At 45.9% G+C, this 57,671-nt stretch carries 46 protein-coding genes (2 of these 46 running past the window's edge); 28 read left to right on the top strand and 18 right to left on the bottom strand.

Annotated features, from left to right (window positions below):
- The 9 genes from H8S64_RS15925 to H8S64_RS15885 form a co-directional block, all read left to right on the top strand.
- Window positions 1-10 carry the end of a zinc-dependent metalloprotease gene (locus H8S64_RS15925; protein ID WP_186977378.1) on the top strand. Its footprint begins 2,627 nt before the window's first position, so 10 of the gene's 2,637 nt are visible here — the last part of the coding sequence; its start codon lies beyond the left edge, outside the window; the stop codon is at window positions 8-10.
- Between the two features lie 320 nt (window positions 11-330).
- The gene (locus H8S64_RS15920) at window positions 331-1,533 is read left to right on the top strand and encodes a FecR family protein (RefSeq protein WP_222621199.1); all 1,203 of its coding nucleotides are present in this window, start codon (window positions 331-333) and stop codon (window positions 1,531-1,533) included.
- 136 nt (window positions 1,534-1,669) lie between these two features.
- The gene (locus H8S64_RS15915; protein WP_255469570.1) at window positions 1,670-4,342 is read left to right on the top strand and encodes a zinc-dependent metalloprotease; all 2,673 of its coding nucleotides are present in this window, start codon (window positions 1,670-1,672) and stop codon (window positions 4,340-4,342) included.
- Between the two features lie 31 nt (window positions 4,343-4,373).
- A complete protein-coding gene (locus H8S64_RS15910; protein ID WP_186977371.1) occupies window positions 4,374-6,938 on the top strand; it encodes a zinc-dependent metalloprotease in 2,565 nt (854 codons plus the stop codon).
- A 43-nt stretch (window positions 6,939-6,981) separates the two neighbouring features.
- On the top strand, window positions 6,982-9,588 hold the full coding sequence (locus tag H8S64_RS15905) for a zinc-dependent metalloprotease (RefSeq protein WP_186977369.1): 2,607 nt from the start codon (window positions 6,982-6,984) through the stop codon (window positions 9,586-9,588).
- 62 nt (window positions 9,589-9,650) lie between these two features.
- Entirely contained in the window at window positions 9,651-13,049 is a 3,399-nt protein-coding gene (locus H8S64_RS15900; protein ID WP_186977367.1) for a SusC/RagA family TonB-linked outer membrane protein, read from the top strand.
- Between the two features lie 12 nt (window positions 13,050-13,061).
- Window positions 13,062-14,513, top strand: coding sequence for a RagB/SusD family nutrient uptake outer membrane protein (locus tag H8S64_RS15895; protein WP_186977365.1), 1,452 nt, complete (start codon window positions 13,062-13,064; stop codon window positions 14,511-14,513).
- A gap of 19 nt (window positions 14,514-14,532) precedes the next feature.
- Window positions 14,533-15,201 carry a DUF4843 domain-containing protein gene (locus H8S64_RS15890; protein ID WP_186977363.1) on the top strand — a complete coding sequence of 223 codons (669 nt, stop codon included), beginning with the start codon at window positions 14,533-14,535 and terminating at the stop codon, window positions 15,199-15,201.
- 24 nt (window positions 15,202-15,225) lie between these two features.
- Window positions 15,226-16,788 (top strand): PKD-like family lipoprotein, encoded by a 1,563-nt coding sequence (locus H8S64_RS15885; protein WP_186977361.1) that lies wholly within the window; start codon window positions 15,226-15,228, stop codon window positions 16,786-16,788.
- A 159-nt stretch (window positions 16,789-16,947) separates the two neighbouring features.
- Here the strand turns inward: H8S64_RS15885 and H8S64_RS15880 are convergent, their stop codons facing one another.
- Window positions 16,948-17,526, bottom strand: a complete 579-nt coding sequence (locus tag H8S64_RS15880; RefSeq protein ID WP_186977359.1) for a sigma-70 family RNA polymerase sigma factor — start codon at window positions 17,524-17,526, stop codon at window positions 16,948-16,950.
- A 180-nt stretch (window positions 17,527-17,706) separates the two neighbouring features.
- Here H8S64_RS15880 and prfA point away from each other — a divergent pair, with 180 nt between their 5' ends.
- Both prfA and pyrF read left to right on the top strand, forming a co-directional pair.
- Window positions 17,707-18,792, top strand: a complete 1,086-nt coding sequence (gene prfA, locus H8S64_RS15875; protein WP_186977357.1) for a peptide chain release factor 1 — start codon at window positions 17,707-17,709, stop codon at window positions 18,790-18,792.
- 36 nt (window positions 18,793-18,828) lie between these two features.
- Window positions 18,829-19,656, top strand: a complete 828-nt coding sequence (gene pyrF, locus H8S64_RS15870) for an orotidine-5'-phosphate decarboxylase (protein WP_099289928.1) — start codon at window positions 18,829-18,831, stop codon at window positions 19,654-19,656.
- A gap of 203 nt (window positions 19,657-19,859) precedes the next feature.
- Here the strand turns inward: pyrF and H8S64_RS15865 are convergent, their stop codons facing one another.
- From H8S64_RS15865 to H8S64_RS15850, 4 genes are all read right to left on the bottom strand, one after another.
- Window positions 19,860-20,423, bottom strand: a complete 564-nt coding sequence (locus tag H8S64_RS15865) for an AAA family ATPase (protein ID WP_222621198.1) — start codon at window positions 20,421-20,423, stop codon at window positions 19,860-19,862.
- A gap of 5 nt (window positions 20,424-20,428) precedes the next feature.
- On the bottom strand, window positions 20,429-21,253 hold the full coding sequence (locus H8S64_RS15860) for an HAD family hydrolase (protein WP_186977353.1): 825 nt from the start codon (window positions 21,251-21,253) through the stop codon (window positions 20,429-20,431).
- Window positions 21,254-21,354: 101 nt separating this feature from the next.
- Complete coding sequence (locus H8S64_RS15855; protein WP_186977351.1) at window positions 21,355-22,221, bottom strand: pyridoxamine kinase; 867 nt, start codon at window positions 22,219-22,221, stop codon at window positions 21,355-21,357.
- A gap of 39 nt (window positions 22,222-22,260) precedes the next feature.
- The gene (locus tag H8S64_RS15850) at window positions 22,261-24,555 is read right to left on the bottom strand and encodes a PAS domain-containing sensor histidine kinase (RefSeq protein WP_186977349.1); all 2,295 of its coding nucleotides are present in this window, start codon (window positions 24,553-24,555) and stop codon (window positions 22,261-22,263) included.
- Window positions 24,556-25,170: 615 nt separating this feature from the next.
- Here H8S64_RS15850 and H8S64_RS15845 point away from each other — a divergent pair.
- Complete coding sequence (locus H8S64_RS15845) at window positions 25,171-27,351, top strand: glutamine synthetase III family protein (RefSeq protein ID WP_186977347.1); 2,181 nt, start codon at window positions 25,171-25,173, stop codon at window positions 27,349-27,351.
- 83 nt (window positions 27,352-27,434) lie between these two features.
- Here the strand turns inward: H8S64_RS15845 and H8S64_RS15840 are convergent, their stop codons facing one another.
- The 3 genes from H8S64_RS15840 to rnhB form a co-directional block, all read right to left on the bottom strand.
- Window positions 27,435-28,454, bottom strand: coding sequence for an META domain-containing protein (locus H8S64_RS15840; protein WP_255469568.1), 1,020 nt, complete (start codon window positions 28,452-28,454; stop codon window positions 27,435-27,437).
- Window positions 28,455-28,606: 152 nt separating this feature from the next.
- Window positions 28,607-30,106 carry a GH3 auxin-responsive promoter family protein gene (locus H8S64_RS15835; protein ID WP_186977345.1) on the bottom strand — a complete coding sequence of 500 codons (1,500 nt, stop codon included), beginning with the start codon at window positions 30,104-30,106 and terminating at the stop codon, window positions 28,607-28,609.
- A 98-nt stretch (window positions 30,107-30,204) separates the two neighbouring features.
- The gene (gene rnhB / locus H8S64_RS15830) at window positions 30,205-30,810 is read right to left on the bottom strand and encodes a ribonuclease HII (RefSeq protein ID WP_186977343.1); all 606 of its coding nucleotides are present in this window, start codon (window positions 30,808-30,810) and stop codon (window positions 30,205-30,207) included.
- A 325-nt stretch (window positions 30,811-31,135) separates the two neighbouring features.
- On the opposite strand from rnhB, the gene H8S64_RS15825 reads away from it, so the two are divergent.
- Both H8S64_RS15825 and H8S64_RS15820 read left to right on the top strand, forming a co-directional pair.
- Window positions 31,136-31,600, top strand: a complete 465-nt coding sequence (locus H8S64_RS15825; protein WP_186977341.1) for a DUF4268 domain-containing protein — start codon at window positions 31,136-31,138, stop codon at window positions 31,598-31,600.
- Window positions 31,601-31,635: 35 nt separating this feature from the next.
- A complete protein-coding gene (locus H8S64_RS15820; RefSeq protein WP_176554859.1) occupies window positions 31,636-32,742 on the top strand; it encodes a pyridoxal phosphate-dependent aminotransferase in 1,107 nt (368 codons plus the stop codon).
- Window positions 32,743-32,827: 85 nt separating this feature from the next.
- Here H8S64_RS15820 and H8S64_RS15815 read toward each other — a convergent pair whose 3' ends face one another.
- From H8S64_RS15815 to H8S64_RS15805, 3 genes are read right to left on the bottom strand one after another with little or no spacing between them, the layout of a single operon-like run.
- Window positions 32,828-33,340 carry an IbrB-like domain-containing protein gene (locus H8S64_RS15815; RefSeq protein WP_099289939.1) on the bottom strand — a complete coding sequence of 171 codons (513 nt, stop codon included), beginning with the start codon at window positions 33,338-33,340 and terminating at the stop codon, window positions 32,828-32,830.
- Complete coding sequence (locus H8S64_RS15810) at window positions 33,327-34,631, bottom strand: DUF3440 domain-containing protein (RefSeq protein ID WP_186977339.1); 1,305 nt, start codon at window positions 34,629-34,631, stop codon at window positions 33,327-33,329. The genes H8S64_RS15815 and H8S64_RS15810 overlap by 14 nt, the downstream gene beginning before the upstream one ends.
- Complete coding sequence (locus tag H8S64_RS15805) at window positions 34,628-35,023, bottom strand: hypothetical protein (RefSeq protein WP_186977337.1); 396 nt, start codon at window positions 35,021-35,023, stop codon at window positions 34,628-34,630. Before H8S64_RS15805 ends, H8S64_RS15810 begins: the two co-directional genes overlap by 4 nt.
- Before the next feature lie 1,124 nt (window positions 35,024-36,147).
- On the opposite strand from H8S64_RS15805, the gene H8S64_RS15800 reads away from it, so the two are divergent.
- Genes H8S64_RS15800 through H8S64_RS15790 form a run of 3 tightly spaced genes read left to right on the top strand, consistent with a single transcriptional unit; the run spans window position 36,148 to window position 39,202 of the window.
- Window positions 36,148-37,167 carry an HlyD family secretion protein gene (locus H8S64_RS15800; protein WP_186977335.1) on the top strand — a complete coding sequence of 340 codons (1,020 nt, stop codon included), beginning with the start codon at window positions 36,148-36,150 and terminating at the stop codon, window positions 37,165-37,167.
- Window positions 37,164-38,702: a DHA2 family efflux MFS transporter permease subunit gene (locus H8S64_RS15795; RefSeq protein WP_186977333.1), complete on the top strand. Its 1,539-nt coding sequence runs from the start codon at window positions 37,164-37,166 to the stop codon at window positions 38,700-38,702. The genes H8S64_RS15800 and H8S64_RS15795 overlap by 4 nt, the downstream gene beginning before the upstream one ends.
- Before the next feature lie 8 nt (window positions 38,703-38,710).
- Window positions 38,711-39,202, top strand: a complete 492-nt coding sequence (locus tag H8S64_RS15790) for a TolC family protein (RefSeq protein ID WP_186977331.1) — start codon at window positions 38,711-38,713, stop codon at window positions 39,200-39,202.
- On the opposite strand, the gene H8S64_RS15785 is transcribed toward H8S64_RS15790, so the two are convergent.
- Both H8S64_RS15785 and H8S64_RS15780 read right to left on the bottom strand, forming a co-directional pair.
- Window positions 39,174-39,620 (bottom strand): hypothetical protein, encoded by a 447-nt coding sequence (locus tag H8S64_RS15785; protein ID WP_186977329.1) that lies wholly within the window; start codon window positions 39,618-39,620, stop codon window positions 39,174-39,176. The genes H8S64_RS15790 and H8S64_RS15785 overlap by 29 nt on opposite strands.
- Before the next feature lie 15 nt (window positions 39,621-39,635).
- Window positions 39,636-40,622 carry an aldose epimerase family protein gene (locus tag H8S64_RS15780; protein ID WP_186977327.1) on the bottom strand — a complete coding sequence of 329 codons (987 nt, stop codon included), beginning with the start codon at window positions 40,620-40,622 and terminating at the stop codon, window positions 39,636-39,638.
- Window positions 40,623-40,792: 170 nt separating this feature from the next.
- Between H8S64_RS15780 and H8S64_RS15775 the strand changes: the two genes are divergently transcribed.
- Together H8S64_RS15775 and H8S64_RS15770 are read left to right on the top strand one after the other, a co-directional pair.
- On the top strand, window positions 40,793-41,947 hold the full coding sequence (locus tag H8S64_RS15775; RefSeq protein WP_186977324.1) for a galactokinase: 1,155 nt from the start codon (window positions 40,793-40,795) through the stop codon (window positions 41,945-41,947).
- Between the two features lie 25 nt (window positions 41,948-41,972).
- Window positions 41,973-43,598, top strand: coding sequence for a sodium/sugar symporter (locus H8S64_RS15770; RefSeq protein WP_186977322.1), 1,626 nt, complete (start codon window positions 41,973-41,975; stop codon window positions 43,596-43,598).
- Window positions 43,599-43,637: 39 nt separating this feature from the next.
- Here the strand turns inward: H8S64_RS15770 and H8S64_RS15765 are convergent, their stop codons facing one another.
- The 5 genes from H8S64_RS15765 to H8S64_RS15745 form a co-directional block, all read right to left on the bottom strand.
- The gene (locus H8S64_RS15765) at window positions 43,638-44,189 is read right to left on the bottom strand and encodes a 2-oxoacid:ferredoxin oxidoreductase subunit gamma family protein (protein WP_099289946.1); all 552 of its coding nucleotides are present in this window, start codon (window positions 44,187-44,189) and stop codon (window positions 43,638-43,640) included.
- Window positions 44,190-44,342: 153 nt separating this feature from the next.
- Window positions 44,343-45,110 (bottom strand): thiamine pyrophosphate-dependent enzyme, encoded by a 768-nt coding sequence (locus H8S64_RS15760; protein ID WP_186977320.1) that lies wholly within the window; start codon window positions 45,108-45,110, stop codon window positions 44,343-44,345.
- Between the two features lie 3 nt (window positions 45,111-45,113).
- Window positions 45,114-46,202 (bottom strand): 3-methyl-2-oxobutanoate dehydrogenase subunit VorB, encoded by a 1,089-nt coding sequence (locus tag H8S64_RS15755; RefSeq protein WP_186977318.1) that lies wholly within the window; start codon window positions 46,200-46,202, stop codon window positions 45,114-45,116.
- An 18-nt stretch (window positions 46,203-46,220) separates the two neighbouring features.
- Window positions 46,221-46,448: a 4Fe-4S binding protein gene (locus tag H8S64_RS15750; protein WP_099289949.1), complete on the bottom strand. Its 228-nt coding sequence runs from the start codon at window positions 46,446-46,448 to the stop codon at window positions 46,221-46,223.
- Window positions 46,449-46,659: 211 nt separating this feature from the next.
- Window positions 46,660-47,973 (bottom strand): pyridoxal phosphate-dependent aminotransferase, encoded by a 1,314-nt coding sequence (locus H8S64_RS15745; protein WP_099289950.1) that lies wholly within the window; start codon window positions 47,971-47,973, stop codon window positions 46,660-46,662.
- A gap of 273 nt (window positions 47,974-48,246) precedes the next feature.
- Here H8S64_RS15745 and H8S64_RS15740 point away from each other — a divergent pair, with 273 nt between their 5' ends.
- The 9 genes from H8S64_RS15740 to H8S64_RS15700 all read left to right on the top strand — a co-directional run.
- Window positions 48,247-48,480: a hypothetical protein gene (locus H8S64_RS15740; protein ID WP_186977316.1), complete on the top strand. Its 234-nt coding sequence runs from the start codon at window positions 48,247-48,249 to the stop codon at window positions 48,478-48,480.
- Window positions 48,481-48,588: 108 nt separating this feature from the next.
- A complete protein-coding gene (locus H8S64_RS15735; protein WP_186977314.1) occupies window positions 48,589-49,818 on the top strand; it encodes an ABC transporter permease in 1,230 nt (409 codons plus the stop codon).
- Window positions 49,819-49,835: 17 nt separating this feature from the next.
- Window positions 49,836-50,609 carry an energy transducer TonB gene (locus H8S64_RS15730; RefSeq protein ID WP_186977313.1) on the top strand — a complete coding sequence of 258 codons (774 nt, stop codon included), beginning with the start codon at window positions 49,836-49,838 and terminating at the stop codon, window positions 50,607-50,609.
- A 52-nt stretch (window positions 50,610-50,661) separates the two neighbouring features.
- Window positions 50,662-51,363, top strand: a complete 702-nt coding sequence (locus tag H8S64_RS22815; RefSeq protein ID WP_186977311.1) for a ComF family protein — start codon at window positions 50,662-50,664, stop codon at window positions 51,361-51,363.
- Between the two features lie 81 nt (window positions 51,364-51,444).
- Window positions 51,445-53,361 (top strand): Ig-like domain-containing domain, encoded by a 1,917-nt coding sequence (locus H8S64_RS15720; RefSeq protein ID WP_186977309.1) that lies wholly within the window; start codon window positions 51,445-51,447, stop codon window positions 53,359-53,361.
- Window positions 53,358-54,119 carry a DUF3108 domain-containing protein gene (locus tag H8S64_RS15715; RefSeq protein WP_186977307.1) on the top strand — a complete coding sequence of 254 codons (762 nt, stop codon included), beginning with the start codon at window positions 53,358-53,360 and terminating at the stop codon, window positions 54,117-54,119. The genes H8S64_RS15720 and H8S64_RS15715 overlap by 4 nt, the downstream gene beginning before the upstream one ends.
- A 139-nt stretch (window positions 54,120-54,258) precedes the next feature.
- On the top strand, window positions 54,259-55,272 hold the full coding sequence (locus H8S64_RS15710; RefSeq protein WP_186977305.1) for a DUF4837 family protein: 1,014 nt from the start codon (window positions 54,259-54,261) through the stop codon (window positions 55,270-55,272).
- 3 nt (window positions 55,273-55,275) lie between these two features.
- Complete coding sequence (locus tag H8S64_RS15705) at window positions 55,276-56,430, top strand: exo-beta-N-acetylmuramidase NamZ family protein (RefSeq protein WP_186977303.1); 1,155 nt, start codon at window positions 55,276-55,278, stop codon at window positions 56,428-56,430.
- Window positions 56,431-56,499: 69 nt separating this feature from the next.
- Window positions 56,500-57,671: the beginning of an AsmA family protein gene (locus H8S64_RS15700; RefSeq protein WP_186977300.1), read on the top strand. Its footprint extends 1,903 nt past the window's final position; 1,172 of the gene's 3,075 nt are visible here — the first part of the coding sequence; the start codon lies at window positions 56,500-56,502; the stop codon falls past the right edge of the window.

The raw sequence follows: 57,671 nt of genomic DNA, 5'->3' as shown, positions 1-57,671 counted from the left end.
TAAGTTATAGGAATTGTTTTTCTCATTTTAGTTGAAGAAGATGTCCAAAAAGTACTCATCTGCTGTTTTCCTGCTTCCCAAAGATTCGGTCACGTACTTTAGTACGTTCCCTCGTCTTTGTAAATCAGAGTTTTGCATCTGAGTATTTTTTGAACACTTCTAAAGAATACAAATAGAGGCTGCCTTTTCGGATAGCCTCTTTTTTTATGTGTATATTCATTGAAAATGAACCTTTTGCTGCTAAGAACGTATTTTTTATAGAAAAAATATGACTTACATTACCCCCTTTTGGTAGATTTAAGTGTATTAGGAGCATAAAATCACACTATGATGAGTAAAGTAACTGACAAGTCGTTTAAAATATCATTTTCTATCGCCCGTGTAATCAGTGGGGAAGCCACTGTCGCGGAGCGAAGAACGGTAGATGAATGGCTTGTGGTTTCGGAGGAGAACAAGCGGTTGTTTGAACGATTGCAGGATGAGAAAGAATTAGTACGTAAGATTGAATTGTATCGGACGATTGATAAACGTATGGCTTTTAAGGAGTTTTTGCGAGAAAAGGAGAGAATGGAAAAAGTTCGCCGACAACGCCGGATAAACAGAATTTTCCGGTATGCAGCCATATTGCTTATTCCTTTGTTGGTTGGGGGTATATATATGCTGCAACAGAGCTTTTCCGGTGATGAGGTTATGCAGGTGGCATCGGCTATTGCCCACGGGGACAAGAGAGCCGTGTTGCGTTTGTCGGATGGTAGCGCGATAGAGTTGGGAAAAGACAACGTGGTATTAAGTGAGCGGAATGGTACGATGATATCCAACCGGAATAGCGGGGAATTGGTGTATCAAGGTACGACCGGGGGAGAGGATGCAAAAGTCATTTATAATACATTGGAAATTCCGGCTAACGGGGAGTTTTTCATGCAGTTGGCGGATGGTTCCAAGGTATGGTTAGGAGCTTGCTCCAAGCTTAAATATCCGGTGGCGTTTAACGGAAAAACGAGAGAGATTTATCTGGAAGGAGAAGCATTCTTCGAGGTGGCGAAGAATCCGGATAAACCGTTTATCGTGAAAACTAAAGGTTTTGGGGTGAGGGCATTAGGAACCTCGTTTAACGTGATGAGTTACATGGATGAAACTTTCGCCCATACCACGTTGAAGACCGGAAAAGTGGAGGTGACAACACGGGAGCAGGAAAAGGTGGTTCTAACCCCGGGACAACAGGCGTATTACTCGGAACATGGAGTAAACGTGAGAGAGGTGGACGTGGAGGTTTATATAGCATGGATGGGGAATACGTTCAAGTTTGACAAAGAGAATATTGATGTGATCCTGCGAAAGATAGCTCGTTGGTATAATGTACATATATTTTATATGAACGAGAATTTGAAGAACTATCATTTTAAAGGAACACTTCCCAAGTACACGGATATACGTGATGTGCTTGAATTATTGGAACAGACAACAAATATAAAATTTGAGATAAAGGGAAATACTGTAATAGTGATGCAAGATTTGACAAGATCGAATCACTAGTGTGCCAAAGGTATTTTTCCAGCTTGTCAGGTGTGAGTTTATAAGATTTGCAAAAGTATTGTTATGTGCATCGGGTAAATAATTTGCTCGTTGTGAGGATATTGTATGTATTATTTTAAAATTAATGATGATTATTATGAGACGAACTTTTTTGTTTTTTGTTACTTGTCTTGTTGTGCTTTCCGCGGCAGAACCGCTTAGCGCCGGAACGAGGAAGAAGAAAAAGGTAGAGGAGAAAAAGGTAACCCCTTACGAGAAACTGTTCCAAGGCAAGAAGGTGGAAACAGTGAAAGGGATGGTTACATTGCACAAGATGGACGGGAAGGTCTATTTTGAATTTCCGTTAAGCTTGATGGGACGGGATATGTTGTTGGGGTCCACCGTTTCGGAGATTAGTGATAACGGGAATGTATTGGTGGGACAGAAGGTGAAACAACCCTTGCATATAAAGTTTACACTTCGCGATAGTACGGTGGAATTGAGGGAAGTGACCAATAGAGCTCGTCGTCAAATATTCACGGATTACGAGGAAGAAGGTGTTCTTGCTGCCTTGGCACAGGGAGTGGGATGTCCGGTGATGCAGGGATTTAAAGTGAAAGCGTATAACGCGGATAGTACTGCCGTCGTGTTTGAGATGACTGATTTTCTGGTGAGTGACAACAAGCGGCTTGATCCTTTTGATCCGAACGGGAAGAAGACTATGTACGGAGCATGCGCCCGTCGGGCTTCTTTTAAAAAGAACCTGTCGTATGTCGACCAGTTGAAATCGTTCGAGGACAATATGTCGATTACTTCTTGTCTGAGTTACACGCAGGATTTGTTGTACATGGGAATCGTGATGATTGCTTATCAAGAACCCGTGCGGATAAAAGTGAACCGTTCTTTTGTTCTTTTGCCGGAAGAACCTGTTATGCATGCCCGTATGGCGGATCCCCGGATTGGTTATTTCACTTCATCCAAAGAGAAATTGACTCGGTACGCGGATGAGGTGCAGATTCTGACTTACGCCAATAAATGGGATATTCGTCCGAAAGACGTGGAGGCGTATAAAAGAGGGGAGTTGGTGGAACCGGTGAAACAGATCGTGTTCTACGTGGATGACAAATTCCCGGAAGCATGGAAGAAACCGGTAAAAGAGGGCGTGTTGGAATGGAACAAAGCGTTCGAGAAGATCGGTTTTAAAAACGTGATGGTAGCGAAAGATTTCCCGAAAGATGATCCAGAGTTTGATCCTGCCAACTTAAAATATAACTGTGTTTATTATGCGCCTATCGGTATCGCCAATGCTATGGGCCCCTCTTGGGTAGATCCCCGGAATAGTGAGATTATTCAAGCTTCGGTGTTCATTTATCATGATGTGATCCAGTTGGTGAATGATATGCGTTTCGTGCAGACTTCGCAAGTGGATCCCCGTGTACGCACGACAAAATTACCGGAAGATGTGTTGGAAGAGAGTATGCGTTATATTGTGGCACACGAGGTTGGGCACTGCCTCGGTTTGATGCACAATATGGCTTCGTCGGCTTCAATTCCGGTAGAGAAATATCGTGATAAAGAGTTTATGGAGAAATACGGGACGACGCCTTCCATCATGGACTATGCCCGGTTTAATTATATCGCTCAGCCTGAAGACAAAGGGGTGAAATTAACTCCTCCCCGTTTGGGTGTATATGATTTCTACGCGATAGACTGGGGATATCGTTTCTTCCCGGATGCCAAGAGTACGGAAGAGGAAGTTCCTCACTTGAACAAAATTATCGAGGATAAGATTGGTGACCCGATGTATCGTTACGGGAAACAACAAATTTATTACGGGGTATTTGACCCGACTTCCTTGACGGAAGATTTGGGTGACGATGCCGTGAAAGCCGGGGAATACGGTATCAAGAACTTGAAATATATCATGAGTCATTTGAACGAGTGGCTGGATGGACAGGATGCGGATTATAGTTATCGATTCCATATTTATCAGGCAATAGCTTCTCAATATATGCGTTATTTGTATAATGTGAGAATGAATATCGGGGGATTCTATATCAATGAGCATATGGTCGGTGATCCTTACGCCACGTCTGCCATTGTCCCGAAAGAGATGCAGAAACGTTCGGCACGGTTCCTATTTGAACAATTGAAAGACATGGATTGGATTGATAACATCGACGTGGTGAAGAATTTGCCTCTGGACGGATCGACAGCCCGGTTGATGCTGAAAAATCTTGCCGGTTCGCTATTGAACACGAAACGTTTGTCGCTGGCAGTTTATCGGGATAAAGATGCTTATTCACCGGAAGAATATCTGACGGATTTGTACGAGAGTATCTGGGCTTCCGCGATAAAGGGAACGAATCCCACGGAATGTGAGCGTATCCTGCAAACCGAAGTGTTGAAGAATTTAATTAAAGGGGCAGATCCTCTCACTCCCAGAGGTGAAGTGGATGAATTGCTTGCGGCCGAGATGAATCGGGATGTACATGCTTTGTCACCTCGTGCGGATTTACCCGTGTATCAACAAATGGAATTGTTTGATCATTTGAGAGATATGCCGGTTGTTTCAGGTAATTTCCAAGGCGATATGTTGGATTACTATCATTCATTGAATCAGATGAATGAATTGAACGAGCGTGCCGGGTTTGACTATATTTATTATGTATTCAACACGTCGACGAATAACAATAACTATTTATATTATCAATTATTGACAAAAGTGAAAGCCGTGATGGAAAAAAGGAAAAACAGTGGCTCGTATGAAACTCGTGCGCACTATACTTATTTGCTTTCTATCGTGGAGGATTTTATGAAGTCAAAATAAATAGGGTGATTAATACTTTAAGTGTTTGAAGATGAGAATAAGAATATACAGGTTATTCATCTGCATCATGGGACTCTTGTTTCTTGTGACCGGAGAGGTTGCCGCGAAAGGGAAAAAGAAACAAGAGGTGAAGGCGGATGCACCTGCTCCCCAGAAGCGTTCCGTGAAGTACGATCGCCTTTTCCGGGGGAAGAAGGTGGAAACTAAAAAGGGATTGCTGACGATTCATAAGATCGGGGCGAAGTTATACTTCGAGTTGCCCATGAATCTTTTGAACCGGGAGTTCCTGCTCGGAACGACGGTGAGCGAGATCAGTAATAACGGGAACGTGTTGGTCGGGCAGAAAGCATCGGAGCCGTTGCATGTGAAATTCAATATTATTGACAGCACGCTGTATATGCAGGAGGTGACGAATGGCACTCGTCCCAACGTGTATGCTGACGAGGTCGGAATGCAACAGGCTGTGGCTAAAAGTACGATTATCCCGTTGATGCAAGCCTTTAAAATTGCCGCTTATAATCGGGACACTACCACGGTGGTTTTCGATGTGACTGAAATGTTTTTGGGTGATAACAAGCGAATGGATCCTTTCGACCCGTATGGAAAGACTGCGGCATTCGGTTTGTTGACGAGAAAAGCGACATTGAATAAGTCGTTGTCATACTTGGACTCTTTTAAAGCATTCGAAGATAATATCTCGATTTGTTCGGTGTTGACTTATCACGAGGTACTTACCCGTAAGAACACGGGGTATCGGCATGCTGAACAGGTAACTATGAAGGTGAATCGTTCCATGATTTTGTTACCGGAAAAGGAGGATATGATGCGTTGGCGGTTGGCGGATCCCAGAGTTGGGTATTTCGTTTCATCTCGTGTACATATGGGGATAGATGTAGACCGGAGTACTCGAACTTATTTTATGCATCGTTGGAATCTGGAACCTTCGGACATGGAGAAATTCAAGCGGGGAGAACTTGTAGAACCGGTGAAACCGATCGTGTTTTACGTGGATAATACTTTCCCCGCTTCATGGAAGAACGCTATCCATGAAGGCATACGGACATGGAACAAGGCATTCGAGCGTATCGGTTTTAAGAATGCCGTTCAATCGAAGGATTTCCCGAGAGATGATGCGGAATTTGACCCGGATAACCTGAAATACTCTTGCGTGCGTTATGCACCGATTGGGGTTGAAAATGCCATGGGTCCCTCTTGGGTAGACCCTCGCACGGGTGAGATTATGAACGCTTCGGTATTTGTATATCATGATATCGTGAAATTGGTGAACGAGATGCGTTTCGTGCAGACGGCACAACTGGACGAGCGTGTACGTACCCCTAAATTGTCAGATGAAGTGATGCACGAGAGCTTGCGTTATATTATTGCTCACGAGGTCGGGCATTGTCTTGGATTGATGCATAATATGGCAGCTTCGGCAGCCTTTCCCGCTGATTCGTTGAGGAGTGCGGCATTTACCCGGAAATACGGGACTACGCCTTCTATCATGGATTATGCCCGTTATAATTATATCGCGCAACCGGGAGATAAAGGAGTCGGTTTGACTCCGCCGGATTTGGGTGTGTATGATTATTACGCTATTGAAGTGGGATATCGTCCGGTACCGGAGGCGAAGAACGCGGAGGAAGAACTTCGTGTGGTACAATCTTGGATTGCGGCTAAATCCGGAGATCCGATGTATCGTTACGGCAAGCAGCAGGTGTACGACGAATATGACCCGAGCGCGTTGACCGAAGATTTAAGCGACGATGCCGTGAAAGCCGGGACTTACGGTATCAAGAATTTGCAGTATATCTTGAAAAACATGAATGGTTGGTTGGATGCGGAAGACCGGGATTATACCTACCGGATAGATATGTACCGGGGAATTGCCAATCAGTTTGCCGGATACTTGAAAAATGCTTTGTTGAATGTCGGGGGATATTACTTGAACGAGAGTTTTGTCGGGGACGGGCGTACCGCTTTCAGCGTGTTGCCCAAGGAGAAGCAGAAACGTGCCGCGATATTCGTGATGGAGCAATTGCGCACGTTGGATTGGATTGATGCCCCGGAAGTGACTAAAAACCTGACAGTAGGAACGCCGAAGTCAGAAATTCTGGTGAAAAAGTTTGCCAAGGAACTGGTGAACACGAAACGGGTATCCTTGGGTTACTACCGGGACCCGAAGAGTTATTCTCCCAAAGAATACCTTGATGATATATACGCGCATGTGTGGGCATCGACAATAAAGGGCAGGAATCTCACGAAGGCCGAACGTACTTTACAGTATGAGGTCGTGTGTGCTATATTGAAACGGATACAGATTCCGAATCATCGGTTAGGAGATGGCAAGAAGAGAAGGCAGACTCAAGTGGAAACACTGGCGAAAGAGATAAACCCCGTGTTGCCGGTACAAGGATTCGGTTTCCAATATTACGTGACGAACCTGTCTAATGATAATCAGGCGCATTTATGGCATGGGCTGTTGATTCGGGTACAGAAATTAATGGAGTCCCGACTGAACGGCGGTTCACGGGAAACCCGGAGTCATTACGGCTTCCTTTTGGAAAAGATTGAGGATGTGCGTAACTGGAAATGAGCGAGATATTAATTGATAAATAAGAAAATAAAAATATAAACAGATGAAAAGAAGTTTTGTTTTATTCACGGTTCTCCTTGTACTGGTGGCTTTCACGGATATTCACGCTGCCGGTAGAAAGGATAAAAAGAAAAAGGACACGGAGAAGGTGGAGAAATTGAGCAAGTATGACAAACTTTTTAAAGGTAAAAAAGTCGATACCAAGAAAGGTTTTATGACGTTACATTTGGTGAACGGTAAAATCTATTTCGAGTTGCCGGTTTCTTTGTTGGGCAGAGAGTTCCTGTTGGGCTCGAAGATCGTGGAGACTTCCGATGTGGGGAGCGGTACCGTGGGATTGATGGGAACCCGCCCGAAACATTTTGCTTTCTCGTTGCAGGACAGTACCCTGATGATGTGTGAAATCAGTCGTAATGGTCAACTTCCTTTATATTCGGATTCGAGTGAAGAGGGGGTGCAGGAGGCTATCCGTATGAATAGTATTCATCCGCTTATCAATTCATTCCCCGTGTTGGCGTATAATGCCGATAGTACGGCTATCGTGTTTGATATGACGGATTTCCTTGTGGGGCATGATGAGGATATGACTCCTTTCAGTAGCGGGAAACGTACGCAGGAGTACGGTCGTGCCGGGATAGCCCCTGAATTTAAAAAGGATTTGTCATACGTGGTGAGCACAAAGGCTTTCGAGGATAACGTGTCTGTTGTTTCCTGTCTGGGATATTGGTTTGATTTGGTTATGGGCGGACAATACGTGATTTCGAAGAGCGAACCCTTAACGGCTAAAGTGAATCGTACCTTCATGCTATTGCCGGAGCATCCGACAATGCGTCCCCGTTTGGCAGACCCGAGGGTAGGTATCTCAACTTCTGCTTGTGAGAATATGACAACCAAGGTCGATCGTTCCGTTGAAAGACATTACATGGAGCGTTGGGATATTCAACCCGCGGATGTGGAAGCCTATCGACAAGGGAAATTGACAGAACCGGTGAAACCGATTGTGTTCTATCTGGATCCTAATTTCCCTAAAGCGTGGCGTGCGCATGTGGCGCAAGGTGTTTTGGATTGGAATAAGGCTTTCGAGGCTATCGGTTTCAAAAATGCCATTCAAGTAAAAGATTACCCGACAAATGAGCCCGAGTTCGATCCGGATAATATGAAATATAACACGATTCGCTACGTGCCGACGGGTGTGGTGACGATGATGAAAGACGCCGCTTGGGTAGATCCTCGCAATGGCGAGATTCGTAACGCTTCTCTATTCTTGTTTCATGACTTGTTGAAATGGAATAACATTCAACGTTTCGTGCAGACCTCGCAAGTTGACGAGGGTGCCCGCCACTTGAAATTGTCGGATGAGTTGCAGGGTGAATCTATTCGGGCAGCCGTGCGTCACGAGATTGGACACACGTTGGGATTAATTAATAATATGGCAGGTTCGGCTGCTATCCCGACGGATTCTTTGCGTTCGGCTTCCTATACCCAAAAGTACGGGATTACGGCTTCCGTGATGGATAATATCGGCTTTAATTACGTGGCTCAACCGGAGGATAAAGGGGTAGCTTTAGTACCTCAACTGGGAACGTATGACTATTATGTTATAAAAGTGGCATACCAACCTGTATTTGGCGTGAATACGCCGGAAGAGGAGAATAAGGTGGTTGCCGGGTGGATTGCCGAGAAAGCCGGTGATCCGATGTATCGTTTCGCTCCCGAACAATATCTGTTGACGACCTTCGACCCCAGCGGATTATCGTACGATTTGGGTGACGATGCCATTAAAGCCAGTGCTTACGGGCTCAAGAACTTGAAATATATCATGGAGCACATGAACGAATGGATGGATGAGGAAGACCGGGATTATAATTACCGGAATGACATGTATCGCTTTATAGTGGCACAGGTAAAGGGATATTTGTTCAACGTGTATCGGAATATCGGTTCTTTCTACTTGAATGAAGCGTTCGTGGGAGATCCGAATCCGACGCTTACAGTCGTGCCGAAAGAGGTGCAACGGGCTTCTTTGAAATTCGTGATCGAGCAGTTGAAAGATTTAAGGTGGTTGGATCAGGAAGAGGTAATCAAAAATCTAAGTTTTAACGGTTCTCAAGCGATGAAAATTTTGAAATCTTATGTCGTGAAGGAAAAAAACGTGATTACCGATTTATATCAGACCAAACGCATATCTTTGACTTATCATCGTGATCCTAACTCATATAGTCCGAAAGAGTATATCGAGGATTTATATGAACTTGTATTCGAACCCACGAAACGGGGAAGGGCGTTGACGGATGAGGAGCGGGTGATGCAAGCGGAGTTCATTTCAAACGTGCGTAATGATGTCGATATTAACGGTCGGGTAAGATGGTTCGGGCAATATTATGCAACAGAGGCAGATGTAAACGCCGGTTTGGATGAAGAATTAGAAGAAGAATCCGCGCAAGAACCGGAACATCAAGTTTTCGGACATCGTTGGGTGGTGGAAAACATTGCGGCGGATAACCAGAAGCATTTGTGGTACTCCGTGTACGATAAGATAAAAGAGTTGCTTAAAAAGCAACGCTATACGGGTGATGCCCAGACACGAGCTCATTATGATTATTTGTTATTCCTGATGACTCGCTCGTGGAAGGACATGCCTAAGATCTAAATATGTAGTCCGGGTGACCGGACTACTTGAGTCAGAATTATTACTAACAAAATCCGTAGGATATGAATTTCAGATTTGGGAAAAAAATGAGAGAAAATTTTTTACACGCGGGTATTCTGAAGGGAGTCTTGTTACTCTGCTTCATGTGCGTACTCAAGGTAACTCCTGCCGCAGCGCAGAAGTTATCGTTGACCTTCCAGAATGCAACCATGGAACAGGTGCTGGAGGAGTTGAAAAGTAAAACATCTTATGATGTGCTGTACAATTTTGAAGAAATCGCCAAGATTCCTTCCGTGACGAAAGTATTTAAAGACGCTTTCGTGGAGGAGATTCTGCAGTATTGTTTGAAAAACACGAACTATACTTACAACATCGTGAACAACATCATCGTGATTAAGTTGAAAGAAGCGAATGACAAAAAGGACGTGAAAGTAAAAGAACGCACCGTCCGGGGAGTCGTGATGGATGAGCGGGGCGAACCGCTACCCGGTGCGACAGTTATGCTCAAGGGAACGAAGATGGGGGTAGCGACTGATGCGAACGGAACATTTAAAATCACTTTTGTCCCGATGGACAGTACTGTTTTTGTCGTTTCCTTTGTCGGTATGGTCACGAAAGAAGTGGTGGTCAGCAATGATACCAAGAATGATGATAAACCTTTATCTATCCGTTTGGCGGAAGAAAAAATGGAGATGGAAGAGGTGGTGATCACGGGATATGCTAACATTAACAAGAAAAGTTTCACGGGAAATGCGATAAAAGTGGAACGGGATGAGTTGCTGAAAGTATCTAAAAATAATGTTTTAGCAGCCTTACAGGCATTCGATCCGTCGTTTCGTATACAGGAAAACACGGAGTGGGGTTCCGACCCGAATGCCGTGCCGGAGTTGTATATTCGCGGTCGTTCCGGTATTGGGGTGAAGGAATTGGATGCAGACGCTTTGTCAAAGTCTAATTTGAAGAATAACCCGAACTTGCCGCTTTTCATCATGGACGGATTCGAAGTTTCGGTAACCAAATTGTATGACTTGGATATGAACCGAATCGAGAATATCACTTTGTTAAAGGATGCAGCTGCAACAGCGATGTATGGTTCCCGTGCTGCCAATGGTGTGGTTGTGATTACCACCGTTGCCCCGACACCCGGAAAGCTTTCCGTTTCATACAGTATGACCGGAACGGTAACTATGCCGGATCTTACTGATTATAACTTGATGAATGCTAAAGAGAAATTGGAAACGGAAGTTGCTGCCGGAATTTATCATGACGATAAACCGTTAAATCAATATACTTTAGACCGGGAGTACAATTGGAAATTGGATAATGTGGTACGTGGAGTGAATACTTATTGGTTGTCTAAACCGTTGCGTACGGCTTTTAATCATAAGCATAGTTTGTATGTAGATGGAGGTACTGATGATATTCGTTTCGGCGTGGATTTAGGGTACAATAATGAGGATGGTGTCATGAAAGATTCTTATCGTGACCGTATTAGCATGGGATTGTATTTGGATTATCGTCTTAAGTCTTTCCAAGTAAAGAATTATGTGTCTTATGGAGTAACTCGTTCGGCAGATTCTCCTTATGGAAAATTTTCAGATTACACGAAACAGTTGCCTTATAGTGAATACAAAAATGGAGATGGGACTTACAAGCGGGAATTGGAGGCATGGCATCTCTCTTTCGATAATGTAAATCCTTTATACGAGGCGAGTTTGAATAGTTTTAATCGTACGGAAAGCCATGAATTGATTAATAATTTGAGTGCTAATTGGTATATTAATGATTATTTGCAATTAAAAGGTCAGTTTACCGTAACCAAGTCAACAAGTAAAGGACGGAATTTTATCGATCCGAATTCTAAAAGAAATGCGGATGAATTGGATCTCGATAATTCGGTATCGGGACAATTGACGGTATCCACTTCCGAGAGTTTGGGATGGGATATGAACGTTATACTGGCTTACAATCGTTCGATAGAGAAACACAACGTGAACTTCTCGTTGGGTATTAATGCGACATCTACTACCGGGGAGAATGTATCTACTGTATATCGCGGTTTCCCTTCCGGCGATTTTAGTTCTGCCGGTTATGCTCAAGATGTTTACGAAAAACCTTCAAACGGGGACGAGAAGAGCCGTTTGTTCGGGTTCTTGGGAATGGTGAATTACAGTTATAATAATATCTATTTGTTCGACGCTTCTGTGCGTGTGGACGGTTCTTCTAAATTCGGAACAGATAATAAAACCGGAGTGTTCTGGTCGTTGGGTGGAGGTATTGCCTTGCATAATTACGATTTTATAAAGAATGCCGGTTTTATCGACGAGTTGAAATTGCGCGGAACTTACGGGGCGACCGGTAAGGTGAATTTCGAGCCGTTTGCTGCTAAAACCGTGTATAATGTGGATGGCGAGGAATGGTACGAAACGGGAATGGGAGCCTCTATGATTGCAATGGGAAATAAGAAACTCGGTTGGGAAACAACGTATTCCACGGATTTAGGGGTGGATTTCGGTTTTTTGAATAGGTTGTTTTACGTGACAGCTTCTTGGTATAACAAGAAAACGGTGGATTTGGTAAATGATGTAACCATCCCGAGTTCAACCGGTTTTACCACGTATAAAGATAACGTGGGAGAGATGCAGAATCGCGGTTTTGAAGTGAGTGTGCGCAGTAATATAATTAATGACCGAGATATGAGCTTTTCTATTTTCGCGAATTTGGCGCACAATGAAAACAAATTATTGAAGATATCCAGTTCATTGAGAGATTACAATGACCGTGTGGATGAAATGTACAAGGAATTGAAGATATATGATAGTGAGTCTGCTAAACCGTATAAAAAATATGAGGAAGGGGCTTCAACCACGGCAATTTCTGTTGTGAAATCACATGGAATTGATCCGGCTACCGGAAACGAGATATTGGAAAAGCGGGATGGAACGTTGACCACGGTATGGGATTCAGCCGACCAGATCAGTTACGGGGATACAGAACCAGATATTCAAGGTTCTTTCGGTTTCAATTTCAGGTATAAACAATTGTCATTGTATGCAACCTTCATGTACGAGTACGGGGGACAACGTTATAATCAGACTTTGGTAGACAAGGTAGAGAATGCCGATGTGTATAATGATAATGTTGATAAACGGGTACTTACCCAAAGATGGAAACAACCGGGTGATAAAGCTAAATTCAAAAAACTGGAAAATGGAAAAGAGTCGATAGTGCGTACCCGTCCAAGCACTCGTTTTGTTGAAGATTACAATTTATTGTCGTTAAATTCTTTGACTATTAGCTACGATCTTCCGCAACAATGGTTGAAGAAAGCGGGATTGGGTATGGTGCGTTTCGAGTTGGGAGCTAATGATTTGGCTCGTTTCTGTACTGTAAAACAAGAGCGGGGATTGAGTTATCCGTACGCGAGAACTGTGAATTTTTCATTGAAAGCGACTTTTTAAAAAATTAGAGATATGAGAAAGATTAAAATACTATATATCATTTTACCTTTGTTGCTTGGAGCTTGTAGCAATTGGCTGGAAGTACAGCCGAGCAATGAAGTGGACGAGGAAACTCTTTTCAATTCCGGGAGTGGATATAGAACAGCTTTGAACGGTATATATAAAGATATGTCTTCCACATCTTTGTGGGGACAGGAATTGACTTGGGGATTTGCTGATGTTCTTGCCCAGTATTACCCTAGTTATAATTTAGGGAGTAGTTCTCATGTTTATAATCGGGCTGTACGATATTTGTACGATGATAAGAATTTGGAATCTTTGATTCAGAATATTTGGTCTGTCGGGTATAACGTGATTGCTAATTGCAATAATTTGGTTCAGAATATCAGTAAGGAGGATACGGTGAAGTTCGAGGAAAAACGTCTCGAACGGGATATGATTCATGGAGAAGCCCTTGCTTGTCGTGGGTTTATGCACTTCGAGTTATTGCGCTATTTTGCTCCCTCGCTGAGTGAGGCCGGAGATAAAGTGTATATGCCTTATTTCGATGAATTTCCTTCTTTGATGGCGTCTTATTTATCCGTGCCGGGCATGATTGAGAAAATCGAGCGGGATTTGCTGGATGCTCGCGATATATTAGCTACGACCGATACGTTGAAAGAGATGCTTTATTTGTTACCAACTACGTGTCGTTATGAAGGACAGCAAGGTCCGTCAGATATGTTCTTTAATTACCGGGGTTTTCGGATGAACTACACGGCTGTGACGGCTGCTTTGGCTCGTTTATATTTTTATGCAAATCGATTAGAGGAAGCTGCGAAAATGGCAACCGAAGTGATCGATTTCGTGGATGATAGAGGGGATAAGATTTTTTCGTTTACTTCCAAAGAGACATTCAGTAATAAGACGAAAATGTATGATGAACTGATTTTTGCGCTTTCGCAACGTAAGTTGACGGAAAACTTTGAAAACTATGATGAATCGGATGATAATGCATGCAACTTGGCTGTGGATTATTGGGATTGGGAAGAATGGAAATCGGAAGATGCCGGGGATAAAAGATTAGCCGAGGACGGTGGATTGGTTCGTGTGGTGGAAGCGTGGGAGTATGTATTTACTCGTAAGTATTATGATGCAACAGGTATGAACGAGATAAATAAACGGATGCTGCCCGTGATACGTTTAAGCGAAATGTATTATATACGGGGAGAATATTACGCGAGTCTGGGAGATTTTGGTAAGGCTGTCGCTGAATTGGAGGTCGTGAGAAATGCGAGAGGGTGTACCCCGGGGCGAATCAGTGCTTCTAGTTTGGATGAATTTCATGACTTGATATTGAATGACGCGAAGAAAGAGTTTTGGGGAGAAGGGCAACTTTTTCATTTTTATAAGAAATATAACGTGAAACCCAATAAGAACACCAATTTCGTGTTACCGTTGCCGCGGAATGAATCAGGTATTTAATGATTAAATATGTAAAAATATGAATAGGTGGTTTATAATCAGTATATTTTTGACGATATTATTGGCGTCATGTGAAAAGGACCAGATTGGTCGTTATGATTTGGAGCATTACGTGTATTTTACCATGTCCGAGGAGCAAGACACTCTTTTGTCATTTGCCAATTATCCCGGGGCGGATACACATGATTTGTATTTTGAAGTGAATTTGATGGGGAATCTGCTCGCTTCTCCACGTGCGTTTAAGTTAGCTGTGATTGATTCGTTAACCACTGCAACCTCAGACTTGTACGAGTTTGATTCGGAACCTTATTTTGGAGCCGGTCAAGATAAGGATACGATAAAGGTTACGGTGAAAAAGAATGCGATGTTGAAAGAAAAAGATGCTACGCTTGTCGTGGCGGTCGTTGCCAATGAGAATTTTGAGCCGGGATTTGTTGGGCAACGATATATCACGATTCATTTTAATGATAAAGATGCAGCACCTCTCTGGTGGGATAGTACTTTTGAAATTTATTTCGGTCCCTGGTCTAGAGTGAAGTTGGATGCTTTGGTCGCGTGTACCGGGAAAAATGACTTTTCGGATGTAGAGGAGCCGGCATTGCGAAAATATGCTATTCAGTTGAAAAAGTATATTAAGGATGAGGGTATTACGGATAATGGAGAAGAGATTATCATTCCGGTGAATTAATTTGACGGTCTAAAGAGTATGAATATGAGAAATATAATATGGTTATTTGCATTGTTGTTCGCGTGCGCTGCATGTTATGATGACAAGGGGAATTATGATTATTCCGAAACAAATGGAATTACGATAGATTTGGGAAATACCCAGTATTTGGCGGTTGCCGGTGAAACGATAAATATTAAACCGGTACTGACTTTTGCGCAAGATAGTAATGAAACCGGACTGGAGTTTGAATGGCGCTTGGGCAATAAAGTGCTTTCCAATGAGCGTAATCTGTCTTATTACGTGGATACGATTTTGAAAGAGGATTGTTATTTACGGGTGTTGGATACGAAAACCGATATTACTTATTTGGCTCGAACTAATTTTGTATTAACAGAAAAGCATAATACCACGGGATGGATGATTTTGTCGGAAAAAGATGGCGAGTCGTATTTGACTTATATAAGAGAGAATATCGATGCTACAGCTCCGAGTGGATATTCTTACGTGGAGTACCCGGATGTTTATCAACAAGAGAATCATCTGAAATTGGGTGGCAAACCGGTAGGATTATTGGAACATTTTTATTATCGTTCATCTTCTTCTAATATTTGGGTACTATTGGATGGGGCTGAATCTGTTGATTTGAGCGGACTTTCATTTAAACGGGATATAACGTTGAAAGAGAGTTTTTTGGATGAACAATTACCTGCCAATTTCACGCCGCTTGAAATGGCTGAAATGAGGTGGATTTCTGCGGTGATTAATAAAAATGACCATAAAGTGTACACTCGCTTGAAGCTTTCTGATAAATCTTTTTTTACGGGGGCTTTTCTAGACAGTCCATTACAATACAATGGTGAAGATCTCTATGTAACGGATTTTGTGATTGCCCCCTTTATGGGACCCGGCTATACGTTGATGGTGGAAGGGAAGAAAGGTCAACAACGTTATCTGGCTTTGATTGATAAGGATAAAAGTAATGCGGGTAAAGTGTTGCCGTTGTCGATTAGCGGTGGATACCCGAATGAATTTTCACATTTGGATAATTTGGGCGATATGGAAGTGGTCTACACGGGATACAGTCGTGTCGAAACAAATAGTAGTGGTAAAAATATGTATCATTCCATATTGAGAAATGCAGAAGGAGCTTATTATTATCAAGAATTTACTATAGAGAAGATGACAGGAACTAGTTCTGTTATTGCAACACCGATAAAGCAAGTACCTTTTAATATTGGCGATATTTTGGATGAAAATACATTGTTTTGTATACCTCCCTATATAGAAAATACTTACATGTTAATTGCTCATGGAGCCGATTTATATATTATCGAACGAGCTAATATTGGTGCTGGAAATATGCAATCTTTTGTGATACTCTACAAACATTTCGATGCCGATATTACGGCTTTGGATGCAGAATCAGCTCGAAGTTATCGTGTCGGTGTAGGGCTTGCTAACGGAAAATTTTATGTATTGGACACAAAAATGGACAAAGGAATGCCGGAAGAAAGTAAACGTGTGATTTATGAATCCGATACAAATGTTGGTAGAATAGTGGATATTCGTTATAAAATGAAGACTGGTAATGCTTGGCAGAGTTAGATTTTAGTGAATGAACAATGTTTGATAACAATAGCGACTTTAATAATTAACAGAAATAGGAGTTTATAGTTATTTTAGAATGGGTTATTTCAGTGATGATTTGATATTTACTGGGATAACCCTTTCCTATTTTTTAAATATATTTTATTTGGATTATATTTAAATACTATGATACAATTCGAGCAACATCATGAAAAGCATGAATGCCGGGTAATCCTTACGGGAAAGAAGATGTTCGGTAAGTTTCTTTTTGCTGCTTTTCTTGTAGGACTTCACGGTTTCGACCGAGAGTTGCAGGCGTTCGGCAATATCGGCATTACTCAGCCCTTCGAGTGATAACAACATGACTTCTTTGCTTTGTGGCGAGAGATTGTCCAGCGCGGAGAGGAGTAACGAATAGACATCTTCCTCGATTGTTTTCTGCTCGAAAAATTCATCACTAAGATATAGTTCTTCCTGCAAAAATTCTTGTTTGATCTTCTCGTGACGCAGGTGATTGAGGCATTTGTTGCGAAGGGAGTTGTACAGGTATGATTTAAGATGCAACAGATTCTCGAATTTTGTTTTTACGTCCAGTAAGGCGATAAAGACTTCTTGAACCAGATCGCGGGCAACATCTTGATTGGAAACATAATGATCGGCAAACAACACGAGAGGCGTATAATATTCATTATACAAGTGTTCGTATGCTTCATTTCGGTTTGACGAAAGCATTTTTAATAGTTCCTTTTCATCCATGTACAATATCTTCAAATCCAGAGTATAATATAATGCAAATATAAAATATTCAACTCAATTTTACACGTGTTCTATCTTAAAAGTATTAAAGAGTTGATGTTACACTTGTTCTATTCCCGGGAGGGGGCTTTTTTTCTCCTGATAATTTATTAAATTCGCGACAAATCTAATTAGACATATATGAGTGATAATTCCCTATTAGAAAAATTAGAGGTATTTTATATCCGATTCCGCGAGATCGGGCAGTTGATTACAGACCCCGAGGTAATTCAGGATATGAATCGTTTCGTGAAACTGAATAAGGAGTATCGGGAGCTGGAGCAGATCGTGGAGGCGGGTGACGAGTTGAAGAGTGCGGTGAAATCTTATGACGAGGCACAAGAGATATTGAACACGGAGAACGACAAGGAGTTGCGGGAGATGGCGGAGATGGAGATCGAAGAACTGGAAGCGAAGATTCCGGAACTGGAAACCAAGATTAAAATGTTGTTGGTGCCTGCCGACCCGGAGGATTCGAAAAATGTTATTCTGGAAATCCGTGCCGGAACGGGTGGTGACGAGGCGAGCCTCTTTGCCGGTGATTTGTTTCGTATGTACACGAAGTATTGCGAGTCAAAGCGTTGGAAGATCGAGATCACGAATTACAGTGAGGGTACTTCCGGCGGTTACAAGGAGATCGTGGCGAATATATCGGGCGACGGGGTGTACGGGATCATGAAATACGAATCGGGTGTTCACCGCGTGCAACGGGTTCCGGCAACGGAAACACAGGGACGCGTGCATACCTCGGCGGCTACCGTGGCAGTATTGCCGGAAGCGGAAGAGGTGGACGTGGTGCTGAACCCGGCTGATATACGGAAAGATACCTATTGTTCTTCCGGTCCCGGCGGACAGTCCGTGAACACGACCTATTCGGCTATCCGTTTGACACATATCCCCACGGGTATCGTGGTGACTTGTCAGGACGAGAAGTCGCAGTTGAAAAACTTGGCGAAGGCTATGACCGAGTTACGTTCGCGTATTTACGCTATCGAGCACCAGAAGTATATGGACGAGATTGCCACGAAACGGAAGACGATGGTATCCACGGGTGACCGTTCGGCAAAGATCCGCACGTATAATTACCCGCAAGGACGGGTGACCGATCACCGGATCAATTTGACCTTGTACAATCTGGCGGCAGTGATGGACGGTGAGATCGGCGAGATTATCGAGAAATTGCAGATAGAGGAGAACACGGAGAAACTGAAAGAGAGCGGATTCTAGGAAGTGAAAAGATAAAAATTAAAAGCTGAAAGTTTTATGACCTATAACGAACTGTTTGAGCAGGTAAAGAAGAAGAAATCTTTTTTGTGTGTCGGTTTGGATTCCGATATCAAGAAGATACCGCAACATTTGATGGATGCCGAAGATCCGGTGTTCGAGTTCAACAAGGCAATCGTGGATGCCACGGCGGATGTGGCAATTGCTTACAAGCCGAATATCGCTTTTTACGAGAGTCGGGGTGTTGAGGGATGGATCACATTAGAAAAGACCGTGAAATACATTAAATCCACCTACCCGGAGATATTTACGATCGCTGATGCCAAGCGGGGAGATATCGGGAACACTTCCGAGATGTACGCTCGTGCTTTTCTCGAAACACTGGAGTTCGATTCTATCACGGTGGCTCCTTACATGGGGGAGGATTCCGTTACGCCTTTCTTGAAATACGAGGGGAAATGGGTGATATTGTTAGCGTTGACCTCAAACAAAGGTGCTTTTGATTTCCAATTCTTCGAGGAAAACGGTGAGAAGTTGTATGAAAGAGTATTGCATAAATCCCAAGAATGGGGTAACGATCGGAATATGATGTACGTGGTTGGTGCCACGAAAGCGGAGATGCTGTCGGGCATCCGCGACATCGTGCCGAATCACTTCTTGCTGGTGCCGGGTGTCGGTGCTCAAGGCGGTAGTCTTGAAGAAGTGGCAAAATACGGGATGAACGCCCACTGTGGTCTGATCGTAAATTCTTCCCGCGGAATTATCTTCGCGGATAAAACCGAGAACTTTGCTACCCGTGCCCGCGAGGAAGCCGTGAAGTTGCAACAACAAATGGCTGAATTGTTGGCAGCGAGAGGGATTATTTGATCTGATGTTATCATATAAAGAACAATAGGAGAGGGTGTTTTGACATCCCTCCTTTTTTTGTACCCTATTCGAGATGAAATTTTCAAGAGTTCGGCTTGCGATTATTAAATAAAGTCGAGTTAAAGCCGATAGGAGTCGTCTTTGAACCTGTCCGGAAGCCAAGGTATTCCCCGTGTTTTTCTCGAAAAGGGGAGAAATTCTTCCTAAACGTGTTTGTAATCGAGTGATTGGCTGATTTGTCGTAGTACAAAATCAGCCCGTTCCGCAGGTGTCGCTTTGGGGACAAGGGTGAGGTCGTAGCCGATGGATTGGTAGGTGGCAGCCATCGTGTGGTAGGTGTCGATGGCTTCTTGATAGGTTTGTTTGCGCTCGGGGTCGGTATGGTATATTTCGGCCCAAGGCGGGAGAATAAATACGCGGGTATTGTAGCGATAGTCGGCGCAGGCTCGCGGGAGTTCGGGAAAGAGTGGTTGATTGGTGAGATGAGCGTAGGCGAGGGTATCGGGGATACCCCGGTCGAAGAAGAGGATTTCGTTGCGGGATGCGTTCTCTCGATAGGAGTCAACGGAACGGGAGAGCATCAGCCGGGTATACGCGGGTATATTGCCCCAAGGAAGAGCATTCCCGTTTTGTGCCGATTGTTCCCGGATGATCTCCCGGGCGACTTCGGGAATACAAGGAAAACCCCGTTGTTGCAGTTGTTCTAGTAGGGTAGTCTTGCCTACACCGGGACCACCGGTGATGATGATGAAATTCGGTTTATACATCACGTTTATAAAGTTAGTGCGGTATGGATAAATTCTGCCAGCCCGTTGTTCGTGTCGCTGGTGACATTGTTGAACTTGCCCCGTAGCGGTTCGGGGGCGTTGGCGACGATGAACGGGTGCCCGCAACGTTCGAGAAAGTCGATATCGTTGTAGTCGTTCCCCAGCCCGGCACACTCGTCATAGCGAATATCAAGTTGGTCGAGCAGAATTTGGCAGGAGGAACCTTTGTTCACGTCCCGGGCGAATATTTCCGTCCATATCGCTTGATTGTCGATCGGGGAGGTGGAGCGGATTACCGAGTATCCGGATAGTTTCTCTTGAATCTCCCCGTGGAGTTGCAATTGTTTGGAGTCGAGTATCACGAGAAATTGCGTGGCTCCGCCGCGTATGTCCCGTGTGCTTTGAATGGAAGTACCTAGTCCGGGGTAGTTTTCTACGCGTCGGCGGAAGTCCTCGTGCAAGGGAGAGGTGTTGCGGTACAGGAAGTGGTGATTGTCGGGAATCGGTTGTTGTATGGTGAAATTGATGTCGTATTCCCACAACATGGTGGCGATATCCAGTGTTTCTTCCGGGGATAGTTCCCGGGTACAGAGAAGGCGTTGGTCGTTCCAATGCATGATGCCTGCGCCCGAGGAGAATACCATGTAATCAATGGGAAGTCCTTCCGGCAAAGCGTTACGAAACGAAAATACGGAACGTCCCGTTGCCAGAACGCGGGTGATTCCCGCGCGTCCGGCTTCTTCCAATGCTTTTTTGTTTTCTTCGCTGAGCGAATTCCAACCGCGCGGGAGCGTGGTTCCGTCCAGATCGATAATGATAGCCCTTATCATATTTTAGATTTAATGATTTATGATTTTAGATTTCTCCCCGCTTGCCGGCGCTCTTTCCCTTCAAGAGAAGTTTCGCTTCTGTCATTTTCAATTTTCAACTTTCAATTTTCAATTGTTACAAGTTCATACTTGTAGTAAGGCAGAGGTTCGTTGAGGTAGTGTAGCACTTTCTCTTGGTTCATGCCGTCCAGCGGGTTGTGGTTGTACCCGAAGGTGGATTTGATACCCATGTTGATGAAATGGACGGCTCGGTCGAGGGCTTCCGGGAGGCTGTCACCGTTGAGCATGCAGCCCGTGATGACACTGGCGAAAGCGTCGCCCGTTCCGGGATAGGAAGCCGGGACGTAGTCGCACAGCACGCGCCACGTGCGTCCGTCCAGTTTGTTGTACGCGAGAGTGGCGACGTTGCACGTGTTGCTTCCGGGGGCGGAAGTGATGATCACGTGTTCGGGGCCGAGTTCGCTGAGTTGGTTACACCATTTGACAGCCTCTTCCACGGATATTTCTTCGCGGGGATCGCGTCCCAGCAGGAACGCGGCTTCCGTGAGGTTGGGGGTGATTACTTTGGCCTTCGAGCAGAGTTGTCGCATGCCCTCGATCATATCGGGTGTCATGCTGGAATATAATGTCCCGTGATCTCCCAACACGGGATCGACCAGTATAAAATTATTATTGTCTTTGAAATAGTCGAAGAAGTCGCTGACGATTCCCATTTGTTTCACGGAAGCGAGGTAGCCCGTGTAAATCGCGTCGAAATGAAGGTTCAGTTCTTTCCAGTGTTCGATGAATGTTTCCATGTAATCGGTCAGATCGAGGGAACGAAAGTCCTTGTACTCGCTATGGGCGGACAGTATGGCCGTCGGCAACGGGCATACCTGATAACCCATGTGCGTGAGAATGGGGATGGCCACGGTCAAGGATGCCCTTCCATAGCCGGACAGGTCGTGTATTGCGGCAATTTTCTTCATGTCATTTCATTATCTTGAGTCTTCAAAGATAATAAAAAATCAATGAACGGGCATATAGGGGAGGGTAAACCAGAACGTGGAACCTTGTCCGACGGTGGAGTCCACCCCGATTTTGCCGCCTAATTTAGTGATAATGGTTTCACTGATTGCCAGTCCGAGTCCCGTGCCTTGCGAGAACGTGTTTAATTTGGTGAAACGGTCAAACACTTTCTTCAGTTTTTCGGGTGCGATACCGCAACCGGTGTCCTTCACGTAAAAGCAGAGAGTTTGCGGATCGATTAGTTTGTACCCGGCACGAATGCTGCCGTTTGTCGTGAACTTGAGCGCGTTCGTGATGAAATTGTGGAGCACTTGTGCTACCCGGTTTCTTTCCGTCCGGATGATACATTCCGGAAGACGTTCTTCAACGAGGAATTTGACGGGAGTATCCGTGTCCATTTTCAACCGGGTACTTTGTTCTATTTCATCGAGCAATATATTTATGTCCACCTCAGTGTACACGAATTCAAGAGTTCCGGCCTCGATTTTCGAAAGGTCGAGGATGTCGTTGATCAGTTGTAACAACAGGTTGTTATTGTTGTTTATGATGTTGAGATATTCTTGTTTTTCCTTTTCATCCGTGGTGTACGCCAGAATCTCGGAGAACCCGACAATGGAGTTGAGCGGGGTACGTATTTCGTGACTCATGTTGGCGAGGAATGCCGACTTTAGACGATTGCTCTCTTCGGCTTGTTCCTTGGCGTCCCGGAGGTTTTGTTCCATGCGTTTTTGTTCAGTAATCACGACGCTTGAACCGATGATGGTTTTCGGTCGGCCGTTCACGTCATACTCGTACACGGCCCCTTGTTTGTTTATCCATTCGTATTCCCGGTCGTTGTACCAATGCACGAGGTATTCCTCGTGAAATTCTTCCCGTTCCCCGGAGAGCAGTTCTTCGAAGACGGAACGCATATGATCCCGGAAGTCCGGGTGTATGGAATTGATATATTTTTCGACTTTACAATAGTATTTGCCGTCAATAGCTTCTTTGGTGTCCTCGTGGTGGTATATAGAATAGTCGCACGAGAAAGTTTGAGAGGGTACGTCGCAGTCCCACGGTAGCACGTGTGCCAGACTGAGGACAGAGGAAAGGGTGGAGTTCGTGATTTCCAGTTTTTCTTTGGCGTCACGTAGTGATTCCTCCAGTTTTTTGTGGTCGTTGATCGAACAGGAAGTCCCGATGAGACGGGGAGATTGTTTGTTCGATGCAGGTTTTTCCAGTTGAGCTTGAATTTCGATCCATTGGTATATTCCTTTTTTCCGGTAATCGGCCCGGAAGATGATGATGATTTGTTGTACTTCCTGCCGGATGATGCTTTGAAATCCTGTTTTTACTCGCTCGATGTCTTCCGGGTGAACCGCCTCGAAAAAGGCTTCGAGGGGAATTTCCGTGTCCCATTTTAATGTTTCGCTGTATATGCCCTTTAGTTGCAGGGAATCCATGATAAATTTCTTCGCTTCAATGTCATACATCCAGAGAAGATGCTTGGAGATATGCAGGGCGAGGGACAATTTTTGAGTGATGGACTCTATCTCTTCCCGTTGTGCCTGCAATTCGGTAATGTCAAAGGAACTGCAAACCAGCCAATTGTTGTCTTCATGAGTGAAGATATTCTTGGTGATCATGAGCGTGTGTTCCTTGCCGTCAGCCATGATGAATTTCTCGATTCCTTGGTATGAGCCTTTTTCCGCGAATAGTTTCCTGTCAAATTCCTGTAATGTTTTTGCTTGTTCTTTATTCATGAAAATGTCTTCGGTCTGCCCGAGGATTTGTCGCGCCGTGGCTCCGAACATTTCTGATTTTTTACTCCAGAATATATAGCGCCCCGTGTTCATGTCTTTGATTGAAGTGGGGATAGCTGTATTTTCCAACACTTGACCGAGGAAAAATTGAAGTTTCTCGGATTCTATGCGATGGAGCGTGTATTCCGTGATGTCACGCAAGAATGCGATTACTTTATTGCCGGGAAGAACTGCCGTGCAGGTTTCGAAATAATAGGGTTGACCTTGCGTGGGCAGGCAAACATCAAAACGCAGGGAGGTGTTTGACACGAGCGTCTTCGTTATTTGTTGGCAGAAATAATCCCGTTCCGAGGGTGAAGTTATCAGTTCATGTAACTGTTTGCCGATCATTTCTTCCGCGGGAAGGGGTAATTGCTCCCGGATGGGGTTGATAATATCCATGATATGATGCGTTTCATCGAAGATGAGCATCATGTCCGGGAAAGCTGCTATAATGGCTTTCAGTATATCTTCGGAACCTTGATTTTCAAGGGAAGTAGTACCGTGTAACATATTGTTGATTTTAGTAGGACCTCACTATATAGCTGTTATAACGGAACAAAGTTAATGTTTTTATTCATGTATCGGGTAAATTATCGGTATTTGATGTTGAATTTTAAATTTTGGACATTGGAAACCTCTCCGGCGTTGTCTTTTATTTGTGTTATTTTTGTTTTTGGTTACTAAATTTAATTCTATTTTTATGTGGTGCCGAGTGCGGGTGTAAATTGCTGGTAAAAAGTTTATTACATGTTTTTTACGCGTTTCCCCTCTCGTAACCCGCGCCAGTAAAGGGCTGAGCGGGCTCATAACCTGCTCATAACCTGCTTAAAACCTGCTCATAACCTGCTATAGCAGGTTATAAACAGGTTATAAACAGGGTATATTTAGTTAATCAATGTTGTGCTCCCCTTGACGTGTTCCTGCTTTTTTGTTTTGTCATCTTGGGTGAAGCGAAGAATGTTATATGAAATTCACGAGAGAGAGGAGCATTTAGGGGGTGTTCTTTCTTGAAAATGTATTTTATTCGAGTTTTGGTATAAAAAATAGGGGGTGTGTGTGCTAAATGATGGATATTTTGTATATTTGCCCCGATAAAAATAGGGTTCATTCTAAAAATACAAATTTATGGCAAAATTCAGATTCTTAGCTTTACAGGAAATCACCCGTCGTAAACCCGTGGAACGCGGGGAATTACCCCGGTGTTCTGCTGTTTTTGGCGAAAGCGTGTTTTCGATGGACAAGATGAGGCATTATCTTTCGATCGAGGCTTACAAGAAGTTGGAGAGGGCGATGGTGGAGGGAAGTGTCATTGATCGGGGATTGGCGGATCAAGTGGCTTCGGCGATGAAGGCATGGGCGGTAGAAAGAGGGGTTACTCATTACACGCATTGGTTTCATCCCTTGAATGGCGCGACGGCGGAGAAACACGATTCTTTTATTGATTTGTTGCCGGACGGTGATGTGATCGAGTGCTTTGACGGGCGATTACTGGTGCAGCAGGAACCCGATGCATCCAGTTTCCCGAACGGGGGGATTCGCAACACGTTCGAGGCGCGCGGTTACACGGCGTGGGACCCGGCTTCTCCGGCTTTTATTAACAATCGCACGTTGTGTATCCCGACCGTGTTCGTGGCGTACACGGGGGAGGCGCTTGATTTCAAGACTCCCTTGTTGAAGGCGTTGGCGTTGATTGACCGGGCGGCGGTGGATATTTGCCAGTATTTCGACAAGGACGTGAAGCGGGTATTGGCCACGTTGGGCTGGGAACAGGAATACTTTTTGGTAGACGAGGCTTTGTACAATGCCCGTCCCGATTTGAAGTTGTGCGGGCGGACGTTGATGGGACATTCCTCGGCGAAGGATCAGCAGTTGGAAGACCAGTATTTCGGCTCTATCCCGGCACGGGTGACCGCTTTTATGGACGAGCTGGAACACGAGTGTCATTGTCTTGGCATCCCGATTAAAACACGTCATAACGAGGTGGCACCGAATCAGTTCGAGTGTGCCCCGATCTTCGAGGAGGCGAATCTGGCGGTGGATCACAACCAGTTGCTGATGTCCACGATGAAGCGGGTGGCACGGCGTCATAATTTCCGCGTGCTTTTGCACGAGAAGCCGTACAAGGGGGTGAACGGTTCCGGGAAGCATAATAATTGGTCGTTGATGACCGACACGGGGGTGAATTTGTTATCCCCGGGCAAGAACCCGAAATCGAATATGCAGTTTTTGGTTTTCTTGGTGTCGACGATCAGGGCGGTATACGAGCATGGCGATTTGTTGAAAGCCTCTATCGTTTCGTTGGGTAATGAAGCCCGCTTGGGTGGGGACGAGGCTCCTCCCGTGATTATGTCTGTTTTCCTCGGTAATTATCTTTCCGGGGTGTTGGACGAGTTGGTGGAGAAAGTGAGCGACCGGAAAATGAGCCCGGACGAGAAGACGGAATTGAAGTTGAACGTGGGCAAGATCCCGGAAATCATGCTGGATAACACGGATCGTAATCGTACTTCTCCTTTTGCCTTTACCGGGAATCGGTTTGAATTTCGGGCGGTGGGGTCTTCTGCCAATTGCGGGGGACCGATGATCGCGCTGAACGCGGCGGTGGCTGAACAGTTGATTCATTTCAAACAAGAGACGGATGCCTTGATAGACAAGGGGGTGAAGAAGGATGAAGCGATATTTCAAGTGCTGCGTAAATATATTATCGAGTCGAAACTCGTGCGTTTCGAGGGGAACGGGTACAGCAAGGAATGGAAAGAGGAAGCGGAGCGTCGCGGCCTGTCGACGGAGGTCGATTGCGTGCCCGCGTTGAAGGCTTATTGCTCGGGGAAGGCAAAACGATTGCTGGTGGACAGCGGTATCCTGAGTGAACGGGAGTTGAAGGCGCGGTTCGAGATCAAGAACGAGATATACTTGAAGAAGTTGCAGATCGAATCGCGGGTATTGGGTGATTTGGTTTTAAATCACGTGATCCCGACGGCTATTTCGTACCAGAATACGTTGTTGACGAACGTGACCTCTTTGAAGGCCATTTTGCCGGATTACGAGCAGGTGGCTGATGTGCAGATTGACGAGATTCGCACGATTTCCCATCATATCCGGGAGATCCAGAAGATGGTGTCGGACATGACCGAGGCGCGTAAACAAGCTAACACGATCTCCGACGAGGTGAAGCGTGCCGAGGAGTACACGATAAACGTGCGTCCCTACTTGGAAAAAATCCGTTATCACGTGGATAAGTTGGAGTTGCTTGTAGATGATGAGATTTGGCCGTTGCCGAAATACCGGGAATTGCTGTTCTCTCGTTGAGAATGAGTTTATAAGGTTTGTAAAGTTTATAAGGTTCATAAAGTAACTTTACAAACTTTATGAACCTTACAAACTTTATAAACTTATTTCTTCTTTTCCTGTAAATTCAGTACTTTCCCGTCGGGAAGAGTGAGTTTTGCCTCGGTTCCTTTGCCGATGAGGCTTACGTTATCTTTCTCGTAACGGTAACCGGAAGCCATTACTTGTTGCGGTAACTCGTAAGTTTGATCGTCGAGGGTAACCACGGCAAGTTCTTCGTTCGGGTAAAAGGTTACATTTACTTGGTAGAGCATTTTGGTTTTGCCGTCACCTCCTTGAAATACGGCGTTGATGACGCTATTCGGGGTTTCCGTGTAAAGGGTTTGCGCCCGTTGCTCGATAATCCATTGTCCGTTTACTTGGCGTACGTTGTAAGTGTCGTCATCTTCCACGTTCCACGCGTATCCGCCATTCGGGAGGCCGCGTCTGTCAAGGACGGGGTGATTCTCCACGTTCGGGAGGAATACTTCCACTTGTGCGGAGTCAGCCGAGAACACGATAAAAGCGGAAGTCGCAGCTTCCGGATCATTCACCGGATTCATGCGAACGCCCGATTCAAACAAACGGATGCAGTCTTTTTTCACTTCAGACCAAGTGAAGCCGGCAGCAGCGTTGCACCCGTGATTGTCGTTGGCCACGCCTACTTTGGGATCGGCTTTCGTGAATACCAGAGTCATTTTTTTATCCTTGTCGGTGAACTTCAGTTCTCCGTTTTCCACGGAATAAGAGGTCATGGCGGCGAGAGCCTTCACGAATTGATCCTCGAACTTCAAGTCGGGGCAGGCCATCATGGTCATACCTCCCGGTTCCAGTTTGATGGTGTTGCCCTCGGTAGAATACCTCCCGAAGAAACGGTTACACCCGGCGAAACCGTACATGGTATTGGTGTCCGTGAGGATGATGGTTGGAACTCTTTGAGAAAGGGCTACTTTCTCGTTGTTGCTTGTCATTTCTTTCAGTTGCCACTCGTTGGCGGTCAACGCCGCCTTGTTGCCCGTGTTGCTTTTGCATCCCGCGAAGGCGAGAACCGTGGCGATCATCATTAAAATTGTTGTTCTTCTCATGTGTGTGTTATTTTTACGCGAATATACGTAGAGAAAATATAAAAGTTTAGGGATAACGGGAAAAGATTTACCGGATACCAATGCTATTGAAACATTGGTATCCGGTTAAGCGATTCTTTGTTTTGCTCTTTCACACCCCGGGTAGATGGTTATCACATTTTAAGCAATTCTTCGATATGCGTGCGGTCGTTCCATAATTGGGGTATTTTATTTTGTCCGCCGAGTTTGCCTTTTTCTTTTAGCCAGTCGATGAAAAGGTTCGGACGGGCGACGTGAAGAATAAGGCGTTGGAGTGACAGGAGGCGCTTGGCCTCGTAGTCGGAGTTCGCGTGTTGAAGTTCTTTGTCAAGCATGTCGGCGAAAGTTTCCGGGTCGGAGGGAGGGGTTCCGAATTCGATGATCCACTCGTGGGCACCTTTTTTGTTCTCGTTCATGAAGACCGGGGCCGCGGTGAAATGGAGTACGGTGGCTCCGGTTTGTTCGCAAGCTCGGTTTAAAGCCGCGATAGCGTTGTCGATGATTAATTCTTCCCCGAAAGCGTTGATAAACAGCTTTGTGCGTCCGGTGATCTTGAACTTGTAGGGACGAGTGGAGGTGAACTGAACGGTGTCGCCGATCATGTAGCGCCACAGTCCGCCGTTGGTGGAAATGACGATGGCGTAGTTGACTCCGGTTTCTACTTCTTCCAGCAGGAGCGCTTTCGGGCGGGATTTGCCCAGTTCGCTCATGGGTACGAACTCGTAATACACGCCGTAGTCGAGCATGAGTAGCATCGACGGGTCGGAGGGATCGTCTTGTAGTCCGAAAAAGCCCTCTGAGGCGTTGTATGTTTCGAGATATTTCATCTTCGGGTCGGGCAACAGGCGTTTGTACTGTTCCCGGTAGGGGGTGAAATTGATACCGCCGTGTATGAATAGTTCAAGGTTAGGCCATACCTCGTGGAGGTTGTCTTTGCCCGTGCGTTCGAGAATACGGTTGATGAGCGTGAGAAACCACGAGGGTACGCCCGCCAGACTGCGCACGTCTTCCTTGATGGTGGTTTCGCATATCTTTTCTATTTTCTCTTCCCAGTCGCCCATGAGCATGATGGATTGGTCGGGTGTCTTCATCATGTTTGCCCAGAAAGGCGTGTTCGAGATCAGGATGGCGGAGAGATCTCCGTAGCGGCAGTTGTTGTTTGTTTTGGAAATCTCACTGCTGCCGCCGAGAGCGAGAGTCTTCCCGTTGAATGCTTGAGCGTCGGGATAGAGGTTGTTGAAGATGGCTATCACGTCTTTGCCGCCCCGGAAGTGACATTCTTCCAGTGAAGTTTTACTCACGGGTATGAATTTGCTTTTGGCGGCGGTCGTCCCGGACGATTTGGCAAACCACGTGATGGGTTCCGGCCACAAGAGGTTTTGTTCCCCGTTCATCAGACGCTCGGAATAGGGAGCCAGTTCCTCGTAATGGATGATGGGTAACCGTTCCCGGTATTGTTCGGCAGTGAGGATGGAGGCAAAATCGTACTTCTGCCCGTATTCGGTGGTCGCGGCAGTGCGGAGTAATTCATCCAGCGTGTCACGTTGCACCTGCACGGGATTCGTTTTGAAGTACTCTATTTGCGTCAGTCGCTTGGACGAGAACATGGATATGATGGAGTTGATGATTGGCATATTGTAGATTTTAGATTTCTTGATTTATGATTTTGGATTAGATAATACCTTCCAGTTGATGAATGCTGTTTTTAATCGTAAATCGTAATTCATAAATCTTAAATATTAAAGTCTAGGGTTAGCTGGGGATCAAGCAGGGTGAAGCTGCGACGATGAAACGGGGTGATACCGTGTGTCGCGATGCCTTCCCGGTGTTTCTTGGTGGGGTAGCCCTTGTTACTTGCCCAGTCGTACACGGGGTAGCGTTCGTGCAATTGTTGCATGTACTCGTCCCGGTGAGTCTTCGCAAGTATCGAGGCGGCAGCGATTGCCATGTATTTGCCGTCACCTTTGATTATGCAATGATGTTCGATGCCCCCGTAAGGTTTGAAACGGTTGCCGTCCACGAGAATGTGCTGGGGGGTGACGCTCAATTGAGCCAATGCCCGGTGCATTCCCTCGATAGACGCGTTGAGGATGTTTATTTTGTCTATTTCCTCGTTGTCCACGGCGGCGACTGCCCACGCGAGAGCTTCCCGCTCGATGATTATTCTTAATTCGTTCCGTTTTTTTTCGGAGAGTTGTTTCGAGTCATTGAGCATTTCGTTGGAAAAGTTTTCCGGCAGAATGACTGCCGCGGCGAAGACGGGACCCGCCAGACAACCTCTTCCAGCCTCGTCACAACCGGCTTCTATTTTGTCCGAATAGTATTTTAATGTCAGCATACAGTAATCTAAAAGTTTAAGGCTACAAGTAGCGTTCGGGCAAATATACAAATAAAGTTCATAAGTCGGTTTATAAAGTTGAGCTTTCGGCTCCTAAAGTTTATAAAGTTCATAAAGTAACGGGCATCCTTCGGATAAGGTTTGCTGGCAGCTATGCTGCCGTGGACAAAGCGCCCGCTAGGGTCCATAAACCTTATGAACTTTATAGACTTTACAAACTTTTAACAAACAGGGCGAAAAGCGTTTTGACGCATTCGCCCTATTGCAAATGACAATTTGCAAACTTTTCCTATATTCGCGGGTAAATAAGGTTAAATCAGGAAAGATGTTCACGAAAGAGGAAGCGAAAGAGATTCGGGTGAAATTCTGGGAAGGCTTCAAGCGTTATTGCAAGCGGAAGCATATTTACCGGAAGTGGGTACTGACGGGGGTGAAAATCCCGTCGGTGCAACTGAAGTTTTATGTCGATCGGGAAAAGGCTTTGGTGTTGTTTCAGATTGACCACAGGAACGAGTTGCGTCGGTTCGAGGTGTACGAGTGTATATTGTCATATCAAACTCTGTTTCGGGCGGAATGCGGCGAAGAGTTGAAATGGGAAGAGGAGTACACCGGAATCGAGGGACAGAAGGTGAGTGCTATTTATTTCGAGTTGCCGGGGGTGAATCTTTACCGGACGGAAGATCACGAACGGATATACGCTTTCTTCGCGGAGAAGATGCCCTTGTTGGAAGATCTTTATTACGAGTACCGGGATTTGATTAACGAGAGGTTGAAGGATTCGAGATTTTAGATTTACGATTGAAGGATTTAAGAAATAATATGACAATGAAAATCAACAAGAGTGGGGCGGTGCTTTCCCGTATAGTACAGTTGGGCGAGACGCTGAAAGAGCTTTCCCGGAAGAACGGGAAGGAGTATTTACCGTTGAACAGGGGTGTGAATCAAGTGGTAAATATCGACTTGACGGAAGTCGTGAAAGGTATTGATTTCAATTCGCCGGAAATACAGGTGTACCCGCATGGTGCCGGACGACCGGAGTTGCGGGCAGCGATAAACGATGAGTTTTTCATGGGGAAGTCTTCCCCGGATAATATATTGATTACGGCGGGCGGAATGCATGCGCTCGATCTGGTGGCGCAGACGGTAAATATCGGACGGTTGTATCTGCCGACTTATTACTGGGGGTGTTATTTCAAGATGTTGAAGATTCGCGGTATCGAGAGTGTGGGGTATGATAATCAGTCCGATTTGACGGGAATGATTGACGAGTTACGGGGAAATGCCGTGTTGATCAGTGATCCGAGTAATCCGCTTGGCGATAAGCACGACGACGGGGAGCAATTGGCTATTATCAGCGCGTTGAACGATGCAGGGGTGGTTGTGTTTCACGATTGCCCGTACCGCCGTCTGTACATGGATGCTACCGATGATTATTATACGAGGTTGATAAACATGGAGAACGTGATTATCACGGAGAGTTTCAGCAAGTCCGTGGGGTTAAGCGGGCAGCGGTTGGGTTTCGTACATACTTGCAACAAGGAGTTACACGACGAATTGGAAGTGCGCGTGATGTATAACACGAACGGGATTAACGGTTTCGCTCAGGAACTGGTGTTGCGTTTGTTGACAACACCGGAGGGACGTGCCGCCGTGACGGCTTTCAAGGAGCGCACGACGCGTGATATTGCCTTGAATATCGATTATTTGCGGGAGCGGGGTTTTCTTGCCGAAGAATTTTATCATGGAACAAGCCCACGAGGTATTTTCGTTATCGTGAATCGTGGTGAACAGGAGTTAATGGATCATTACATCGGGGCGGTGGGACTTGATTTCTTCACGAAGACAAAACAGGAGTACGCGAAAGGCTTTGCCCGGATTTGCGTGTCCGTGCCGCACGAGAAGCTCGTGAAGTACTTTAATGAAATTCAGTGATGCCAGCCGCACGGGGTGGTAATTTGCGTGTACGCCCCGTGCGGCTGGAATCACTGAATCGTCAATCATAAATCACTAAATCAATTCAGTCTTCTTTCGTCAGCGTGAACTCCTTGTCGGCAAAGAGTTCCGCAAGTCCCGATATCTGTTTCAAACGTAGAAGTTCATCTTTATCCATACCGATGTTGCGGAGAATCCAGCTGTCGGACATGCCGGCTTTCGTGAGTTCTGTCACGATTTCGGTCATCAGTTCTATGCTGTGGGTGCCGCGGGCGCGATTGTGGCGGATGGTCGATGCCATACGGTTGGAAATATCCTTGTCGATAACCACGACGGGGAGCATACCGTGTTCGCGCTCGTAGATGCGTTGCGAGGTTTTCATGACCTTGTAGCGATGGTAGCCGTCCACCAGCTCGTAGATGTCTTTTTCCGGGATGTAATAGCATACAACGGGCATAGTATAGCCATCTTCCCAGATGGAGAGTTCCAACAGGCTCATTTCCGGCGGGGCAACTACGTTCGGGTTGTACGAGTTGGCGACGACTTTGTCGATGGGTACGGGTATTACCTTGTAAACGGGGCTGTTAAAGTTTTCCATAGCTGTCCATTAATGCTTTATATTTATTCATGACGCGTTTGCGACGGTCGTTCTCGGTTTTATTCATGGCGAATCCCATGTACTTGCAGGCGTGGTCGTTCTTCAAGATACAGATGCACATCCTTTTGAACGTGGGAAGTTCTTTGAACTCGGGGATATTCACGTCATCTTGATATTCCATGCGCACGGGTTTCTTGTCGGTCTTGTAGTTCGTGCTTTCGGCGACCGTGATGGGGATATCCATCCGACGTAATTTGGCGATGGTTTCTTCTGCAAGGCATCCTCCCTTCTTGCGCCAGAATTCCATGCTCGTGGAGAGTTTGTTCAAGTAATTCTGGCGGGTCTCTTCCGGCAGGGTACAGAGCAGGAATTTCATGTATTCAGCCCATGTCATGCCTTCGGGGAGGGTGATGGATTGCCATCCCATGGCGGTGGTGCCGCCGTATATGCCGGTGAAATTCACCCCGTTCACGCGGCTGACCATTTTGCCCCACGTGTCGGGATCGATTGCCCGGTAGAGTTTCAAGCTGGGTAATGCCTGCGAGATGAACGGGCTTGCCACGCGCTGGCGTTCGAGCGGAACCCCGGCTTGGTAGTATAAGTCGTAAAGGTGGTTGTAGTCCCAGCCGTGCTTGCCGTTCGCCGTCCATATATCCGTGGTTTGCCAGTCGAATATGGGGTAAGCATTGTAAATGCCTTTACTGATCCGGTGAGTCCATTTCAAGTGCTTGTAACTGTGGTAATTTCTAGCTCCATGTATTGCCTGCCAACGGTGGTAGCTTTCCTGCGTGCGGATACCGATCAGACAACAAACGCGCTCGACTCCTTTTTGTCGATATATCCATTCCGCGAATTTGTTCTGGTAGTCATAATCCCACATGTCTTCCGTGTAGAAATCAAAGTCTTCTTTCCGGTAACAGTTTTGTGGCATTTCCCTCACCCAAAGGTGTCGTAAATCATCTTCCCACGGGCGCCAGAAACGCTGGTGCATGGAGGTACAGGTGGATACCTTGAAGGGAATGCATACCCGGTAAACTTCCAGTAAATCGGGATTGTCAGCCAAAGCCCGGTCCACGTAACGAATGGTTTCTTGGTATTGTACCTCGTAGTCCATGTGAAACACCCCGAGTTTTCGCTTCAACCTGTGTTGACGGATATAATCGATACACAGGTTTAATAGAACTCCGCTATCCTTCCCACCGGAGAAGGAAACGTAGACATAATCGAAGTCGGAGAATATCCGCTCCAATCGTGCCTGTACCGCGTCATATACACTTCTGGCTTTTCTCATTTCGGTTCGTGTATCATCTTTACATACAGTTTCCATTCTTTCTTGACTGTAAATCCACACGCGCGGAACGTATCCGCGTGGGGAGTGTGGGAAATCACGTACAAGGGTTTTTCCCCGGAAAATTCGTCGATCGCTTTCCGGGCAAACATGGATAACAACGTGGTATTTTCACCGGACACGTAATAGTTGTCGATGCATACGCACGAGTCTTTCACTTCGACGGGCATAAAGCCGCGTACTTTTTCCTCTTCCAATGCCACGAACCACACGTGGTGGTCGGAGGTTTTGAAAGGATAATTGTTGTTCTGGCGGAGCACGGGAGGGCTCATCACCAGTGGAGCCACGAGTTGATACAACCGGGTTGACGTTCCATGTAATTTTTCTATATTCATTGCCGAACTCTTTCTGGCAAATTTAATAAAGATTGGCAATGATTCAAAATGATGGTAAAAAAACCTTTCAATGAAATATTTACCGGGTATTTGACGAGTGCCGGAGAGGTCTGGGTGTGTGCGGTATTCTTTTTTGAAAGTGAATTTGACTTCTTCTATGCTGTGCGGCTATGTATTCATTTGTTTTAAAGGTAAAATAATAGTGTCCGTTTTCAGCGTAAATTTGTTCATTTTGATAAGGTGTGAAATATCTCGTATCTTTATATACATGCTCCATAATATTCGTGAAAATAAAATTCACCGACCGTGAATGATGCCTGTGGTTTTCCAAGTTGCGTGATAAAAAATAAACCGGGAAGTTATTGTGTTGTGCAATAAACTTCCCGATCGGTGTATAGTTCAAATTAAAGTATCCTTAAAAATGGTGGAAGACCCTAGCAATCTTCCACCGCACTCTCTGTCTTTGCTTTACACCAACTCAGCATCACGCCGATTTTTGAAAATTCTAGTTTGTCTGAAAGTGGATATTCATTTCACTTCATGCTTTTAACAGTTTGAGTCAAAACTATGACATATCCCAAAAGTAACGGGAATAAGCGGCAATTTCCGTGTAAAGTCAATGTAACAAAGAACGCTCTTTTGACGAAATAGCGTCAATATTGGATAACAAAGAAATAAATAATTTTTGTTATTCGCAACAATAAGCATATAAAATTGTCAATATTCGGCATTTTTTTTAGCGAGGGGTATTATTTATCTTAACGTGTAATTGTGGTGGTTGATAGTTTAATATTTGATATATCGGTATTTAGGTGAAATTGGAAGTGTCCGTTTATTGGTTGTGTTACACGAGTATATTTGATAATATTAAGAATTTTCGTTGAATAGTTTGGTGTAATATTGGACTATTATATTTGTTTTTAATATTGCCGGCTTTATTGATACCGTAATTCTTGATAGCCGGTATTGTAATTTTACATTCCATGTGCTGGAATCTGTATTTTAAATTTTAAGATAAGATTCGTCTTTAGAGAGGGAAAGTTCGTGATCGGGTGGAATTTATTATAACTAAATTATTTGCCCTACGTTTATATGAGGTATTCTAACTAAACTAAATACGATATATGGCAGATGCAGTAGGAGTCTCCAAGAAAGGAGAGAAGAAGAAAATTATATTCTTGATTATTTTTATTATCGTGGCCATTGTTGCTGTTGTTCTATGGTGGCTGAATTACAGGAAGTATATTAGCACGGATGACGCGAATCTCGACACGTACCGGATCGGTGTTTCGTCACAGGTGATGGGGCAGGTGACCCGCTTGTACGTGATGGAGGGGGATTCCGTGCGGCAAGGAGATCTGCTGCTGACTCTTGACGATAGCATTGCTTTGACTCGCGTAAGTCAAGCAGAAGCGCAAAGAGAACAGCAATTGGCTCAACTTGCCTCACGGCGGGTGAGCCTCGTGACGGCTCGTAAAGAGTTGAATATTGCCCGGTTGACCGAACAGTTGAACCTCGAGAATTATCAACGGGCGAAGGCGCAGTACGAGCGTAACGTGATTCCGCTCGAGAAATATCAAGACGTGGAACAGGCATGGAAAGCTTCGAAATTGCAGACAGAGATAGCTCGTGACCGTTTCCCCGCGGTCGAGGCGGAATTGAAAGCCGCGGAGGCGGCGATACGTGCCGTGGAGGCGACGATTGCCTCGGCACGCGCGGAGTTGGGATACTATCGGGTGGTGGCTCCCGCTGACGGAATCGTCGGCAAGAGGTGGGTGTTGCCGGGGGATATGCTCGAGGCGGGACAGACGGCGTTTACCTTGAACCGGGGAACGGATATCTGGGTGGCGGTTTATCTTGAAGAGACGAAGTTTAAAGAGATATACTTGGGACAAAAAGCCCAATTCACGCTGGACGCTTACGACAAACTGACTTTCGAGGGGCGGGTGTATTATATCGGGGATAACACGGCGTCGGAGTTCGCTCTCGTGCCGCCGAATAACGCTTCCGGTAATTTCACGAAAGTGACGCAGCGTATTCCTCTGAAGATTTCTATTGACAAGGTGGAGGGGGACGACGGGCAGAAAGCCCGGGTCAAACTGGTATCGGGAATGTCGGCAACCGTTAAAATCGTGAAGGAATGAGCGAAACTGCTGTTGCCGGGGGAGGAAGTTATAAATGGCTCGTGTTGCTTAACGTGATGCTTACCACCTTTATGGCGGTACTCGATTCGACGGTGGTCAACACGGGACTGCCCGTGATTATGGGTACGCTCGGGGCTTCGATGAATAGTGCCGAGTGGATTCTCACGGGGTATATGCTCTCCATGGCAACGATACTTCCGGCGGCGGGGTGGTTGTCTGACCGTTTCGGGTACAAGCGCATCTTTGTTTTCTCGTTGGTGGTCTTTACCGTCGGTTCGTTCATGTGCGGGAATTCCACGGCTATCGGGGAACTCGTGTTCTGGCGTATTATCCAAGGCGTGGGAGGCGGGTTGCTGATGCCCGTGGGGATGGCGGTCGTGACGACCGTTTTTCCCGTTGAGCAACGGGGGATGGCACTCGGTTTTTGGGCGATAGCTTCGGCGGCGTCCGTTTCGTTCGGGCCGCTTATCGGGGGATATCTTGTGGATAACCTGAACTGGAATTATATCTTTTTCGTGAATATACCTATCGGGATATTCAGTATTATATACACGCTGATCGTGCAACGGGAGTACAAGACGGGAGTGAGCAAAAAATTTGATATTCCCGGGTTTATCACTTCGGCGATCTTTCTGCCGGTATTCCTGTACGGGTTGTCGGAGGTGACGTCGAGCACGAACACGAAAGGGTGGTCCAGTCCCCTCGTGTTGGGGTGTATGTGGGTGGCGGTCGTGAGTTTCGTGTTGTTTCTTTACACGGAACTGACCGTGAAGAATCCCATGATTAACTTGAAGATATTCAAGGATCATAATTTCTCGTTGGCGAACTTGATCGTGTTTATTTTCGGTATCGGGATGTTTGGGAGTACTTTCTTGATACCCTTGTACATGCAGGATTCACTGGGGTATTCGGCTTACCAGACCGGGTTATTCTTTTTGCCCGTGGGATTCCTGCAGGCGGTGGCGTCGCCCATGGCGGGAAATATGACGCGGTGGGTGAATCCCAAGATTGTGATTATGACCGGGCTGATACTCCTGTGTAGCAGTTTCTACATGAACTACTCGTTTTCCTTTCTCACGGACAAATGGTATATTATGGTGAGTCTTTATTTGCGGGGTGTTGGGTTGGGTATCCTCTATCCCCCTTTGCTGAACGTGTCATTCCGGCAAATCGGTAACCGGCAGATGGCACAGGCATCGAGTGTCACGAATATCGTGCGGCAAATCGGGGGAAGTTTCGGCGTGGCGATGTTCAGTCACTTGTTGACTCAACGACAGACTTATCACACGGAACGCTATCACGAGGCGATAGCTTACACGGGGCAGACCTATTCGAATACGGTTGACGGGTTAGCCCGTTTCTTTGCCTCTAACGGGGGATTGGGACATTCCGAGTCGGTCAGTTATGCGAAAGAATATATTCTCGAACACGTGGATATGGAGGCGTATATCAGCGGGATCAACGATGTATTCTACGTGGCATTCGTGATCACGATACTTGCGATTATTCCCATGTTCTTTTTGAAAACAAAATGAATGATTATATGAGACGTATATTATCTGTTATTGTAATGTTGTCGGCTGTTTTTCAGGCAGGTGCTAAAAACGGTTACCAGCCCCATCTTGACCGCTTGAAGATGAATTATACCGCAGGTGTTACTTTGCGCATTCCCATTTACGATGGCGGTAACCGCCGGAGTGAAAAAATCATCGGTCAGTCCCGCACGGCTCAAGCCGATGCGGCTATCCGTTTGTTGGAAAAACAAGTGGAAAACGAGATAGTCGCCTGTTATAACGACCTTCATTCCTGCAGAACGAAAATAGAATTGCTTGCACTCCAAGTAAAGGTGGCGGAGGAAGCCTATCGCCAAGCGGAAGTGAACTATCGGGAAGGTGCGATCACGAATCTCGAATTGCTAACCAGTTCTACCAATGTCACGAATACCAAACTGCAATTGGAACAGGAAAAAATCAATTACACGCTCATGTACTATCAGTTGATGGTGGCTATCGGGAGGACGATAATCTATCCATAATCCAGAATAATACCGTCTGGTATGCCTTGTCCTGTTCGGACATGAGCGCGTTTATTTTTAAGTCTGTATTTTTTTGCAGTTCGTTGTACGGGACTAAGTCAAAGAAATTTCTGCTAATATCTTCACTCATTTTTTGTATTAGCAGTGGAAGGATGATGTCACCCATTTTTATCAAGGTTTTATATTCTTCAACTTCTTTGGAAGCATCAGAGCGGCTGCTTAATTTTACTCTGTGATTTGTATCGCAAGCATGTTTCCAGTCTTTATATCGTTTTTCAAAACGTTGACGAGTGGAGTCCGGGATTTCAGAAACCGCTTTCTCTATAACTTTTTTGTCCTTGGCGGTAAATGTCCATTTGTTTTCACCAAAAGTTAATAGAGAAAGTAAAACCAGAATAGATGTAATAGCTGTTTTCATAGTTGTATGTTTTTCTTATACGTTAAAGCAGTTGAACGAGTAAACCGTTTTATGACGATACACCTCGCCCGGCTTGAGTAATGTCGCGGGGAACGAGGGATGATGAGGACTGTCGGGGAACATTTGTGTTTCTAGGGCAATGCCCGAATAAGCCCCGTAATGTTTACCGTTTTTACCGTTTGGCACGTTGATGTGTTTGCCGGTATATACTTGCAGTCCGGGGTAGTCGGATAGAATGGTGAGCGAGATCCCGTTCTTCGGGTGGGACAATTCAGCCATGAGTTGCGGTACACCGAGGTCCCCGTACACGTAGCAATCGTCCAACCCGTCTTCCTGTAAGGCAAGGAAAAGCGGTTTGTTGAAATTGAAAGCGTACTTGTTTTCTGCAGGGAGGATATTGCCCGTGGGAATCAAATCGGGAGTTGTTTCGAGATAGCGTTGGGAATACAGGTGCAACTCGTGATTTCCTATATTCTCGTCATCCGGTTTGAGGTTGAAGTAAGGATGTTGCGTGAGGTTCACGTGGGTGGCTTTGTCGCAGGTTGCCTCGTGAATGACCCGAAACACGTTTTGTTCTATCGAGTACCGTACGGTGACATCCAATGTCCCGGGAAAACCGCCCTCTCCGTCTTGATCGGTAAGGCGAAGGATCAAGTGTTCGTCATCCGGTTGCTCGACATCCCAAATTCGCTTGTCAAATCCTGCCGAACCGCTATGCAGGCAATTCCCGTTGTCGTTTTTATCTAAAGAGAATGTTTGCCCGTTTATTTCAAAAGCGGCATCTTTTATCCGGTTACCGTAGCGTCCGATAAGTGCGCCGAAATACGGGTAATTATTCAGGTATGCGGGCTCGGCGTATTGTTCGACAGTATCGAACCCGAGTACGACGTCCGTCTGCTTCCATTTGCAATCACGGACAAATAGATTTTTGATGATTCCGCCGAGGTTACAGACATGAATCTCAAGGCACTCGTTTTTCAAGATATATTCTTTCAGTTTCATGGTTCGTGATTTTTATCGAGTCATAAAAGTAAGCAATAGACGACGATTTTCATTCATGTACTGTCAAAATTTTAAAGAAAATACTTTAACTTTGTAAACAATGGTCGTGCAAAAGCTGTCAAAGCTCTTGTTACGTGTCGTTTTAAACTCTAAATTTTAAATTCTACACCATGGATACAAGCGTGTTGGAACAGGGATTTCAAGAGATATACGGGGGAAAGGCGGAACATCTTTATTTTGCCCCCGGACGGGTGAATCTGATCGGAGAACATATTGATTATAACGGGGGACGGGTGTTCCCTTGTGCCTTGAGTTTCGGGACTTATTTATCGGTTGCCCGTCGGGGTGATCGTAAAAGCGGTTTTGCCAGTATGAATCTGCCGTATCAGGGCGTGCTGGATGAAAGTGCTTTCACGGGTAAACCGAACGAGTGGGTGAAATATCCCTTGGGCGTCATGAAAGAATTTGCGAACCGGGGATTCAACCCGTGGGGTTTCGATATATTGTATTTCGGGGATATTCCCGGTGGTGCGGGGCTCTCTTCTTCCGCCTCGATGGAGGTGGTGACGGCGTATATGCTGAATGATCTGCTGGGAGCGAATTTAGACACGGTCGAGCTGGTAAAAATGTCCCAGCACGCGGAAAACGATTTCGTGGGGATGAATTGCGGGATTATGGACCAGTTTGCCGTGGGAATGGGAAAGAAGGAACATGCCATCGCACTGGATTGTGCCACGTTGGATTACGATTTGATACCCTTGAATATTAACGGCTACAAATTGGTGATCACCAACTCGAACAAGAATCACGATTTGGTGACTTCCAAATATAACGAACGGAGAAGCGAGTGCGAACAAGCGTTGGCGGCTATCAACCGGGAAGTGAAAACCGCTCACCTTTGCGATCTCAGTCCCGTGACATTCAAGAAACTGGCGTATCTTATGCCGAACGATACGGTGTATAGAAGGGCTCGTCACGCCGTGACGGAAAACGAACGGGTAAACGAGGCGATCGAGGTGCTCCAAAAAGGTGATCTGACTGGCTTCGGGCAATTGATGAACGACTCGCATCGTTCGTTGAAAGAGGATTACGAGGTCACCGGCAGGGAGATGGATACTCTGGCGGAAGAGGGGCAGAAACTGCCCGGTGTGTTGGGTTCCCGTATCACGGGCGGCGGTTTCGGCGGTTGCACGGTGAGCCTTGTGCAAGAGGATAACGTGCAGGATTTTATCGAGAGGCTTGCCGGGATTTACCATGACAAGATCGGTTTGAATGCCGAGTTCTACGTGGCGGATATCGGCGACGGGGTGCGGAAAGTTTACTAAAGTACAAACCTAAATAATTGGAAAGATGTTGAACACGAATTTTGAATTCTGGGATTATCTCATTTTCGGGCTATATGCCGTTATGATTATTGCCGTGGGTTTGTGGGTTTCGAGGGGAAAGAAAGGCGTACAAAAGACAACGGAGGATTATTTCCTCGCTAGTAAATCATTGCCATGGTGGGCTATCGGGGCTTCTCTGATAGCGGCTAATATCTCTGCCGAGCAGTTTATCGGGATGTCCGGTTCGGGCTTTGCCGTGGGGTTGGCTATTGCTTCCTACGAGTTTATGGCCGCCTTGACGTTGATTATCGTGGGTAAGTTTTTCCTGCCTGTTTTTATCAAGCAAGGGTTATACACCATCCCGGAGTTCGTGGAGAAGCGTTTTTCCAAGAATTTGAAAACGATACTTGCCGTTTTTTGGATTGCTTTGTTTGTTTTCGTCAACTTGACATCCGTGCTTTTTCTCGGGGCAAAAGCGATAGACACGATTATCGGTACGGGCAACGGGGACTTGTTTATCCCTTCCATCGTGTGCCTTGCTTTCGTGGCGGCCGCTTATTCCATATACGGGGGACTGTCGGCAGTGGCTTGGACGGATGTGATTCAAGTCGCTTTATTGATTATCGGCGGTGTGATTACAACTTTGATTGCCTTGGATAACGTGTTGCCCGGCGGTGGAGTGGTGGAAGGCTTCAAGCACGTGGTGGATACGGCAGAGGACAAGTTTCACATGATTATTTCCAAGGATAACCCGGAATTTAAGAACTTGCCCGGAATCGCCGTTCTGGTAGGAGGTCTGTGGGTAGCGAATTTGTATTACTGGGGGTTCAATCAATATATCATCCAGCGTACACTGGCGGCGAAGTCATTAAAGGAAGCCCAGAGGGGAATTGCTTTCGCGGCATTCTTGAAATTGATCGTTCCGTTGATAGTGGTTGTTCCGGGCATCGTGGCTTTCGTGATGTACACGGAGACAAAAGATCCCTCGGTAACGGCGATGTTCGAGATGACGGGTGGTAATGACAAGGCTTACCCGTGGCTGATCGGAACTTTCGTTCCCACGGGATTAAAAGGATTGGTTCTTGCGGCTTTGGCGGCGGCGATCGTGTCTTCGTTGGCTTCCATGTTAAATTCCACGTCTACCATTTTCACGATGGATATTTATAAACCTTACATAAATCGCGGTGCTTCCCACAAGAAGTTGGTAAACGTGGGACGGTTAACTGCTGCTGCGGCTTTGATTATAGCCGGTTTTATCGCTCCTTTGATGGCGAATTTCGATCAGATGTTTGTGTATATTCAAGAGTACACGGGATTGGTGAGCCCCGGTATTTTGGCAGTGTTCCTGATGGGATTGTTCTGGAAGAAAACGACCAACCGGGGAGCCATTATCGGGGTGCTGGTTTCTATCCCGGTAGCGTTGTTGCTGAAATTCTTGCCGATACAAATGCCATTCCTCGATCAGATGATGTACACCTTCCTGTTGACGATGGTAACAATCGGTATGGTTAGTCTGGCAACCTGTGAAACCGACGATGACCCGAAAGGCTTGGTGTTGACTTCCGAGTTATTCAAAACAGATAAAGTATTTAATATCTGTGCCTATATTATCTGTATTCTTTTGGCGGTGATATATACGTTGTGCTGGTAGGAGAGAATTAAAAAGCCCCGCCGGAGCGGGGCTTTGTTTTTATAGTTGGTTTACAACTTCAACGTTGTCCATTCCCATTTGAATAGCCTCGATGTTCATCGGGATCATCTTGTGGTGACGGGCGGGCAATGATTTTGCTAACCCTTTTTCCACGTTATCCAATTTCACGATCGGTTTTACTTTCAAGAAGCCACCGAGAACGATCATGTTGAATACTTTCGGGTTACCTTTTTCAGCCGCGATGGCTGTTCCCTCGATTTTGTAGATGTTGATATCTTTTCTCGTGGGATTGTGGGTAATACCGTTCGGGTCGTAGATCAAGACACCACCGGGTTTTACCATGCTCTCAAACTTATCCATTGATTGTTGGTTAAGAATGATGGCAGTATCATATTTGGTTAAGATCGGGGAGCTGATGCGCTCGTCACTCAGGATGACGGTTACGTTGGCAGTACCACCGCGCATTTCAGGACCGTAAGACGGCATCCATGCCACCTCTTGATCTTGCATAATTCCGGAGTAAGCGAGAATTTTTCCCATGGAAAGAACTCCTTGCCCACCGAATCCTGCTATAATGATTTCTTCTGTCATAATTAGTAAATTGAAAATTGAAAATTGAAAATTGAAAATGATTATTGACAATCTTCAAGTTTCTTGTTATTGTTTTAATTCGTCTAATTTGTAAACTGCGATTGAAAATTGAAAGTTGAAGGATATTCATTTTCAATTTTCAATTCTGCATTTTCAATTATCTTTGATGTCTCCTAACTGGTATTTCGGGAACATGTTGTCAACCATCCACTTGTTGGCGTCAACCGGGGTCATTTTCCAACCGGAGTTACAAGTACCGACGATTTCCACGAAAGAAGTACCTTTTTCTTTCCGGGTATTCTCGAATGCCTTGCGGATAGCGGCTTTTGCTTTGCGCACGTTAGCCGGGGTATGTACCGACTGACGGGTTACATAGCAAGTTCCGTCCAATTGAGCGAGTAATTCGGTCAATTTCATCGGGAATCCGTTCAACTTGGCGTCACGTCCGTAAGGAGTGGTAGCGGTAACCTGTCCCAGAAGGGTGGTCGGTGCCATTTGTCCCCCGGTCATACCGTAGATAGCGTTGTTGATAAAGATCACCACGATGTTTTCGCCACGGTTGCAAGCGTGCATGATTTCCCCGCATCCGATAGATGCCAAGTCACCGTCACCTTGGTACGTGAACACGTAACGATCCGGGTGAATGCGGCTGATTCCGGTAGCAACGGCAGGTGCGCGACCGTGAGCTGCTTCCGCCCAGTCAATGTCCAAATAATTGTAAGCGAGCACGGAACATCCTACCGGAGATACACCGATGGTCTTGTCCTGAATACCCATTTCTTCGATCACTTCCGCCAAGATTTTGTGAACCACGCCATGGGAACATCCCGGGCAGTAGTGCATCACGTTGTCGGTAAGCACGGGAGTTTTCTTGTAAACAATATTCTCCTCTTTTATTATATCTTTTAATTCTACTGACATAGCTTATGCTCCTATAATTTGTTTTTCAAGTGCTTCAACGATCTCTTCCGGTGTCGGGATCACACCCCCGAAACGTCCGTAGTGTTCTACCGGGATGTCATGGTTTGCCACGTTCAATCGAACGTCTTCAATCATTTGTCCGGCACTCATCTCTACAGTCAAGATACCTTTAACTTGTTTTGACAGGCGAGCCACTTCTTTCTTCGGGAAAGGATAAAGCGTGATCGGGCGAAGGATACCCACTTTGATTCCTTTTTCACGACACAGTTGTACGGCCTTTTGGCAAATACGGGAAGCTGATCCGTAAGCCACGAGCAGGTAGTCTGCATCCTCGCATTGGATCTCCTCGAAGCGAACGTCGTTCTCTTCCATTTCCTTGTATTTAGCCTGAAGTTTGTGGTTGAACTTTTCTTGTTTGTAAGAGTCAAGTTCAAGAGAAGTAACCGTGTTGTGGTAACGATGCGGTTTCTTTCCGGTCAATGCCCAACTGTCGGACATTTTTTCAATCTCTTCCTCTGTCCAGCGGGCTTTGGGTTCGCTCAATTGGACTTTTTCCATCATCTGTCCGATAACACCGTCGGCAAGGATCATGGCGGGATTGCGATATTTGAAAGCGAGGTCAAATCCAAGACCCACGAAATCATTCATTTCTTGCACGGAAGCGGGAGCAAGCACGATCAAGTGATAGTCACCATGACCACCACCTTTGGTTGCTTGGAAATAGTCACTCTGTGCCGGTTGGATGGTTCCCAATCCTGGGCCTCCGCGTACAACGTTCACGACCAGACACGGTAACTCGGCTCCTGCCAAGTACGTGAGTGCTTCTTGCATCAGCGACATACCGGGGCTGGATGAAGATGTCATAGCTTTTTTACCGCAAGCGGCGGCACCGTATACCATGTTGATGGAGGCCAATTCACTCTCGGCCTGCAACACGACCATTCCTGTTTCCTCCCACGGTTTGCGTAACATGAGAGTCTCCATGACTTCGGATTGCGGGGTAATAGGATAACCGTAGTATGCGTCACATCCGCAACGGATTGCGGCCTCGGCTATTACCTCATTCCCTTTCATTAATTTTACTTCTGCCATTTTTGGTAGTTTTTATTCTTATTCTACATTCATTTTGTAAACGGTAATTACCGAGTCAGGGCATACCAGCGCACAGCTGGCACATCCAATACATGCTTCCGGATTTACCATCTCGGAGTAGTTGTATCCTTTACCGTTTACCTCTTTTGCCAAAGCAAGAGTTTTGGTAGGACACGCGACCACGCAAAGGTTGCATCCTTTACATTTTTCTTTGTCAACGACGACAGCGCCTCTAAATTTTGCCATAATTGAATAATAGGTTATGATTTATAAATAAATTCTCTATTTCTCTTCTAGTTTGTAACGCATTTACGGGATAAAATTACAAACTTAAATTGAATCTTGAAATAGTTTATTGCCATTTTAACATTGTTTTGCTTTTATCCCGAAATTGTTTTCTTGCAAGGCTTGAATCAATTGAAAATTGAAAGTTGAAAATTCAATTCTCCATTTTCAATTATTTGTGGTCCGCGGCGAAACGTTTCAACCGGTCTTCTAGGTCGGGCATGCGTTCGAGTCCCGTTTGGGATACGCAAGCGCGCAAACCTTGTTTTTTGGAGCCGGTATCCCGCAACGGAATCGCGGATATGCCATAATACAGGATTGCTTTTGCCAACTCGCCACCGGAGAATCCCGGGTAAATCAGCGTGAAGTAGAATCCGTCGGCAATCGGTTCCTCCAGATCCCGATCGTACACGATCTCGAAACCGTATTTGGTAAAGAGTGTTTTCATGGCGTTAGCCCGCTCGGCGTATTCCCGTACCCCGTCGAGGATGTTGATACGCCCCTCGTTGGCAGCCTTCAGAATTGCAGCCATAGCGTACTGGCAGGAGTGGGTGGTTCCGGATGACAGGGTATAGATGATACGGTTTACAATCGTGTACCCGAGTGTACCCATTCCCCCGAAACGGTCGTGCAGGTTGTCGTACTTGCGGTTGTAAAGGGCGTCGGAAATACACATGATACCCAGACGTTGTCCCGCGTAGCTAAATAATTTCGAACCGGAGATCATCACGATATAGTTGTCCGTGTATTTGCCGACTGTGGCTTGGAACGGGGCCTTGCCCGGTACGGAAAGATCACGGCGGAAGTCCATGGCGAAGTAAGCGAGGTCTTCCAGCACGATCACGTCATACTTGGTGGCGAGTTCCCCGATAATTTTCAACTCTTCGTCCGTGAAGCAAATCCACGCCGGGTTGTTCGGGTTGCTGTACAGGATGGCGGAAATATTTCCCTTGGAGAGGTGTTCTTCCAGTTTCTCCCGGAGTTTTTCCCCGCGGTAGTTGTACACGTCGAATGACTCGAACGGTTTACCGATGACTTGCATCTGTGTTTTCTGCACGGGAAAGCCGGGATCGATGAAGAGCACGGTGTCTTTTCCCTTCTTGCATTCGGTCACTGCCATAAAGGCGGCGAAACAGGCTTGCATGGAACCCACCGTGGGAATGATGCCTTCCGGTTTGATGTCAATGTCCATGAAGTTTTTCACGAACTTGGAACCTTCTTCCTTGAATTCCTTGTGTCCTTCCAGCATGGGATAGAATTGGGCACATCCGGCACGTAAAGCCTCTATTTCGGCGTCAATACCGATCTTCGAGGGAGCCAATCCCGGTACACCCATTTCCATGCGGATGAATTTTTCCCCGCATTCGGCTTCAACCATGTTTACAACTTTCACGATGTCGCGTATCGTGGCATCTTCCATGTCACGGATCCCGCACGCTTCCAGCTTCCGGTCAACGATTTGTTTGTCAATTAGATTATTCTGCATGATTATATTTTATATGATTTATTCTCATTCTTTTAGCATGTACGCGAGTTTAATAAAAAATTGTCATTTAATATCCCGAAATCGTTTTAAATTTGAAGCCATCGGAGTAATTTAGTTTGATTCTGTAAAGGAGGGGTAGACGTGGCGCGTGTTTGCCCTATCTTCTCCGGCTCCTTTCTCTACCTTAAAAAGCTTTCATTAACAAACTAACTTCAAAGCATGAACGTTCGTTTACGTTCATGGTACGTTCATGCTTCGAAGATGAGGTAGAGTATGGGTAGACAAGGGGTAAACCCACGGTTATCCTATGGTAATTCTACCTCAACTTTCTTGCAGGCTACTTCCGGAGAGCTTTCAGCCCCCTTGGGGACGGATGGTGTAAGTGTGGTAAAACGAGGGGGTAAGCGGGAAAAGGCAGGATTACGGTGGGATAACCGTGGAAACGGGGTTGAATCGTTCTGTACAAAAATTGTTTCGGGTGCGGAAATAATCGGGGCAAGTTTTTGAATCTGTTATTGTTTTCGTAGTTTCGCGTAATTAAAACCGGAAGATTGAAATATTGATATGGGTTTTGGCTTCATTTTCAATTTTCAATTTTCAATTTTCAATTGTTATATGAATCTGGAATGGTATATTGCGCGTAGGTTGTTGAAAGGGGACGCGATGAAGTCCGTGTCGGTGCCGATCGTGAAGATCGCTATCGTGGGTATCGCGTTGGGATTGTGCGTGATGTTGTTGTCGTTGTTCATTATCACCGGGTTCAAGCAGGAGATCACGGAAAAGTTATCGGGTTTCACCGCGCATCTGAACGTGCAGCCTTTTATGCCCGGTTCAACGGGAGATGAGGGCGTTATTCGGGGGGCGGACTCGCTGATGACGGAATTGAAACGGGTTGAGGGGGTGAAGGACGTGTACGGGTATATCGAGAAGCCTGCTATATTCAAGAGCAAGGAGGAGATTCACGGGATTGTGCTGAAAGGGGTGGACGCGGGTTATGATGCGGCTTTTTTTCAACGGAATTTGAAGGAGGGGATGTTTCCGGATTTTTCAACGGAGACGACCTCGAATGACATATTGATTTCCCGCTCTGTCGCTTCCATGCTAGGCTTGGGGTTGGGCGACCGGGTGACGTCGCATTTCGTGCAGGAACCGCCTCGGGCACGGGTGTTCACGGTAGCGGGTATATACGACACCGGGTTCAAGGAGTATGACGACGTGATGGTCGTGGCGGATGTCCGGCATCTGGCTCGTTTGAACGGTTGGAAAGCGGGAGAGGTGTCAAAGATTGCCGTGGAGTTGGACGACGTGGAACAGGTGAATGAAATGGCGGAGAAGGTGGACGACTTGCTTGACGAGCTGGGATGGTATTGCGAGGTGCGGACGCTTGCCGACGAGGCACCGCAGATTTTTGACTGGCTGGCGTTGTTGAACATGAACGTGTGGGTGATTTTGCTCCTGATCGTGACGGTGGCGGGATTTAATATGGTATCCGGTCTGTTGATTTTAATATTGGATAAGACAACATTTATCGGTATCATGAAAGCGTTGGGATACAAAAATGTATCTTTGCGTAAGTTGTTCCTTTATATTTCAGCCGGGTTGATTGCCCGAGGGATGTTGTGGGGCAACGTGTTGGCATTTGTGCTGGCAGGTGTACAGGCGGCTTTTAACGTGCTACATCTTGATCCGGTGACTTATTACATGGATACAGTGCCTGTTAATTTCAGTATCGGGTACGTGATTTTGTTGAACGCGGGAGTGATAGCCGTGACGGTGCTGATGCTGGTGATTCCCACGATGCTGATTTCCAAGATCAGTCCGGTGAAGGCGATAAAATTTGAGTGAGATATTATATATGTATTATGGGAAAACGAATTGATTTTTCTGGGCTGAAAGAATCTTTGCTGTGCTGGCTGGACGAGCATCGTCACGGGGTGATGGGGACGGTGATATTTCATCTGTTGGTGGCGATTTGTCTGGTGAGTATGGGGATATCCCAGTTGGAGAATCACGTGGAGATGGAGATCGAGTTGGATATGCCGGAGCCGGAAATTATTCAGCAGAAACAGGAGGAGATCAAGAAGAAAGAGGAGGTGGCTCGCCAGAGCGCGGATGAAGAGGTGGAGAGAATGTTGCGTTCGATGGCGGTAAATGAAGATGCGGTGAAAAGTAATGAGGCGTCGGAATCGCACGAGCGGATAGAGGAATATATCAACGAGATACAGGAAGAATTGCGGGGGGATTACGGGGATCGTTACAAGGCGGAGAAAAATAAACATTTCAAGGAGGATAGTATTCGTTTTAGCCGGGACGAGAAGCAGAGGCTGTTGGATTCGTTGCAATCCACGGTGTACGTGGGGAAGAGTAGCGTGTCCTATAATATCAAGGGGCGTTACAAGACTTATTTGCCGATTCCGGTTTACAAGTGTGAATTCGGGGGGAAGGTGGTTGTTGCCGTGGTGGTGAACCGACAAGGGCGGGTGTTAAAAGCCGAGGTCGTGGATAAGGAATCAAATCAGTATAGTAATTTACGGGAAGTGGCGGTAGACGCTGCATTGCGGTCGGAGTTCAATGCAGATGCGAGTGCCCCGGAAAGGCTGGCGGGAACGATTACTTATAACTTCGTGAAACAGTGAAGGGAATTTATGATTTTGGATTTATGATTTTAGATTGAAAGATATTGGATTTGTGATTAAGAGGTTGGGGAAGATATTTTGGGATTATTTGCGGTCGGGGGTTGGATTGTTGTTTCCGAGAGTTTGCGTGGTGTGTGGTGACGTGTTGGTACGCGGAGAACGGTTCATGTGCTCGGGATGTTTGTGCCGGATGCCGCTGAACGAGGGGGCGGATGAAGGGGCGGACGAGAGAATGAAAGAGGTGTTGGATGCGGAGAATTTGTTTTGGTTGTTCACGTATAACCGGGAGAGTGATTTTCATCAATTGATATATGCCATAAAATACAAGTCGAGGCGGGAGTTGGGTGTGTGGGCAGGACGGATGCTTGGAGAGAGGATCGGGACGGGACATGGAATTGATTGTGTTATTCCGGTGCCGTTGCATCCGGCACGTGAAAAAGAGCGGGGATTTAACCAGTCGTTGGCGATTGGCACGGGGATTGCAGGGGTTTTAGGGGTAAAGATTGTGCCGGATGTGCTTGAACGGAAGGAGAATACTCGTTCGCAGACAGGGTTGAGCCGGGAAGAAAGGGCGGATAACGTGATGAAGGCTTTCCGTTTAACGGACCCGGGGCGGTTGCGGGGGTGTCACGTGTTGCTGGTGGATGATGTCCTCACGAGTGGTGCGACCACCAAGGCTTGTCTGGCTGAGTTGCGGAAGATAGAGGGTGTGCGATGTAGCGTTGCTTGTCTCGGTAAAGCCGGTAAAATTTAAAAAACTGAAATCTTAAAACTGAATTTGAGAGGATTTTAGCTTTTTTTCCCTAGTTTTGTAAAGTTAATATTTGGAAGAGCTATGAATAAGATTTTTTGGAACGGATTCTGTTTTGTTGCTGTGATGATAGCGTTGGTGATTTATGCTTGCGCGAACCGGGGATACCCGCAAGGGGGGGAGAAGGACGAGACTCCGCCAAAAGTGATCAAGGAGGTGCCGGAATCGTATTCCACGAACTTTAAAGGGAAGTATATTGATATTTATTTTGACGAGTACGTGCAACTCAAGGAGATTAACAATAAATTCGTGATGTCGCCCCCGGCGAAGAAGAAAGCGAGAGTGAGCCTGCGGGGGAAATATATACGGGTGACCTTCCAAGACACGTTGTTGCCGGAAACGACGTACACGTTGGATTTTGCCGATGCAATCGTGGATAATAACGAGGGTAATCCGTTGGGGTTCTATCGTTACGTGTTTTCCACGGGACCGAAACTGGATTCGATGGAGTTGGCGGGACAGGTGATCGACATGGAATCGCAGTTGCCCGTGTTGGGGGCTATGGTGCTGTTTTACGAGAATCATGCGGATTCTGCCGCCATGTTGGAATTGCCGAATTACGTGGCAAGGACGGATAGCGCAGGAATGTTCCGGGTGACGAATATAAAAAATACGACCTACCGGATACTGGCGATCGACGACGCGAACCGGGATAACAAGTTTATGCCGGAGGAGGAAAAGGTCGGTTTTATAGATTCGCTGGTGACGACAATGGCTTTCCCGGTAGTGGTGTATGACACGATACGTCCCGATACCGTGGTATTGGAGGGACGTCGTACAAAGAAAGGTGTCGAGTTGAAAGTGTTGACACAGGACACGATCGTGCGGAGGGATTACACGGCGTTCGGACCGAGTAACTTGTTTATCCCGATGTTTGACGAGGAGAAAACTCAGTTGTATCTAGTGGACGGGGATCGCAAGGAGAGGGAACGGTTGGATTTTATATTCAGTATCCCGGCGGAGAATCGGTTGAGTGTACGTCTGCGCGGGTTGCATTTGCTGGAAAAAGAGGATCAGAGTGATTGGTTCCTTGAAGAGCGTTCTGCCGGTAGGGATACTATTCAGTTGTGGATAAAAGATTCGCTGGTGTACAAGATTGATTCTTTAACGGCGTTAGTGACTTATTTGCGTTCAGATTCCCTCGGGAAACGGGAACTTTTTACCGACACGACTCGTTTCTATTTCAAGGATAAACCGGAACCTAAAGGAAGACGTAAGAAGGATAAGGACACGATTCCGGAGATCAAGTTTATGGAGGTGAATGTCGGGGTTGGCGGAACGGCCGATTTGAATAAAGGGATTCGTTTTGATTTTGACCGACCGATTCACGAAGACGGGTTTAAGAATATTCATTTGTTCGAGAAGGTGGATACGATATGGGAACCCGCTGATTTCACGATGAAACGGGATAGCCTGAAGATTCGTAGATATGAACTTGGAACGAAATGGAAGCCGGAAACAGAGTATAAATTAGTTGTAGATTCTATGGGAATATATAGTATTTACGGGTTATATAACAATAAGATCGAGAAAACGTTCAAGACCAAGGCGGAGGAGGATTACGGGAAGATTTTCGTGCAGGTGAAGAATGCCCAAACGCCGATAATTATACAACTTTATCAAGGGGATAAGGAAGTGAAAGTGCTGGAAGAGCGTTGGATAGAGAAGGACGGGAAGGTGATGTTCGATTATTTGAACGAGGGGAAATATATGATTCGCGGGATACTCGACCGGAACGGTAACAAGAAGTGGGACACGGGTAATTACTTGAAAGGTATTCAACCCGAAGAGATAAAATATTTGCCCGTGGAGATTAATTTGAAGAAAAACTTCGACGTGGAGCAGGAATTTGACGCGAGCAAAACGTACAAGAGAGAGGACCCGAGTAAAAAGAAAAATACAGAGAACAAGGATAACCGGAGAAACAGAAGCAATAGATGAGAATAATTATACTGATATTGACATTGTTCGTCAGCCTGCCTGCCGTTTCGCAGAGAAAGGTGCCCAACGTGATAGAAAAACTGACATACAGGGGCTATTACAATTGGGGCTTTATCTGGATTAACGCCGGTGCGGTGGAGATGAGCGTGAAGCCTTCCGAAAAGTACCCGAACGCGGAGGAGGTGTTCGCCGTGGGGTATTCCAATCCCTCGTGGGATTGGGTGTTCAAGTTGCGCGATACGTTGATTTCTCACCATGATAGCGTGACTTATATGCCTTACGAGTTTTCCCGGAAGGCTCACGAGGGGAATTATCACAAGACGTTCGATTACGTGTGGGATTATGACAGTAACCGGATTCTGTCCGACGTGCATAAGATAGGAAAGTATAAGCGTAAGGATACGATTGCTTTGCAACCGGACACGTATAATATGTTGTCCGTGGCGTGGAAAGCCCGTGAATTGGATTTTGACAAGTACAAGAAAGGGGATATGATTCCCATACGTATATTGTTGGATGATAAGATTTACGATTTATATATCCGTTATCTGGGACTGGAAAAGGTGAAGACGGATAGCGGACGCAGGCAATGTTACGTGTTCTCGCCTTTGCTTGTTGCCGGAGATGTTTTCAAGGGCGGGGAGAATATGAAGGTATGGGTGAGTAATGACGAGTACAGGATTCCCGTGATGGTGGAGGCGAAAATCCTCGTGGGATCGGTGAAAGGGATTCTGGATGAGGCAAACAGTAAATTTTAGCAATTGAAAATTGAAAATGCAGAATTGAAAATTGCTCTGTGTTTTTGATTTTCAATAATATATATAATGGGAAATAGATAAATGAAGTTTTTGGTAGGTTCATTTTCAATTTTCAATTTTTAATTTTCAATTGTATGCTATGAGAAAGATATTATTTGTTTTCGCGATGATTTTGGTGCTGGGTTCTTGTAAGAATGCCACGAAGAATTTGATGCCTTCTATTTCGGGCAAGATTAATCAGGTTTTGGTGATTGCCGAGAAAAACGTGTGGAACGGTCCGGTGGGAGATACGATAAAGGCTTTCTTCGGGCAGGAGCAGGACGGACTTCCGCAGGCGGAGCCTATTATGGATGTGATGAATTTGCCGGAGATGTATTTCGACAAGAATATGAAGGGGCATCGGAATGTACTGCAAATCAAGATTTCCCCGACGATTGATTCGGCGTACGTGCAATACGCGGATAGTCCTTGGGCAAAAACTCAGAAGTTTATAAAAATTGCTGCCCCGAATAACAAGGTGGCAATACAATTATTCGAGGAGAACAAGATGAAGATATTGGGTATTTACGCGAAAGCGGAGCGTGACCGATTGGTGTCTATCTACAAGCGTACGGCGGATACCCGGATATTTAACCTGTTCAAGAAGAAGTATGATATGTTGTTGTATTGCCCGACAGGTTATTATATCAATAAGGATACGACTGATTTCGTGTGGATTTCGAGTGAAACCAAGAAAGATAGCAAGGGTATTATATTTTTCACGGAGAAATACGAGCACGAGAGCCAGTTTAATCACGTGATTATCGTGGATCGGGTGAACGAGGAGTTGGAGAAGTTTATTCCCGGGCCGAGGAACGGTTCGTATATGGCGCTGGACACGGAAATTCCTTATACTTTTGTGCAATATAAATATAACGGACATTATGCGGTGTCTGTTCGGGGACTGTGGACGGTGGTGAATGATTTTATGGCGGGACCGTTCGTGTTGAACGTGGTGTTGGATGAGGAACACCAGCGGGTGATCTACATGATGGGGTACGTTTATTACCCGAACGAGGAGAAACGGGATATGCTGAAACAAGTGGAGGCTATACTGAACACGATGGTGATCGATTTCAAGGAGAAAGAGCAGCAGCAGGAAACAAAGAAGTAATTGATGAGATATTTGATATTGATGTTGGTGATAGCATCCGCGTGTACGGATGCTATTTCCGTGAATTTACGGAACGGGATAGAGCGTTATGACGCGTACCGTGATTTGTTGGCAGGTAAAAAGGTGGGAGTGGTGACTAATCATACTTCCCGCGTGGGTGAACAACACGGGGTTGACTTTTTGCGGGAACAGGGAGTTGATGTGATTCGTGTTTTTGCACCGGAGCATGGATTCCGGGGAACGGCGGATGCCGGGGAGACGATAAAGAATGATACGGATGTGACGACCGGTTTGCCGATAGTATCTCTTTACGGAAAAAACAAGAAACCCCAACCGGCGGATTTGAAAGGGGTAGAAGTAATGGTTTTTGATATACAGGACGTGGGTGTCCGTTTTTATACTTACCTGTCGACGCTGCATTACGTGATGGAAGCGTGCGCGGAACAGGGAATTCCTTTGATTGTCATGGATCGTCCGAACCCGAATGCTTTTTACGTGGATGGTCCCGTGCTGGAAAAAGAATGCGTGTCGTTCGTGGGGATGCACCCGGTGCCTGTGGTGTATGGAATGACGATTGGCGAGTATGCGCGAATGATTAATGGAGAAGGATGGTTGAAGGGGCAGGTGAAATGTGATCTGACAGTCGTTCCTTGTGAGGGGTGGAATCGGGAACAACCTGTTGCTTTGCCTTATGCGCCTTCGCCCAATTTGCCGGATTCGGTTTCCGTGATGCTTTACCCGTCAACTTGTTTTTTCGAGGGGACGGCGATTAACGAGGGGCGGGGCACTTTGCGACCTTTTCAAGTCTTCGGTCATCCCGACCTGAAAGATATGCCGTATAGTTATGTCCCGAAACCGATAAAAGGGATGAGCATGACCCCGAAGTGTGCGGGGAAGACTTGTTATGGAATGGACTTGGCCAAAGAATATAACACGATATTTGAGATGAAACGGTTGGATTTGGCGTGGTTATTGTTGGCATACAGGAAGTACGAGGGGAAAGAGCCTTTCTTTAATGCCTTGTTTGACAAGTTGGTCGGGAATACCCGTGTCAGACAGCAAATCAAGGATGGCAAGACGGAAGAGGATATCCGTGCCGGTTGGCAGGAAGACGTGGCGAACTTTATGGATGTAAGAAAGAAATATTTAATTTATTGATAAATTGATTCAGTGATTCCGTGACTGGCGGTTTAGTGATTCATTTTCAATTTTTAATTTTCAATTGTTATGTGGCGTTTTTTGAAGTATTTTTTAATAACGGTGCTGGTTATTGTAGTGTTGGTTTGTACGGCGGTCGGTATCGTGTTGAATTTCATTTTTACCCCGGAGAAATTGACCCCCGTGGTGGAGAGAACCGCGAACGAGTTGCTGGATGCGGAGGTGCATTTTGATTCGATTGAATTGACATTCTTTTCCACGTTCCCGAATTTCGGGTTGGAGATACGAAACGGGAGTGTCGTGACGAAGGTATTTCAAGACACGATTAACGGGGAAAATGTTTACTCGAAAACGGATTCTTTGATGAGTTTCGAGCGTTGTCTTTTGACGATAAACCCGATGGTATATCTCGCGAAGAAAGATATCGTGGTGAAAGAATTGCGGATAGAGAAACCCCGTATATATGCCTATATTAATAGCGACGGGATTCCCGCTTGGAATGTTATGCGGTCGGAGTCGGCTGATACATTGTCAGTGGAATCGGATACCGAGTCGGAAAAGTTATTCGAGGGTATTGATATCAAGAATATTCGTGTGGAGGACGGTTATTTGGTGTTTGACGACCGGGCGAATCGGCTTTATGCCCGCGCGGAAGGTTTCGGCTTAAAGATTGATGGTGATTTCACGGGGCGTAAGGCCAATTTGCAGTTAGGAATGAAAGCCAAGAATGTATTGTTGTGGCAAGAGGGGGATTTATTGGTCAAACGATTGGCTTTTGGCGTTCAGACCGGGATGCACGTGGACCGGGATTCTTTATTGTACACGTTGGACAGGGCGGTGATGAACGTGAACGGGATAAAATTCGGTGTCGGGGGACAGTTGCGAGGCGATACGGTAAGGCGGCAGTTGGTGGTAGATTTGACTTTCGGGGTAAAAATCCCGTCATTGAAAACGATTCTCGATTTGGTACCGGAAACCATATTGAAGCGGGACGATAGGGTGGAAGTTGCCGGGGAGGTTTCATGCAAAGGAACATTGAAGGGTATTTACGGGAAAGACCGGGTGCCTGTACTGGAAGCCCGTTTCCGGGTACGGGACGGGGCGGCAAAATATGCCGGGATGCCGTACGCTTTGGAGAAATTGGATGTTGATATGGAGGGGTTGATTGATTTGCAGAAAGAGCAGGCTTCATACGTGAAATTGAACCGTTTGCGCGTGAAAGGAACGGACGTGGATGTGGA

This window comes from Butyricimonas hominis (assembly GCF_014287455.1).
Classification (GTDB): Bacteria; Bacteroidota; Bacteroidia; order Bacteroidales; family Marinifilaceae; genus Butyricimonas; species Butyricimonas muris.
The sequence above is the reverse complement of the archived record's forward strand: the minus strand, read 5'-3'. Positions and strand labels throughout refer to the sequence as shown.

Coding starts and splice junctions, on each gene's coding strand:
- H8S64_RS15920 (WP_222621199.1), top strand. CDS start 331: ATGAGTAAAGTAACTGACAAGTCGTTTAAAATATCATTTTCTATCGCC.
- H8S64_RS15915 (WP_255469570.1), top strand. CDS start 1,670: ATGAGACGAACTTTTTTGTTTTTTGTTACTTGTCTTGTTGTGCTTTCC.
- H8S64_RS15910 (WP_186977371.1), top strand. CDS start 4,374: ATGAGAATAAGAATATACAGGTTATTCATCTGCATCATGGGACTCTTG.
- H8S64_RS15905 (WP_186977369.1), top strand. CDS start 6,982: ATGAAAAGAAGTTTTGTTTTATTCACGGTTCTCCTTGTACTGGTGGCT.
- H8S64_RS15900 (WP_186977367.1), top strand. CDS start 9,651: ATGAATTTCAGATTTGGGAAAAAAATGAGAGAAAATTTTTTACACGCG.
- H8S64_RS15895 (WP_186977365.1), top strand. CDS start 13,062: ATGAGAAAGATTAAAATACTATATATCATTTTACCTTTGTTGCTTGGA.
- H8S64_RS15890 (WP_186977363.1), top strand. CDS start 14,533: ATGAATAGGTGGTTTATAATCAGTATATTTTTGACGATATTATTGGCG.
- H8S64_RS15885 (WP_186977361.1), top strand. CDS start 15,226: ATGAGAAATATAATATGGTTATTTGCATTGTTGTTCGCGTGCGCTGCA.
- H8S64_RS15880 (WP_186977359.1), bottom strand. CDS start 17,526: ATGGATGAAAAGGAACTATTAAAAATGCTTTCGTCAAACCGAAATGAA.
- prfA (WP_186977357.1), top strand. CDS start 17,707: ATGAGTGATAATTCCCTATTAGAAAAATTAGAGGTATTTTATATCCGA.
- pyrF (WP_099289928.1), top strand. CDS start 18,829: ATGACCTATAACGAACTGTTTGAGCAGGTAAAGAAGAAGAAATCTTTT.
- H8S64_RS15865 (WP_222621198.1), bottom strand. CDS start 20,423: ATGTATAAACCGAATTTCATCATCATCACCGGTGGTCCCGGTGTAGGC.
- H8S64_RS15860 (WP_186977353.1), bottom strand. CDS start 21,253: ATGATAAGGGCTATCATTATCGATCTGGACGGAACCACGCTCCCGCGC.
- H8S64_RS15855 (WP_186977351.1), bottom strand. CDS start 22,221: ATGAAGAAAATTGCCGCAATACACGACCTGTCCGGCTATGGAAGGGCA.
- H8S64_RS15850 (WP_186977349.1), bottom strand. CDS start 24,555: ATGTTACACGGTACTACTTCCCTTGAAAATCAAGGTTCCGAAGATATA.
- H8S64_RS15845 (WP_186977347.1), top strand. CDS start 25,171: ATGGCAAAATTCAGATTCTTAGCTTTACAGGAAATCACCCGTCGTAAA.
- H8S64_RS15840 (WP_255469568.1), bottom strand. CDS start 28,454: ATGAGAAGAACAACAATTTTAATGATGATCGCCACGGTTCTCGCCTTC.
- H8S64_RS15835 (WP_186977345.1), bottom strand. CDS start 30,106: ATGCCAATCATCAACTCCATCATATCCATGTTCTCGTCCAAGCGACTG.
- rnhB (WP_186977343.1), bottom strand. CDS start 30,810: ATGCTGACATTAAAATACTATTCGGACAAAATAGAAGCCGGTTGTGAC.
- H8S64_RS15825 (WP_186977341.1), top strand. CDS start 31,136: ATGTTCACGAAAGAGGAAGCGAAAGAGATTCGGGTGAAATTCTGGGAA.
- H8S64_RS15820 (WP_176554859.1), top strand. CDS start 31,636: ATGAAAATCAACAAGAGTGGGGCGGTGCTTTCCCGTATAGTACAGTTG.
- H8S64_RS15815 (WP_099289939.1), bottom strand. CDS start 33,340: ATGGAAAACTTTAACAGCCCCGTTTACAAGGTAATACCCGTACCCATC.
- H8S64_RS15810 (WP_186977339.1), bottom strand. CDS start 34,631: ATGAGAAAAGCCAGAAGTGTATATGACGCGGTACAGGCACGATTGGAG.
- H8S64_RS15805 (WP_186977337.1), bottom strand. CDS start 35,023: ATGAATATAGAAAAATTACATGGAACGTCAACCCGGTTGTATCAACTC.
- H8S64_RS15800 (WP_186977335.1), top strand. CDS start 36,148: ATGGCAGATGCAGTAGGAGTCTCCAAGAAAGGAGAGAAGAAGAAAATT.
- H8S64_RS15795 (WP_186977333.1), top strand. CDS start 37,164: ATGAGCGAAACTGCTGTTGCCGGGGGAGGAAGTTATAAATGGCTCGTG.
- H8S64_RS15790 (WP_186977331.1), top strand. CDS start 38,711: ATGAGACGTATATTATCTGTTATTGTAATGTTGTCGGCTGTTTTTCAG.
- H8S64_RS15785 (WP_186977329.1), bottom strand. CDS start 39,620: ATGAAAACAGCTATTACATCTATTCTGGTTTTACTTTCTCTATTAACT.
- H8S64_RS15780 (WP_186977327.1), bottom strand. CDS start 40,622: ATGAAACTGAAAGAATATATCTTGAAAAACGAGTGCCTTGAGATTCAT.
- H8S64_RS15775 (WP_186977324.1), top strand. CDS start 40,793: ATGGATACAAGCGTGTTGGAACAGGGATTTCAAGAGATATACGGGGGA.
- H8S64_RS15770 (WP_186977322.1), top strand. CDS start 41,973: ATGTTGAACACGAATTTTGAATTCTGGGATTATCTCATTTTCGGGCTA.
- H8S64_RS15765 (WP_099289946.1), bottom strand. CDS start 44,189: ATGACAGAAGAAATCATTATAGCAGGATTCGGTGGGCAAGGAGTTCTT.
- H8S64_RS15760 (WP_186977320.1), bottom strand. CDS start 45,110: ATGTCAGTAGAATTAAAAGATATAATAAAAGAGGAGAATATTGTTTAC.
- H8S64_RS15755 (WP_186977318.1), bottom strand. CDS start 46,202: ATGGCAGAAGTAAAATTAATGAAAGGGAATGAGGTAATAGCCGAGGCC.
- H8S64_RS15750 (WP_099289949.1), bottom strand. CDS start 46,448: ATGGCAAAATTTAGAGGCGCTGTCGTCGTTGACAAAGAAAAATGTAAA.
- H8S64_RS15745 (WP_099289950.1), bottom strand. CDS start 47,973: ATGCAGAATAATCTAATTGACAAACAAATCGTTGACCGGAAGCTGGAA.
- H8S64_RS15740 (WP_186977316.1), top strand. CDS start 48,247: ATGGGTAGACAAGGGGTAAACCCACGGTTATCCTATGGTAATTCTACC.
- H8S64_RS15735 (WP_186977314.1), top strand. CDS start 48,589: ATGAATCTGGAATGGTATATTGCGCGTAGGTTGTTGAAAGGGGACGCG.
- H8S64_RS15730 (WP_186977313.1), top strand. CDS start 49,836: ATGGGAAAACGAATTGATTTTTCTGGGCTGAAAGAATCTTTGCTGTGC.
- H8S64_RS15720 (WP_186977309.1), top strand. CDS start 51,445: ATGAATAAGATTTTTTGGAACGGATTCTGTTTTGTTGCTGTGATGATA.
- H8S64_RS15715 (WP_186977307.1), top strand. CDS start 53,358: ATGAGAATAATTATACTGATATTGACATTGTTCGTCAGCCTGCCTGCC.
- H8S64_RS15710 (WP_186977305.1), top strand. CDS start 54,259: ATGAGAAAGATATTATTTGTTTTCGCGATGATTTTGGTGCTGGGTTCT.
- H8S64_RS15705 (WP_186977303.1), top strand. CDS start 55,276: ATGAGATATTTGATATTGATGTTGGTGATAGCATCCGCGTGTACGGAT.